Genomic DNA, 56,315 nt, shown 5'->3' with positions numbered 1-56,315 from the left:
CCTCCCCCGCGAGGGGGGAGGAAACGACCATCAACGCGTCAGCCACCCAGGCGCCCTTGCCCTCGGCGCAGACGATCAGCGGGTTGACGTCGATTTCATCGATCTCGTCGGCATAGGCGAGCACGAAGCCGGCCAGCCTTTCGATCGCCCCGATCGCCGCCCGCAGATCAGCCTTCGGCCGGCCGCGAAACCCGTCGAGCAGCGGAAACAGTTTTAGCCCGCGCAGCGCCGCCTCGATCTCGGCTCGCGACGCCGGCAGCAGCAAGGTGGCGGAATCCTTCAGCAACTCGACCAGAACGCCGCCCGAGCCCAGCGTCATCACCGGCCCGAACAGCGGGTCGCGCGTGAAGCCGACGATCAGTTCGCCGACGCCGCCCTCGACCATGCGCTCGACATAGAGCCCGCTGCCCAGCGGCACGAGTTGTTCCCCTGCGGCACGCACCGCGGCCGCGTCGCGCAGGTTGAGCTTCACCGCGCCCGCTTCCGACTTGTGCGCCACGCCGAGCGCCTTGAGCGCAACCGGGAAGCCGAGCGCCGCGGCGGCGGCAACCGCCTCGTCCACCGTCGTGGCGCGTTGTCCGGCCGGCACCGACACGCCGGCCTCTGCCAGCAGCGCCTTGGCACCGGCTTCGTCCAGGGTGGCCAGGTAGCGCAAGGCACCCCCCTCTGGCCTGCCGGCCATCTCCCCCGCAAGGGGGGAGATCGGCAGCTTCGGCGCCGCTGCTCCTTCTGAAATGCTGGCGATTGGCGAACTCCTGGCGGCCGGATCAATCTCCCCCCTTGCGGGGGAGATGCCCGGCAGGGCAGAGGGGGGTGCCTTGGCGCCCACACCCCCGACCAGTTCCAACTCCTCCTGCGACCAAGCCTCTCCGATCACCGCCGCCGCTTCGGCCGCGTCGAACGCTTCCGCGATACCGTAAAGCGGCACCATGCCGCGTGCCATCAGGCCGGGCGCATAATCCTCCGGCAGGTTTTCCGGCAGCGACGCCACCACCGCGCCCCTGGCGCCATGCGCCTTGAGCCCGCTTTCGAACGCCCGCAGCGTCGTCCACCAGTCGACGTCCGAACAGCGGTCGCGGCGCGGGAAGTCGAGGACCAGCAGGTTGAGGTCGAAGCCGCCCGACGCCAAGGCGCCGAAGGTCGCCGTCATCGCCGGCTCGTCGTTCCAGATGAAGGTGTGATAGTCGAGCGGGTTGGCGACCGCCACCAGCGGCCCCAGCGTCGCCTTGACGCGCGCCCGATGCTCCTCGGCCAGCGGCGGGAAGAATACCTTCCGGCCTTCCGCGCTGTCGGCCATCACCGACGCCTCGCCGCCCGAACAGCTCATGGAAGAAAGCCGGTAGCCCGCCAGCGGCCCGTGCACATGCAGCAGCTTCAGCGCTTCCAGGAAGGACGGGATCGAGTTGACCCGGGCGATGGCCAGCCGCTTCAGGAACGCATCCGAGGCCGCATCCGAGCCGGCCAGCGAGGCGGTGTGCGAGATCGTGCCGGCCCGCGCCTGCTCGGAGCGCCCGACCTTCATCGCGACGATCGGCTTCTTCAACTCCCGCGCCCGCGCCGCCAGTTTTTCGAAACCGTCGACCTTGTCGAACGCCTCGATATGCAGCCCCAGCACCGAGACGCGGCTATCCTCGATCAGGCCAAGCGCCATCTCCGACAGACCGGTCTGCGCCTGGTTGCCGGCCGTCATGATGTAGGCGACCGGCAGGCCGCGCGCCTGCATGGTCATGTTGATGGCGATGTTGGAGGATTGCGTGACGATCGCCGCGCCCGTTTCGCCTTCGGCAAGGCGGATGCCGCCATGCTGGTCGGGCCACAGCAGCGCGCCGTCGGCGTAGTTGATCAGGCCGTAGCAGTTCGGGCCTATGATCGGCAGGTCGCCGGCGGCGTCCAGCAGCGCCGCCTGCAGCCCGTCGCCTTCCGGGTCGTAGTGCCCGGTCTCGCGGAAGCCGGAGGCGAAGCACACCGCCCCGCCGGCGCCCTTCTCCCGCAGCGCCTTGACCATCTCGACGGTGAGGTGGCGGTTGACGCCGATGAAGGCCGCGTCCGGCGCGCCGGGCAGCTCGGCCACCGTGCGGTAGGCCCTCACGCCCTCGACCTCGGCCTTGCTCGGGTGCACCGGCCATATTGCGCCGGCAAAGCCCATCTTCAGCGACTGCCTGACGACGCTGGTGCCGAACGCGCCGCCGCCGATGACGGCGATGGATTTCGGGCGAAGGAGGCGTTCGAGGCGGTTCATCATGCAGCACCCCCCTCTGGCCTGCCGGCCATCTCCCCCGCAAGGGGGGAGATTGGATGGCCGGGCTGCTTTCGCCAGTCTCCAGCGCAGTGAGAGGCGCGACGCCGACGCTGCCAATCTCCCCCCTTGCGGGGGAGATGGCCGGCAGGCCAGAGGGGGGTGCGACAGAGCGCGGGCAGGCCCATCATCCCCCCACCGCCCTCAGCAATGCCCGCGAGATAATGTGCCGCTGGATCTCGCTCGTTCCCTCCCAGATGCGCTCTACCCTTGCGTCGCGCCAGATGCGCTCCAGCGGCAGGTCGTCCATCAGCCCCATGCCGCCATGGATCTGGATCGCCTCGTCGGCGACGAAGGCAAGCATTTCGGTCGCCTTCAGCTTGGCCATCGCCATGTCCTGGTCGGTGACGGTTCCGGAATCGTATTTCCAGCCGGCCTCGAACACCATCAGGTCGGCCGCCTTCAGCTCGGTCGCCATGTCGGCGAGCTTGAACGACACGCCCTGGAACTTTCCGATCTGCTGGCCGAACTGCTCGCGCTGCGCGGCGTATTCGATCGCGTGCTGCAACGCCCGCTCGGCCCGGCCGAGGCAGGTGGCGCCAACCTGCAGGCGCGTCGCGCCCAGCCAGGAATTCGCCACCTCGAAGCCCTTGTGCACCTCGCCGAGAACCTGCTCCTTCGGCAGCCGGCAGTCGTCGAACTCCAGCACCGAATTGGTGTAGCCGCGGTGCGAGACGTTACGGTAGCCGTCGCGGACGGTGAAGCCTTTCGTTCCCTTGTCGACGAAGAAGGCGGTGATCTTCTTCCGCTTGCCGCGTGGAGACTCCTCCTCGCCCGAGGCCATGAAGACGATTGCGAAGTCGGCAAGGTCGGCATGGGAGATGAAATGCTTGGTACCGTTGAGGACAAAATCGTCGCCGTCCTGCACGGCCGATGCCCTCATGCCGCGCAGGTCGGAGCCGGCGCCCGGCTCGGTCATGGCGAGACAGTCCCATTTCTCGCCACGGATGCACGGGAAAAGATACTTTTCGCGCTGTTCCGGCGTGCCGGCGAGCAGGATGTTGGACGGCCGCGCCACGCAGGTCCAATGCAGCGCATAGTTGGCGCGCCCGAGTTCCTTTTCATAGAGCAGCCAGGTGACCGTATCGAGCCCGGCGCCGCCGACCTCGGCCGGCATGTTGGCGGCATAGAGCCCCGCGTCGATCGCCTTCTTCTGCAGTTCCTTGATCAGCTCCATCCTGAGATGGCCGCTGCGCTCGACCTCGCGCTCATGCGGATAGAGTTCGTTTTCGACGAAGGCGCGCGTCGTATCGACGATCAGCTTTTGTTCTTCGGAAAGACCGAAATCCATGTTCGCATCACCTGTTACAAGGTTGACCGTGTCGTGGTGCGTCCTTCGACAAGCTCAGGATGAGGCCCGTTTGCGCCAATCCTCGATATGCAAAGGCTTGCACCAACGATCCTCATCCTGAGCCTGTCGAAGGACGCACCACGCGAATTCACGCCTCAATCCTTCTTCTTTTTCTTTGGCTTTTCCGCTTTCTTCTCGGCCTTGGCCTTCTCCGCCGCCTTGGACGCCTTCGGCTTCGTCGCCCGCTTGGCCAGCTCGCCCGTGAACGCGTTGTAGAGCGCGCCGGCGCCCCAGCCCTTGCCCTTGTTCTGCTTGCCGAGCGCTTCCATGATGGCGACCAGATTGTCGTCGCGAATCTTTTCCAGCTCGCGGATCGACAGGCCGTTGGCCTGCTCGTCCGACTGCGTGGCGATCAGCTCGACCAGCTCGTCATTGTATTCCGGCACGTCCATCAGCTTGGTCCACGGCCAGGTGAGGCACGGCCCGAACTGCGCCATGAAGTGGCGCATGCCGGCCTCGCCGCCGGCGATGCGGTAGACCTGGAACATGCCCATCTGCGCCCAGCGCAGGCCGAAGGAATAGCGCATGATGTCGTCGAGTTCCTCGACGGTGCAGATGCCGTCCTTGATCAGCCACAGCGCCTCGCGCCACGCCGCCTCCAGCAGCCGGTCGCCGACGAAAGCCTCGATCTCCTTGCGCACCACCACCGGCTTCATGCCGATCGACGAATAGGCCTCCTTGGCCATCTCGACGGCTTCCGGCAGCGTGTCCTTGCCGGCGACGATCTCCACCAGCGGCAGCAGGTAGACCGGGTTGAACGGATGCGCCACCACCAGCCGCTCCGGCCGCCGCATGGCGCTCTGCATGTCGGTCGGCTTGATGCCGGAGGTCGAGGAGGCGACCAGCGCGTTGGCCGGCGCGTGCCTGTCGATCTCGGCCAGCACCCTGTGCTTGAGGTCGAGCCGCTCCGGCACGCTCTCCTGGACGAGGTCGGCGCCGTCGACCGCCTCGGCGATCGTCTTGGCGAAAGTCAGCTTGCCTTCCCTGGGCAGGCCGCCCGGCACCATCTTGCGGTAGGCGCGGCGCGCCCCCTTCATCACCTCGCCGACCTTGCGCTCGGCTTCCGGGTCCGGGTCGTAGATCGCGACGTCGATGCCGTTGAGCAGCAGCCGGGCCACCCAGCCCGCGCCGATCACGCCCCCGCCGATGGCCGCTGCTTTTTCGATGGTCATTGTGCAATCCCCCTATTTCCGGCGGTGCCGCTCCATGTCACCCCCCTCTGTCCTGCCGGACATCTCCCCCGCAAGGGGGGAGATTAGCTGTCTCGACGCCTCACGACCCTCTGCAACGCGGACGATTGGCGAAAGCCAGGCGGCCGGCCAATCTCCCCCCTTGCGGGGGAGATGTCCGGCAGGACAGAGGGGGGTGGGAAGGAATGCCAGCATTCCCGATTCCTATGCGGCCAACGGCGCCCGTTTCGTCAGCCCGAGCTTCTTGCGCACCTCTTCCGGCCCGATCACCCGCGCGCCGAGGTTTTCGACGACCGTGACCGCCCGCTCGACCAGCTGCGCATTGGTGGCGAGCACGCCCTTGTCGAGCCACAGATTGTCCTCCAGGCCGACCCGAACGTTGCCGCCGGCGAGCACCGCCGCCGCGACATAGGCCATCTGGTTGCGGCCGAGCGAGAAGGCGGAAAACGTCCAGTCCTTCGGCACGTTGTTGACCATCGCCATGAAGGTGTTGAGGTCGTCCGGCGCGCCCCAAGGCACGCCCATGCAGAGCTGCACGAGCGCCTGCGGCGCCAGCACGCCTTCGGCCACCAACTGCTTGGCGAACCAGAGATGGCCGGTGTCGAAGGCCTCGATCTCCGGCTTGACGCCCATTTCGGTCATCATGCCGCCCATGGCGCGCAGCATGCCCGGCGTGTTGGTCATCACATAGTCGGCCTCGGCGAAGTTCATGGTGCCGCAGTCGAGCGTGCATATCTCCGGCAGGCATTGCCGCACATGCTCGACCCGGTCGGTGGCACCGCCCATGTCGGTGCCCGCCGTCTTCAGCGGCAGCGGGCTTTCGACCGGGCCGAACACCATGTCGCCGCCCATGCCGGCGGTGAGGTTCAGCACCACGTCGACATCGGCCTCGCGGATGCGCTCCGTCACCTCGCGGTAGAGGGAGACGTCGCGGCGCGGTTTTCCGGTCTCGGGGTCGCGCACATGGCAGTGGACGATGGCGGCGCCCGCCTTGGCCGCCGCGATCGCCGAGTCGGCGATCTGTTTTGGCGAGCGCGGCACATGCGGGCTGCGATCCTGCGTCCCGCCGGAACCGGTCACGGCGCAGGTGATGAAGACCTCGCGATTCATCTCGAGCGGCATGAGGACCTCCTCCCTTGTCGTCTACGGACCAAGCATGCCTCACTTGCGGGAAAGTGCTTTGCGTTTTACGAAATCGAAATGGCGAAAGGCGAAAAGCCCTCAATCTTTCTGCCCGAGCGGACCCCGCTCGGCGTGACCTTCCTCGCGCTCTCCGGCTCATCGCTGATGTGCGTGGCCTCGGCCGTCGACCCGCTGCGGGCGGCCAATCGCGTGACCGGCGAGACGATGTTCGACTGGAAGATCGTATCGCTCGACGGCTCCCCGCCTATCACCACCGCCGGCCTGCCCGTCGCGGTCACGGGCATATTCGATCCGGCGCAGCGCCCGGATGTGCTCGCAATCATCGGCGGCTTCGGCGCACGCCACGAGGCCGCTCCGGGCCTGCTGACCGGCGTCCGCCGGGTGGCGCGGGCGGCGCGCGCCTATGGCGGCATCGAGGCCGGCTCATGGGTGATCGCCCGTGCCGGGCTGCTGGAGGGGCGGGCCGCGACGACGCATTGGGAGGACATGGAGGATTTCGTCGACGCCTTTCCGGGCACCGACGTGCGGCCCGACCGCTATGTGATCGACGGCCCGGCCTTCACCGCCGGCGGCGCCTCGCCGACCTTCGACCTGATGCTGCATCTGGTGCGCTCGCGCCTCGGCATGGCGGTGGCGCTCGATGTCGCCTCAGTCTTCATCTACGACCAGGCGCGCTCCGCCACCGACGCGCAGCCGCTGGTGTCGCTCGGCCGGCTCGACGGCTACGACCCGCGCCTCGCGCAGGCGGTGCGGCTGATGGAGGCGCATATCGACCAGCCGCTCACCGTCGCGGCAATTGCCCGGCGGGCCGGCGTCACCGCCCGCACGCTGGAGACGATCTTCCGCCGCTCGATCGGCGAATCGCCGGGCGCCTACTACCTGCGGCTGCGGCTGCATGCGGCGCGCCGGCTGGTGCTCGACACCCGCATCGCCTTGGCCGACGTCGCCGCGCGCTGCGGCTTTTCCAGCTCGGCTGCCTTTTCGCGGGCCTTTTCACGCGCCTTTGGTGAGGCGCCACGCCGCATGCGACAGAAATAGACATCGCACCTGTGGATTACTGGTTGACTAAGTCTTGGCCGAGGCTCCGGCCTAGCGTTCCGGCTTGCCTTCGATCCGCTCGCGCATCTCGTCGGCAAGCAGCTTTTCCAGTCGCCGCGCCACTCCGGCCTCCCAAACATTGGGTTTGCCGTCGTGCGCCGGCGTTGCAACCGGCAGCGCCAGCAGCCGATCGACAATCGAATCGTCGTCGCCGAAGCCGTTGAAGATCGCCTGATCGAGCCGGCCCGGCAGCGCGTGGTCTATGCGATTCTGTTCCATGCCACGGACCCTACCGGGGTTTCATGACAGGCCGAAGGCATCTGCGTGCCGGAAATGAGGCACCGCCCATCCACCCACGCCAACCCCTTGCCCTGACTTGAAAAATGTCCCCGGAGAAAATCCGCTGCTGCTGTCACCCGAGCGGCTTGGCGAAAAGCAGCGTCGTGAAGCCGCTGTTCCATTCATCGTCCGGATAGCGGTCCTTTTCTACGTAGCCGCGCGTCAGGTAAACGGCGTGGCTGCGCCGGTTGAAGTCGTCGCTTTCCAGCCGCGCCTCGGCAAAGCCGGCCGCGGCGATCGCGCGCTCGGCATGGTCGAGCAGCCGGCTGCCGATGCCCCGGCGCAGATGATTTGAGGAGACGTGCACGGCTTCGATGAAGTCGCCGTCCCAATGCACGAAACCGGCGGGCTTGCCGTCCATTTCGGCGACCCAAAATGCCGGCCAGTGTTCGCCGACATAACGATCGCCGCGCCCCGCCGACAGGTAGTCCTCGATCGCAGCGGACGTCAGATGCGGGCGCCATGTGGTCTCGAACGTGTCGGCCAGGATCGCCTGCACCGACGCCCTGTCCGCTTCCGTCGCGGGACGTATGACGATCCGGCTCTCGTCCATGCTGGCCTCTCCACTCTGGAGAGGCCTTGTATCAGGTCGATCCGGCACGCTCGCCGCGCAGACAGGGAAAACCGTCGATCCAGAACGTCAGGGACAAGCTCGTGCAGGCAGGCGCCGCCAAGGCATCCAAGCGGTGGCCGCGCAGCGTCGAACCGATCCGAGGCCCGGCTAGCAGGTTCGGATCGGGAAATCACGCAGGCCGCCGTCTCAGACGTAGCGGTTGACGACGTTCTCCAGGAACTCCTGCCGGCCGGAGCGCGGCTGCGGCTCGATCTTCTCCTTGACCACGCGCTCGGCGATCTCCTCGAGCGTGCGCTTGCCCGACAGCATCGCCTGCGCCTCCGCCGACTTCCAGCCGGCATAGCGCTCCTCCAGCGGCCCCGACAGCGCCTTGTCCTCGATCATCCGCGCCGCCGCCTTCAGCCCGCGGGCGCAGCAGTCCATGCCGCCGATATGGCCGATCAGCAGATCCTGCGGGTCGAGCGACTGGCGGCGCAGCTTCGCGTCGAAATTGGTGCCGCCGGTGGTGAAACCGCCCGCCTGCAGAACGTAGTAGTAAGCCAGCGCCATCTCCGGCACGTTGTTGGGGAACTGGTCGGTGTCCCAGCCCGACTGGTAGTCGTTGCGGTTCATGTCGATCGAGCCGAGGACGCCGAGCCCGCCGGCCAGCGCCAGCTCGTGCTCGAAGGAATGGCCGGCCAGGATCGCATGGCCCTGCTCGATGTTGAGCTTGACCTCCTTCTCCAGGCCGAAGTCCTTGAGGAAGCCGTAGACGGTGGCGACGTCGTAGTCGTACTGGTGTTTTGTCGGCTCCTGCGGCTTCGGTTCGATCAGGATGGTTCCCTCGAAGCCGATCCGGTGCTTGTAGTCGACGACCATCGACAGGAAACGCCCGGCCTGCTCGCGCTCGCGCTTCATGTCGGTGTTGAGCAGCGTCTCATAGCCCTCGCGGCCGCCCCACAGCACATAGTTCTCGCCGCCGAGCCGCTTGGTGACGTCGATGCATTTCTTCACCGTCGCCGCCGAATAGGCGAAGACGTCGGGGTCCGGATTGGTCGCCGCGCCCGCCATGAAGCGGCGGTGCGAGAACAGATTTGCGGTTCCCCACAGCAGTTTTACGCCGGTTTTCTGCTGTTTTTCGGCGAAAACCTCGGCAATTTCGTCGAGACGCGCCGCACTTTCGGAAAAGGTCGCGCCCTCCGGACGCACATCGGCGTCGTGGAAGCAGTAATAGGGAGCCCCCAGCAGCGAGAACATCTCGAAGGCGACGTCGGCCTTGAGCCTCGCCTTCTCCATCGTGTCGCCGAACCACGGACGCTCGAAGGTCTGGCCGCCGAACGGATCGCCGCCCGGCCAGGCGAAGGAGTGCCAATAGGCGACGGCGAAGCGCAGATGGTCCTCCAGCCGCTTGCCGAACACCACCTCGTCGGGATTGTAGAAGCGGTAGGCGAGCGGATTGGTCGAATCCGGCCCCTCATACTTGATGGGCTTGATGTCGCCGAAAAAGCCGGTGGTCATTCAGGAAACTCCTCTGATAGCCGGATAGAGTGCGCGGTAACGCGCGTATGCGTCGTCATAGGCCGCCGTCACCCCGGCCACCGGCGCGATCGTCTCGGCGGTCGAAGGCGCGGTCAGCACGTGGTGCGGGTCTGCTTTCTCGGCCGCGATCAACCCGAGCCGCGCCGCGCCGAAGGCCGCGCCGAAATCGCCGTCGGCGGGGATGTCGACGGCGACGTCCAGCGCCGTCGCGATCGCCTTCAGCCAGTAATGCGAGCGCGATCCGCCGCCGACGGCGGTGACGCGGCCGATCGTGGTGCCCGCCTCGCGCAACGCCTGCAGGCTGTCGCGGAAGGCGAAGGCGACGCCCTCCAGCACCGCCTGGGTCAGCGCCGGCACGTCGGTCTCGTGCTCGAGTCCGGTGAAGGAGCCGCGGATCACCGCGTCGTTGTGCGGGGTGCGTTCGCCGGAGAGATAGGGCAGGAAGGTTACGCCCGTCGGCTTGCGCAGTCCCTCGCCGAGAGCATTGGTGAGCTCGGCCGGCTGCTTGCCGCTGACCGCCGCCAGCCAGTTGAGCGAATCCGTCGCTGACAGGATGACGCCCATCTGGTGCCAGGTTCTCGGCAGCGCATGGCAGAAGGCATGGACGGCGCTTTCGGGCTTCGGCAGATAGGCGTCGTTGGCGGCGAACAGCACGCCCGACGTACCGAGCGAGACGAAGGCGTGGCCCGCCTTCACCGTGCCCATGCCGCAGGCCGACGCGGCATTGTCGCCGGCCCCGCCGGCCACGATCACGCCTTGCTGCAGTTTCCAGCGCGAAGCCAGCTCGTCGCGCAGCCTGCCGCCCTGCTCGGTCCCCTCCACCAGGGCCGGCATGTGGCCCTCGTCGAGATGCGTCGTCGCGAGCAGCTCCGCCGACCATTTCCGCGCACCGGTATCCAGCCAGGAGGTGCCGGCGGAATCCGACATCTCGGAAATATGCTCGCCGGTCAGCCAGAGGCGCAGGTAGTCTTTCGGCAGCAGCACCTTGCGGACCTTGGCGAAGACCTCCGGCTCGTTGTTCCTCACCCAGGCGAGCTTCGGCGCGGTGAAGCCGGGAAAGACGATGTTGCCGGTGATCTTGCGGAAGCGCGGATCGGCGTCGAGTTTCGCCGCCTCGCGGTGGCTGCGCGTGTCATTCCACAGGATGCAGGGGCGCAGCGGCTCGTCCCCCGCATCGAGCAGTGTCGCGCCGTGCATCTGGCCGGAAAGCCCGATGCCCTTGACCGCGGCAACCGCCTTGCCGTGCTTGGCCGAAAGCGCGGCGATCGCCTCGTCCGTGGCCCTGATCCAGTCGGCCGGCTCCTGCTCCGACCAGCCGTGTTCCGGGCGCGAGACGTCGAGATGGGCGCTGGCCGAGCCGACCACCTCCTGGTCGGCGTCGATCAGCAGCACCTTGACGCCGGACGTGCCGAGGTCGATCCCCAGATACATGTCTGTCCTCCCGAACGCCGCCGGATTCGCGACGAAATTATTCCGCCACGAAGCGCGGCTTGCAGCCTCCTCCGCCGCGGGCCGTTTCGATGCAAAATAGCGGAGCATGCCGGCCGGCAAAAGACCTAGAGGAAGATTTTTTCGAGCCTCGGAAAAATGAGGAAAAATGAGGGATCGCGGTGACCACGGTACTTGCGGCGCAAGCTTGCCGCGCCCTGCGGTTGCAAGTATGAGATTGCTTGGGGCAAGCTGATACTTGTGGGGGGTTATCTTGAGGCGGATTTCAGTTCTTGTCGGCGTGGCGCTGTTGGTGCTGGCCGGCTGCGCGGTGAGTCAGGAAAAATACGAGACCGCGCAGGTGGCGCTGGACGGCAGTCCCAAGCTGCGGTCGATGGCCGTGGCGGATTGCGTCAAAAAGGCCAACCCCTCCAAAAGGGATATGGAAGTGATGGCGGCGCTGACGAACAGCTCCGTGTCCTCGGTAAAGACAGTTGTGTGCCGGCGGATAGTCACCGCCGTCAGTTCGGGCCGCCTTTCCTATGCCGACTATCGAGCATATATGGCGGGGCGTCCGACGCCCAACCTCATCCGTATCCTGCAAGGGCGCTGAGGGCGGCGGCAACTCGTCAGGACAAGGACGGAAGCGCCTCCGCCCGTCCCGCAAACACCGCCGAAAGCGGGCTGGCCGGCCGTGCCGCCAGACGTTTGGCAGTGAGTTCGCGGGCGAGAAATCCATCGCCGGCGCGCAGCGCCGCCTCGATCAGTGTCAGCTCGATCACGTCGCGCTGCGCGTGGCTGCCGCCGAAGCGGTGGGCAATCGCCGGCAGCGGCAGCAGCAGCCTTGCCGCATCCGCGTAGCGGCCTTCGCCGAAGGCCTGGACGGCAAGCACGGCGGGCCGGCCGACGTCGCGGGTGAAGGCGGCGTTGTCGCCGCCGCCCTGCATCGCCGCCTCCTGCGCGGCCAGCAGGCCGCGCGCTTCCTGCTCCAGGCCGGCGCCAACGAAGGCCATCATGGCGTGCATGTCGTTGAAGGCGTAGTTGCCGTCGCCGGCCTTCGGCTTCCAGTCCTCGGCGAGCGAGGCCCAGCGGTCGCCGACGTCGATCCCGCCCATCCAAAGCCGCCACAGGATGGCGGAAGCGTCGAGCAGGTTGAGGACCAGCGGCGAACGGCCGCCGCGGATCGGCCCGTCGACCAGCGCCAGCACCTGATCCGCCTCGCCGAGCTCATAATGGAAGAGCGCGAGATGCCACCAGTTGTGGATCTGGAGAAAGCTGTCGCCGGTCCAGGCGGCCTCGTTGCCGCGCATCCACGAAATGCCGTCGCGCTGGCGGCTCTGCATCTCCATCACATGCGCGACCGCGTGCTGCGCCCAGCCGTCGCGCGGCTCGATCTCGATCGCCTGCCGCCCCAGCGCCTCGGCTTCGGCATAGGCGGCCATCTCCTCCATGCCGAACGCCTGCATGCCGAGCATCGCATGGTAGCCCGGCATGCCGGCCGACCAAGCGGGCAGGGCGCGCGCGATGCGGTCGCGCAGCATCGCCGCATTTCCGGTGAAGAAGTCGATCTGGTGTCCAGCCTGCAAAGCCAGCGCATCGGCCGGGTGCTCGGCCGAGACGGCGGCCAGAACGTGACCGGCGTCGTGCCAGCGCCCTTCCGCAAGGTGGCCCAGCGCGGCGGCATGGCCGCGCTCGCGCGCGGTCCCGGCCGCGGCGGATGCCGCCTGGTGACAGACGCGGGCGACCGGCAGCGCCGCCTTTTCGGTCGAAAGCGCGTAGAGATAGCCCTTCAGCACATGCGCCATGGCGAAACCCTGGCTTACCGCGAGCGCCTGGTCGACCGCGCCGACGGGATCCCCGGCGAAGCACTGCAGGTCGCGCAGCGCCGTCTCGTAGTGCGGCAGGCTCGCCTGGCCGGCGCCGGAAAGCTCCAGTCCGAGACGATCCTTCATGGAACATGGCCTCCGTTCAGGCTTTCTTAGCATCCTATCCGGAGTTTGACGGAATCACAGCCTGCCCGGTGATTGCTGCATGACGGACCGCGACTACAGACCCGACGATCTGGTCGAGACCATCTTCCGCAACGGCACGCTGACCGTTGTCGGCATCGTTCTCGCCTTCTCCCTCGGCTTCCTTTCCCACTGGGCGGCCAATCCGATCCCGTGGGAGCCGCTGGACGGCCTGGCGCTGGGCCCGATGCTCATCGGCATCTGCTTCCAGATCAAGGCGCTGGCCGACCTGCTCGACCACAAATGCCTGCGCCGCCGTTACTTCGAGCGCGCGAACCGGATTTTCCTGACCGGGCTGATCCTCACCGCATTCGGCGTCGCCGGCGCCATCCTGCTCGACTTCTTCGAGATCGCCGAGATGAAGAAGATGGTCGGCTGAGCCTCGGCCGCCGGGGAGGTGCCGACACCAGTGGGCAACGTTTTACCCACCCAATTGAGCCGAAATTCGCGCGCGATGCCGCCGCGGGCAGAAGGAACCGCAGGGGACAGTTTACTTTCTTTCGGCAGAAGGCTGCCGTAGTTCAGAAGTCCGCGCGGGCCGAAAAAAGTAAACTGTCCCCGGCCTTTGCACCATCCCTGCCGTGCGCTCGCGAACCGCTTTCGGGCTCTCACGCAGACGAGGTCTCGCGTCGCCGCCGCAAGGTCGTGCGCAGACAGGTGGCATGCCTGGCACAATCAGAAGAACCGCTGATGCCGCGGCGAAGGCCGCCCGGGCTTCAAGCGGCACGGATATCTCCTCTCTTCGAAGGAGAGGATGAACCCCTGCCAGCGCTCGGTCGCGACCGGGCCCTGCGTGCGCGAAGCGGCGAGGCCGCCGGGCCGTTCCCGCCTGTCCATCAGAACACCCCCGCCGATGCGGCCAGGACCAGGATGAGGCCCATGCTTGCCGCGAGCAGCGGCGCGATCGCCAGCAATGCGGCTGCAAACGGTTCGAACCCGGTTTTCAACGTCCTGATCATGATTCCCTCGCTGTCGCGGCGACAGATAGGAACGGCTCCGGCCGACATTGTGGCTGAACGGAGGAGTTCCCATGTCGGCTGCGGCGGAAGCATGGAAATCCACAGGGGAGTCACAGAGTGCGGTCAAATACCGAAGCAAATACAAAAGGTTATTGAGTTTACAATTCGTCAACCACGATTGATGAAGATTCGAAACAGCCGGTGAGCGGCGCCTGTCCGTAAAGCGTTTCTGGTGTAGCGTGCCGCCCGTGTCGAAGCTCGATTCTCTTACTCTCGCCCCCGCCCTCTCCAACGTCGTCATCAGCCGGCGCATGGCGCTTCTCGGTCTGGGCGCGCTGGCGCTCGGCGGCTGCAGCCGCAGCATCGACATCGGCCTGCCCACGGTCAGCCGTGCAGCGGTGCCGGCGCGGCCAGCCGCTCCCGCGGCCCCCGCCAAGGTCGAAACCGCCTCGCTTGGCCCGGCCGCCGGCTACGGCTATCTCGGCCGGCCGGAGCTGATGTATTCCTCATTCACCGACAGCGGCTTCACCCTGCCGGCGATCCCGGCGGGCGAGCTGAAGCCGAAGCATCTGCGCCGGCTGGTGGTCGATCCCACCGGCGAGAAGCCCGGCACCATCGTCGTGCATCTCAGGGAACGCCATCTCTATCTGGTCCAGGAGAACGGCGACGCCATCCGCTACGGCGTCGGCATCGGTAAGGACGGTTTCGTCTGGTCGGGCCGCGCGGTGGTCGACCATACCCGCAAATGGCCGACGTGGACGCCGCCCTCCGAGATGATCGAGCGAAAACCGTCGCTGAAGAAATATGCCGGCGGTCAGCCCGGCGGCCTCGACAACCCGCTCGGCGCGCGGGCGCTGTACATCTACAAGGACGGCAGGGACACGCTGTTCCGCATCCACGGCACGCCGGAATGGCGCTCGATCGGCAAGGCCGCCTCCTCCGGCTGCGTGCGCATGATCAACCAGGACGTGATCGACCTCTACGACCGGGTCAAGGACAAGGGCAAGACGCCGATCGTCGTTGTGGCGTGAGAGCAGCCGGAAAGCGGTGCGTCGGAATTGCGCATCGTTCGTCATATATGACTGCCCTGCCACAGACATGCTCCATCCTCGCCACGCCCTGCTTTTTTGCAGTCTGGCCATTGAAGAGAAGTGCGGGAAGCGGGGCGCGGGGCCGAGCCTCTCAATTAAAGTACGTGGCGCGGTGACCCGCGCCCCGCCGGCGTTCTTGCCCGTCCGCTAGCTCTGCATTTCCGCAGGTGTCGCGGCTGGGGCCCGGGTCTCCAACTCTCGCCAGCCGCGCTACCGATTGCACGACCGACCCGGCGCCGACGCTCCCTCCTGATACCCGGTGCGCACCAGATTCCCGCAAGGGAGCGGCTTTCACGGACAAGTATAGGCCAAGCGAGAAGGGAGGGGATAAAACGCCCGCGAAAAGCGGATTCCGTCAGCCGCGACTTCGCGGCGGGCGAGAGGTAAGTGCCGGGGACAGTTTACTTTTTTCCGCCCGCGCCAGCCTTCAAGCGCTACCGTCTTTCTGCGGAAACAAAGTAAACTGTCCCCCTGCGCCCGCTCGTCATCCCTGGGCGGCGACCAGCGCCTTTTCCAGCTTGCCCAGGCCCTCCGCCAGGATGTCGTCGGAGATAGTAAGCGGCATGAGGATGCGGATGGTGTTGGCGTGCACGCCGCAGGACAGCAGCACCAGCCCTTCGGCAAGGGCGGCCTGCGTCACCCGCTTCGTCGCATCGGCGTCCGGCTCGCTGCCGCCGCCCTCCTTGACGACGTCGAAGGCGATCATGGCGCCGGGGCCGCGCACGAACTCCATCGGCACGGTGTCGTTGCGCCGGGCGATGCGCGCCAGCTCGCCCTTGATGCGCGCGCCGAGCGTGTCGGCGCGGGCGATCAGCCGCTCCTCCTCGATCACCTCGAGCACGGCGAGCGCCGCCGCGCAGGCGATCGGGCTGCCGGCATAGGTGCCGCCGAGCCCGCCCGGCTCCGGCCCGTCCATGATTGCCGCCCGGCCGATGACGCCCGACAGCGGGAAGCCGCCGGCCAGCGACTTGGCGATGGTGACGAGGTCCGGCTCGACGCCGGAATTCTCGATGCCGAACATTTTTCCAGTGCGCGCGAAGCCGGTCTGCACCTCGTCGGCGATCAGCACGATGCCATGCTCGTCGCAGATCTTCCGCAGCCCCTGCAGCAGCTCCGGCGGCGCCGGGTGGAAGCCGCCCTCTCCCTGCACCGGCTCGATGATGATCGCCGCGACGTTGACCGGATCGACGTCGGCGCGAAACAGGTATTCGAGCGCCTTGAGCGAATCGGCCACCGAAACGTCGTGCTGCGGCACCGGGAAGGGAACGTGCCAGATGCCGGCCGGCATCGGCCCGAACTTCTTCTTATAGGGCGCCACCTTGCCGGTGAGCGCGCTGGTCATCAGGGTACGGCCATGGAAGGCGCCGGAGAAGGCGATGACATTGGTCCGCCCGGTATGGGCGCGGGCGATCTTGACCGCATTCTCCACCGCTTCCGCACCGGTGGAGAACAGTATGGTCTTGGCCTCGCCGGAGAACGGCGCCAGCGCGTTCAGCCGCTCGCAGAGCTCGATATAGGGCTCGTAAGGCACGATCTGGAAGGCGGTGTGGGTGAAGGCGTCGAGCTGCGCCTTCACGGCGGCGATCACCTTGGGATGGCGATGGCCGGTGTTGAGCACCGCAATGCCGCCGGCGAAATCGATGAAGCGGCGCCCGTCGGCGTCCCACAGCTCGGAATTTTCCGCCCGCGCGGCGAAGACCGGATAGGCGGTGGCGACGCCGCGCGGGATGGCGGCGGTGCGGCGGGATTGAAGCGATGCGTTGTTCGACATGGTTTCCCTCAAAGATCCGGCCACGAGCCGCGGCCGGTTGACGGCATTTCGCCCTTGATCGCCGCCACTATAGCGCCGAAGCTGCCGTTTGAATGGCGCAGCAGCAAAAAACCTCTGCGGCCAGCAGAGGCTGCTCCTGCAAGCAGGTCGGTACGTGCCGGCCGGATTAGCTCAACCTCAGCCGTGGGGACTTGCGGCGGTTGCACGGACACAAAACTAGGCTAAACCGTGGAGGAAACAGATCGGAGGAAGGCATGGCCGGAACATTCGTGATTGCGCAGGGCGGCGGCCCGACCGCGGTGATCAACCAGACCATGGTCGGCGCCGCGCTTGAGGTGCGCAAGCAGCATCCGGGCGCAAAGGTGCTCGGCGCGCGCCACGGCGTGCGCGGTATTCGCGACGGCGACTACGTCGACCTGTCGGCGGTCCCCGAGGCCGAGTTGCGCCGCATCGCCGGCACGCCGAGCGCCGCCCTCGGCTCCACCCGCGACAAGCCGGACGCCGCCTATTGCGAGCTGGTGCTGAAGGGCCTGCAGAAGGCCGGCGCGGATGCCTTCATCTATATCGGCGGCAACGACACCTCGGGCACGCAGCAGATCCTCACAGACGCCTCCGGCGGCAGAATAGCCTTCGTGCATGCCCCCAAGACCATCGACAACGATCTCGAGGAAAACGACCACACTCCGGGCTTCATTTCGGCTGCGGAATATACGGCGGGGGCCTTCCTCACCGCCGATCTCGACTTCCGTGCGCTGCCCGGCATCTATGTGGCGATCGTCATGGGCCGCCATGCCGGCTTTCTCACCGCCGCCTCGACCGCATGGCGCATCGACGAGGAGTCCGGGCCGCACCTGGTCTACGTGCCGGAGCGCGCCTTCTCGCCGAAACGCTTCATCGACGACGTCAAGCTCACGCTCGACCGCCACAAGCGCTGCATCGTCGCCGTGTCTGAGGGCGTGACGACCGAGGACGGCCGCGCCCTGGTCGAATCGCTGGTCCCGCCGGAGCGGCTGGAGCGTGACGCGCACGGCAATCTCAAGCTTTCCGGCGGCGATCTCGGCATGGCCTTCGAGCATGCGCTGCGCGAGGGGCTGCCGGGCAAGCGGGCGCGCGTCGACGCGCTCGGCTACATGCCGCGCGGCTTCGTCGGCGCCATCAGCAAGGTCGACCAGCAGGAGGCCTTCGACGCCGGCGCCTTCGCCGTGCGGGTGGCCGCCGAAGGCGGCGGCTCGGTGGCGTTGCAGGAGGAGAACGGCAGGACGGTGCTGCGCAAGGTGCCGCTGGCCAACGTCGCCGGCAAGACGCGCCACATGCCGGACGATTTCCTCGATGCGAGCGGCACCGGCCTGTCGGCCGCAGGCCGCGCCTATTTCGGACGGCTGGTGCCGAAGAAATACGACATCGGCAAGCCGTTCGTCTGAGGGTATCGCCTCGATCGCGACGCCCGTTGCGTGCAACGATCCGCCGTCTGCCCGGTTCATGAAGGCAGACAGACGGCGGAGTGGAGAATGGCCGCGCATTCGGGTCCGAGAATCGTCATCTACGCGGCGCTCGCCGGCAATCTGATGATCGCGGCGACAAAATTCGCCGCCGCCTTCTTCACCGGCAGTTCAGCCATGCTGTCGGAAGGCGTGCATTCGCTGGTCGACACCGGCAATGGCGGCCTGCTGCTGTTCGGCATGCACCGCGCGGCGCGGCCGGCCGACAGGACGCATCCCTTCGGCCACGGCCGCGAGCTCTATTTCTGGAGCTTCATCGTCGCGCTGCTGGTGTTCGCGCTCGGCGCGGGGGTGTCCCTCTACGAGGGCGTCATGCACATCCTCGAACCCGAGCCGATCCGCAACGTCGCCGTCACCTATGTCGTGCTCGGCCTGTCGATCCTGTTCGAAGGCTTCTCCTGGCTGGTCGCCCTGAAGGCGTTCCGCGTCACCAAGGGCCGGCTGGGCTATCTGGAAGCTGTCCGCCGCAGCAAGGATCCCAGCGTCTTCACCGTGCTGTTCGAGGACAGCGCCGCGCTGCTCGGCCTGATGATCGCCCTCGTCGGCATCACCGCCTCGCAGGTCTTCGACATTCCCGAACTCGACGGCGCCGCTTCGGTCGGCATCGGCCTCGTGCTGGCGCTCACCGCGATCTTCCTGGCACGCGAGAGCAAGGGCCTGCTGATGGGCGAGGCGGCCGACCCTGTCCTGCAGGAGACGATCCTGGCGACGGCGCGTGCCGACCCCGCGGTGCACGGCGCCAACGGAGTGATCACCGTCCATCTCGGTCCTGAGCAGGTCGTGGCGGGGCTCAGCCTCGAATTCGAGGACAAGGCGACCGCGCCGGAAATCGAGGCCTGCGTGCTGCGGCTGGAAAGTGCAGTGCGCGCGAAGCTGCCGCAGATAGCCGGCCTGTTCGTCAAGCCGCAGACGCCCGCCACGTGGCAGGCGCGGCGCGCCGGCCTGGCCGGCTGATCAGTCGAGGAAGGGCTCCGCCGTCATCGTCTCCGGGACCCCTACGCCGAGCCGCGTGAGGATGGTCGGGGCGAGCTGGAGCTGGTCGAGCAGCGTGTCCGTGTTCCACCCCTGTCCGTCTCCGAAGTAATACAGCGCGACGTCCTGCATCTCGTCGTCGTGGCCGCCGTGATGCCCGCGCAGCGTCTGCCCATGGTCGGCGGTGACGATCACCTCATAGCCCGAGGCAAGCCAGCGCGGCAGGAAGCCGGCCAGCGACGCATCGAGCCCGTACAGCGCATTGTCCATCTCGACGCAGTCCTGGCCGTAGCGGTGGCCCATCGAATCGACCGTGCAGGTGTGCAGGATGCCGTAGTCGATGGAAAACCGCTCGGCGAGACGGGTGAGCGTGGCGAACAGGTCAACGTCGCTCGGCGTCATCTGGTTTGTGTGGCTGTAGCCGGTCATGGTGTGGAAGCGGCCGTGCCCGATCGGCCCTTCCTGGTCGTCATACTCGATGTCGCGCACCGGATCGAACGGGAAGCGGTTGAAGAACTCCGACCAGTAGGAATGGGTCACGGCGGCCGTCCTGCCGCCCGCCCGGGTGACTTCCGAGAAGATGTCGGGCTGTTCGACGCGCTTGCGGAACTCGTTCGAGCTTATGCCGTGCACCTGCGGCGGCACGCCGGTGTGGATGGAGGCGTAGCAGCAGGCGGAGGTCGACGGCAGCACCGAACGCATGCGCCATTTGCGCGCTTCGCCCGACTGGGCCCAGCCTTCCAGATTGCCCATGAACGGCTTCCAGTTCCGCCACGGCAGCCCGTCGAGGATGATCAGGAGAAGTTTTGAGCGCAGCGGCATCATGGCGGACTCCCCCTTCTTCAAGTCGCTGACTTTAAAGGCGGAATGTTGCGCGTCAACGGCCCGCCTTCCTCCGTCAAGCGATCGCCCGTCCTTGCGACCTCAGTCGATCGGGTTTGCTGGACCGAACCGGAGGATCAGGCGGAAATGTCGATGACGCCGCAGTCGCCGGCTTCCGAGCCGAAGACGAGGCGGCGCTCGGCCTTGTCCCACATCAGCGCGGTGATCGCGCCCTTGCCAGGGCGGCGCAGCAGCACCTCCTTGGCGTCGGCGAAGCGGACGGCGAGCACCATGCCGTCCTCGTAGCCGATCGCCGCGATGTCTTCGCTGGGGTGGCAGGCGACCGTGGTGACCATGGTGTTGCCGCGCGTGCCGAGCTCCAGCGGCGCCTTGCCCATCGGCCCGTCCTTGGCCTGGAACGGCCAGACGATCGCCGCCGGCGCGCCGGAACTCGCCAGCCATTTGCCCCTGGCGGCCCAGGACAGCGATTTCACCTTGGACGGATAGCCGGACATGCGCATGTGCTTGCCGTCGGCCAGCTTCCAGCCATGCAGGGCGTTCTCCTGCATGGTTGTGACGAGGAAATTGCCGTCGGGCGAAAAGGTGATGCCGGTATGCGCGCCGGCCCATTCCAGCTCGGTGGGCTTGCCCTCGGTCGCCGGGAAATGCAGCGTCGCACCGTTGTAGCGGGCGACGCCGATGCGCATGCCCTTCGGCGCGAAGGCGATGCCCTCGACCGAGCGCGGGTGCGAAAACTCCTTCAGCTTGCCGTCCGGCAGCTTCACCCAGGCGCTGCGCCCGGTGGCATAGGCGAGCGCCCCCTGCGGGCCGGCGGCGACGCTGGTGATCCATTTGCGGCCGGCCTCGGCGACGACCGTGGCGGTACCGTCGGCGCCGGTGGCAAACACCTTTCCGTCCTCGCCGCCGGTGATCAGCTTCGTGCCGGTCAGGTCGAGCGCCGCGCAGAGCAGCCCGTCATTGGCCTGCACCGTCTTGTGGCCGTGATCGAGACGATGGACCGTGCCGTCGGCCAGCGCGAAATGCGGAATGTCGGCGAGGAAGACGGCGGCGACGCAATGGCCGTCGAGATCGAGAGGGGCGATTGTGGGCATGGCAAATCCAGCAAGCGTTGCGGGCCCACCCCTTACGGCGTTCTCCGCCGATGCTCAATCGCTTTGCCTGCGGCTGCAACGCCACGGCATTCGCCTTTGATGCGTCACCTTTCGATATTCAACTCGTAGCGCGTGTGCCGCGTCAGGGCTCCCTTGGCCGTCAGGTCCTGCAGAGGCTCCAGCGCCTGTCGCTCATAAGCGAAACAACGTCGATCGGCCGCTGCCAATTCCAAGGCATGAGTTATAGAAATATTCTCTATAGCTCATGCCTGGCATGAGCTACGAGCTATAGCCCGCGTTCGTGCCTCAGCCGGTCAAGCCACCTGACACGCCTCGAAGCTCTTCCTCAGCCGCTCCTCGTCGAGCTTGCGGCCGATGAAGACCAGCCTGCTCTCGTGCTTCTCGCCATCCTTCCAGGCGCGCTGGTGGTCGCCTTCCATGATCATGTGGACGCCCTGCAGCACGTAGCGGTCTGGATCGTCCTTGAAGGCGATGATGCCCTTGAGCCGAAGGATATTCGGCCCCTCGAGCTGCGTCACCTTCTCGATCCACGGGAAGAACTTCTTCGAATCCATCTCGCCGCCGCGCAGCGACACCGACTGCACCGTCACGTCGTGGATCGGCGACATCGCGCCATGCTCATGATGATGGCGGTCGTGATCGTGGTGGTGATGATCGTGGCCTTGATGGTGATGATGATCGTGGTCGCAGTCGGGCCCGCAGACATGATCGTGGTCGTGGTCATGTGCGTCGAGGAAATGCGGGTCGTTGTCGAGCGCCCGCTTCAGGTCGAAGGCGCCGCGGTCCAGCACCTCGCCGAGGTCGACGCCGGCGCGGGTCGTGCGGTGGATGCGGGCACCGGGATTGATGGCGCGGATCGCCGCCTCCACCTCGCGCAGCTCCTCGGGCGCCACCAGGTCGGTCTTGTTGAGCACGACCACGTCGGCGAAGGCGATCTGGTCCTCGGCCTCGCGCGAATCCTTCAGCCTGAGCGGCAGGTGCTTGGCATCGACCAGCGCGACGACGGCATCGAGCCTGGTTTTCCTGCGCACGTCCTCGTCCATGAAGAAGGTCTGGGCGACAGGCACCGGGTCGGCGAGGCCGGTGGTCTCCACCACGATCGCGTCGAAGCGTCCCGGCCGGCGCATCAGGCCCTCGACCACGCGCACCAGGTCGCCGCGCACCGTGCAGCAGACGCAGCCATTGTTCATCTCGTAGATTTCCTCGTCGGATTCCACGATGAGGTCGTTGTCGATGCCGATTTCGCCGAATTCGTTGACGATCACGGCATAGCGCTTGCCGTGGTTCTCGGAGAGGATGCGGTTGAGCAGGGTGGTCTTGCCGGCGCCGAGATAGCCGGTCAGCACGGTCACGGGAATCTGGGTTTGCGCTTCGCTCATGGTAGGCCCCGGGGGTTCTTGTCGCCTCCATATAGGACGCTGCCGGGCGGATTGCACGCTTCAATCCGCTCGGTGCCGCCGCTTGCCTGCTGCCTTTTTCGACAGGAGCGGACGCGCTGTCACGCAATTGTAAAGAAGGTCTGCCATTAGCCGAGCTGCCGAATTTCGGTTGCCGGCAAAGCTTATGCGGATCGCCGTGGCAGCTTCTCAGGATACCTGCCAAAATAGGTCACCAATTTCGTCGAGGGAGCGAAAAATGGCCAGAACCACCAGAAGCGTCACCATGGGCCGTCTGCATTCGGCGGCGCGGCTCTCGCGCACGGCGCTGGCGGCCAGATTGCTGTCGCATGGCTTCTATGCCGGCCAGGACCAGATCATGCTGGCGCTCGACCGCGAGGACGGCCAGACGCCCGGGCAGCTCGCCACGCGCATCGGGGTCAGGCCGCCGACCATCACCAAGACGATCAACCGTCTGCAAAGCCAAGGGTTCCTGGAAAAGCGGGCGTCCGACAAGGATGCGCGGCAGGCGCACATCTTCCTGACCGGCACCGGCCGCGAGGCGATCCGCGACATCGAGAAATCCGTGCGCAAGACCGAGAAGCTGGCGCTGAAGGGCCTCGACAAGAAGGATCAGAAGGCGCTGACCAAGCTGCTGTCCCGCATCGAGGCGAATCTCTCGGACCTCGCCGTCGCCGAGATCGACGAGGACGATGTCGTCGAGGACTGAGACCGCCTGCCCTCTCCGGGCTGGGCCAGCCGCGGCAAGACGCCTTGACCAGCGGCACATTCATGCTTGCACCATGGCAGGGCATGGCGCACAACCGGCTGACCTTTCCTTCCTGACCGGCATGTCTGTTGGACCGATCTCCTTCCAAGCATGAAGCGGCCACACCGGCCGCGGCTATTCTCTACGTATTCGCGGCGGGACTGCTGTTCACGGGCCTGGATACCAGCGCGAAATATCTCGTGCTGGCGGGAATGTCGGCACCGTTCGTCGCCTGGATGCGCTTCGCCGAGCATACGGTGCTGGCGCTTCTGCTGCTGCGGTTCTGGAGCAACCCGGCGGTGTTCCGGTTCGCCAGCCTGCCGCTGCAGGTGGTGCGCGGGCTCTGCTTGGCCGGTTCGACGATCTTCAATTTCGCCGCGCTGTTGACGCTGCAACTCGCCGAGACCTCGGCGATCTACTTCTCCGCGCCGATGATCACCATCGCGCTTGCCGGGCCGCTGCTCGGCGAATGGGCAGGCTGGCGCCGCTGGCTGGCGGTGCTCGCCGGCTTCGTCGGCGTGCTGGTTATCACCCGGCCCGGCTACGGCGCCTTCGGCATCGGCCATGTGTTCGCGCTGTGCTCGACGCTCAGCTACTGCTTCTACGTGATCCTGACCCGACGCATGTCGGAAAGCGAGACGCCGGCCAGCCTCATCTTCTACTCGGCGCTGGCACCGACCGTGCTGATGGCGCCGGTCGTCCCGTTCTCCGCCTCGATGCCCCCGAGCCTCTGGCATGGCCTGATCCTGCTGTTGCTCGGCGTCTTCGGCGGCATCGGCCACTGGTTCCTGATCAAGGCCTACCGGCTCGCCACCACCAGCGCGCTGGCGCCCTATCCCTACCTGCAGATGGCCTGGATGGTGGCGTCCGGCTACCTGGTGTTCGGACAGTTACCGGATCGCTGGACACTGGCCGGCACGGCCATCATCGTGGCCGGCGGGCTCTACATCATCCATCGCGAGCATCGCCTGAGGCTGAAGAACCGCGCCGCACCCAACGAGGACTCGGCCGATCTCGCCGAGAAGCTGTGATTTAGGCTTTGCCACGCCGGCAAAGGGTGGCATAAGCATTTTTAAACAGTTTAAATCTGTTCTTGCAGGCATGCCGGGGAGGGCGCGCTGGCCCAGAAGATCAAGCTTTCGACAATCGCCGACGCGCTCGGCGTATCCACGGCGACCGTGTCGCTGGCGTTGCGCGACAGCCCGCTGGTCGCCGACTCGACCCGTGACCGCATCAAGGATCATGCGCGGGCGATCGGCTACATCTACAACCGTCGCGCCGCGAGCCTGAGGACGTCGCGCTCTGGCATCGTCGGCGTCGTCGTGCACGACATCATGAACCCGTTCTTCGCCGAGATCCTGCGCTCGATCGAAAGCGAGCTCGACCGCAGCCGCCAGACCTTCATCCTGTCCAACCACTACGACCAGCTCGAGAAGCAGCGGACCTTCATCGACACGCTGCTGCAGCTCGGCGCCGACGGCGTGATCATGTCGCCGGCGATCGGCACGCCACCGGAGGACATCCTCATGGCCGAGGAGAACGGTCTGCCGGCGGTGCTGATCGCCCGCACCGTCGAGGGCGCGGCCGTGCCGGTGTTCCGCGGCGACGACGCATACGGCACCGCCCTTGCGACCAACCACCTGATCTCGCTCGGCCACACCCGCATCTCGATGATCGGCGGCACCGACCAGACCTCGACGGGCCGCGACCGCTATCAGGGCTATCTCAACGCCATGGAGGCGGCGGGACTGGAGGTGCGGCCGGGCTGGCGCATTCCCGGGCCGCGCACCAAGCAGGCCGGCTTCGAGGCGGCGGGCCAGTTCCTGGCGCTGAAGGATCATCCGACGGCCGCCTGCTGCTGGAACGACCTCGTCGCCATCGGCCTGATGAACGGCATCGCCCGCGCCGGGCTGACGCCGGGCGTCGACATTTCCGTCACCGGCTATGACGACCTCGAGGAGGCGGCGATCGCCACGCCGGCGCTGACCACGGTGTGGAACGGCCAGCGCGAGGTCGGCCGCCGCGCGGCACGCGCCCTGCTCGACAAGCTGAGCGGGACGCAGGTGCGCCCCTCGCAGGAGCTGATCAAGCCGGAGCTGCATGTGCGCCAGTCCACCGGCCGCCCGCGCGAGCGCTGAGCGCCGCGCTTTCGCCTCAACCGCCCAAACGCTTCCGGAGATCGACATGTCCGAACCGCTATCCGAGATGACCGTGCTCGTCGTCGGGGAATTGAACAAGCGCATCCCGGCGAGGCTGGCCGAACGTTTCCGCGTCGTGCGGGTCGACCGCGGCGATCCGGCCCTGCTGAGTGAGGAGCTGCGCGCGAAAGTGCGCGGCATCGCCGCAATGGCCCCGATCGATGCGGCCCTCATCGACAGCCTGCCGAAGCTGGAGATCATCGCCAGCTTCGGCGTCGGCTATGACGGGGTTAACGCCCGCCACGCGGCGACGCGCAAGGTCATGGTGACCAACACGCCCGACGTGCTCACCGAAGAGGTCGCCGACACGGCGCTCGGCCTTCTGATCAACACGGTGCGCGAGCTGTCGCGCGCCGAAGACTGGCTGCGCCAGGGCCGATGGATCAGCGAGGGGCATTACCGCCTGACGCCGCTCACCCTGCGCGGCCGCAAGGCAGGCATCTTCGGCATGGGCCGCATCGGCCTGGCGATCGCCCGGCGGCTGGAGGCTCTCGGCCTTTCCATCGCCTATCACAACCGCAACCCGGTCGAGGGGCTCGGTTATGCCTATCACCCGACGCTGAAGGGTCTTGCCGGGGCGGTGGACACGCTGATCGCGGTGGTGCCCGGCACGGTTTCGACGGCCAGGGCGGTGAACGCCGAGGTGCTGGAGGCGCTCGGCCCGGCCGGCGTCTTCGTCAACATCGGCCGCGGCAGCACGGTCGACGAGCAGGCGCTAGCCCGCGCGCTTGCCGACGGCACCATCGCGGCGGCCGGCCTCGACGTCTTCGCCGACGAGCCGAACGTGCCGCAGGCGCTGCTCGACCTGCCGAACGCGACGCTGCTGCCGCATGTCGGTTCGGCTTCGGTGCATACGCGCGACGCGATGGCCGACCTCGTCGTCGACAATCTCGTCTCCTGGTTCGCCGAGGGTCGCCCGCTCACGGCCGTGCCGGAGACGGCGCATGTGAAGGCAGGCTGAGCTTGTCGGTGCGTCCTTCGAGGCTCGCCCGCGAAAGTCCGGGCTACCTTGCGATCGCTCTGCGGGCTCCCGCCTCAGGAATGAGGGAGGACGTGCCGGCAAGGCATCAGCTGTAAAAGCAAGATCATCGACGGGCGAGCCTCGAAGGACGCCCGTCGATCATGCAGCCAATTCCGGGCGACCTATTCCGCCGCCGGGCGCAGCCCGAGCCGGGCCGCGGCGTGGCCGCGCACGGCATCGCCAAAAGCCTTGAAGATTTTCGCGGAAACCGAGTCGCTGTGGACCCAATATTCCGGGTGCCACTGCACGCCGACGGCGAAGGCCGGCGCGTCCTTGACGGAAACAGCCTCGACCGTTCCATCGGTCGCCACTGCCTCGACCTGCAGCCGCGTACCGAGGCGCTCGATGCCCTGGCGGTGCACGGAATTCACCATGATGTCGCCGGCGCCGAACACGCCGGCAAGGCAGCTTCCCGGCTTGATCGACACGTTCTGGCGGATGGCGAAGCGTTCGTCCTGGTTGTCGCTCACCGGGGCGCGGTGGTCGAGCGAGCCTTCGCGCTCCTGCAATTCGGTGGCGAGCGTGCCCCCCAGCGCGACGTTCAGCTCCTGGATGCCGCGGCAGATGGCGAGCAGCGGCACGCCCTGCTCGATCGCCTTGCGGATCAGCGGCAGGGTGGTGGCGTCGCGCGCCGGGTCGTATGGGCCGTTCGCCTCGCTGGCATCGCCGCCATAAAGCGAGGGATGCACGTTCGACTTCGAGCCGGTGACCATCACGCCGTCGACCGAGGCGAGCAGGCTATCGAGATCGAGCCTGTCGCCGAAGGAGGGGACCAGGACCGGCAGCACCCCGGCGCCGACGATCGCCGCCTCGAGATATTGCTGCGGGGCGGCATGCCAGAAGTAGTTGTCGAACTGGCGGACGTCGGTGGAGACGGCAACGAGCGGCTGGCGCATTTTCGGCTTTCGTGATGACGCGATGCGGCCGTAAAATAGGCGAAGGCGGTATGCTTGCCAAGGCGCGGAACAGCCTTGGATACGGCGGCGTGCGCGACAAGACCTTGTCATGGTGACCGGATCGACCGTAACGCGCACGCCGCTTCCACCCGCATGTCCTGCTTTTTGCGATCCGTCTCTAAAATAGCCTTGCGAGCACCGGGATCGCTCCCGTCGCCTGAAGATATTCGGCAAGCCCGAATGCTGGCATGGCAACGAAGAAGATGAGCCCATCCCTGAACGTGCCGTAGATGCAGCCTGTCGACACGCTCAAGGCAGGCACATCGCGATAGCGCGCAGGCCACGGCCAGAAGCGGGGAACGTCGGCGGTGTAGGCCGAATAGGCGGCACCGAAAGCATCCTGCAGATACCGTTCCTCCCGCAGAATGACGATGCGGAAGATCATCGTCGAAGCTACGAAAAACAGGAAGGACAGTGTGATGCTGCCGGTTTGGGCGCCGACGCCAGCGGCAGCGATGCTCGAGAAAAAATAGAGCGGGTTGCGACTGACGGAGTAAGGCCCATGGACGACAAGCTCGGCCGCCTTTCTGTCACCTATGTAGAGGGTACACCAGAGCCGGCCGACAATCCCGATCACGATCAATGCAACGCCGACCATCTCGATGTCGTTGCGACGCTCAGGGCTTCCCACCGCACCGACGAACAGAAGCATGCAAAAGCTGAAAGCCAGCAACAATGCTATGACAACGCGCCGAGCGTGTTGAAACCCGGAAAGCGACATGCGCCTGCTCCTGATTGTGTTCGATACGAAGACCACTGGACTTGCAAGGATCCCCGAACGAGGAGGGCCATTAGGCACGCCGGCCCCCGGGGTCCGATCCCCGTCAGTACAGCGCCGCCGGTTTCGGGCGCTTGTCCGTCCATTGCGGCGGCGCGCCGAACTTGCCGGCCACCATTCCCGGAATGCCGGGGGATCGGCCGAAAGTCTCGCAGGCGGCGTATTTGTGCTTGCCTCCGACCATGGATTTGATCCGCTGGCCGGACGGCAGCGTAAGCTGCAGCCCCTTGGGCTCCTTGCCGGTGATCAGCATGCGCGAGAAATCGTTGCCGAAGGTCGAGGCCAGACCGTAGGCGTCGCCGACCTCCGAGACGCGGGGCTTGTTCTGGATCGAGTTCGCGCCGCGCGCCCAGATAATGGCAGCGCGCTGGACGCCGGAGCTGTCCACCGCCTCCGCTTCGACGGCCAGCCCGCCAAGACCGATCGGAAGGCGCGGCACGCTGACCGGCACCTCGGGCGGCATGAAGGCGCCGCTCGCCAGGGTCACCGCCGTCGAAACGCCGGCGACGACCTTGTTGGTCGGCACGATGTCGGTGACGACGGCTCGAACCTTCAGATCGGCGGGCTGGCCGAGGGGAACCATGTGGTACCTGTCGCTGAGCGCGATGCAGATCGCACGGTCGAGCGCGTTGGCCACCAGAGCCAGATCATCCTTGCTCCTGACGCGCGGCGAGGTGCCGAACGCAAAACTTGTCGGAACGATGCTGACGGTCTTGACCGCAGCCAGACCTTGCGCGTCCACGAACCGGCGAGCCTTGGACAACGTCCCCTTGGGCACGCCCAGATTGCTGTAGGACGTAAGCGTGCCGGCCTTCTTCAGGGGCACCGACGCGCAGCCGGCGATGGCCAGCGTCATCGGCAACGCCAGCAAGGCGGTTCTAAGCAGCGGCATTTCGGTTCATCCAGCAAATGACGGAACACATGGAGAGCGATCTGGCTCGCGAGCATCGTTGTCGCGGATCGTGACGACGGCGACCGTGCGCGATCAGCATTGCCGCAGCATTACGGGCTCGCCCGGGGGACCGCGATCATGAGCGGAGCTGAAAGGTCGTCGGTCGACTCGGAGCCGGCTCCGGTTCAGAGCCGGATCGTGAACGTCGTTCCGGCCGGGCTGCTGTCGAGGGTGACCCGGCCGCGATGGTTCGACACGATCTGCTTCACCAGGGTGAGCCCCAGGCCGGCTCCCTTGCTGCGGGGCGTGACCCGGTAGAACGGCTCGAACACCAGATGCTGGAGGTCCGCGGCGATTCCCTTGCCCTGGTCGGCCACGGCGATCTCCCCGGCGGCCGAAACCGAGACCGAGATCACGCCGGCATTGCCGCCATGGTCGATGGCGTTGCTTACCAGATTACCGAGCGCCCGCGGCAGGGCCGAGGGGCTGCCCTGGCGCACAAGCCGGTCGACCTCGCTCCCGAAGGAAATCTCGTAGCCGGCGGCGATCGCCAGCGGCGCCATATCGGCGACGACAGTCCGCGCCATTTCGACGAGATCGACCGTCTCATGGAGATCGGTCGCATGGCCGCTGCGCTCGAAATCGAGCAGTTGCTCGGCCGTCGCGCCCAGCCGCGCGACGTCGTCGAGCAGGCGCCGGCGCTCCTCGCCTTCAACCATGCCGTCGATCCGCGTCTGCATGATGGCGATCGGCGTCCGCAGCTCGTGCGCGGCGTCGACCAGGAAGCGCTGCCGTGCCTGGAACTGACGTTCGAGGCGCTCGAGCACGGCATTGAAGGCGACCACCAGCGGCACGACCTCCTTCGGCACGTTCTCGACCGGAAGGCGCGATCCGGGCCGGCGCGGATCGATCTCCGGCGCCTTTCGAACGACGTCGCTCAACCCGGATAGGGCGCCTCGCACGATATGGGGCACGGCGACGAAGATGGCAGGAAGAGCCATGGCCACCAGCGGCACGTAAATCAGATACATGCGGCGCAGGATCGTCAGGTACGGCCAGTCGTGGCCGGAGCTGCCGCCGATCATGAAGCGGACCTCGCCAAGCGCCGTCTCGACGTCGTCGATGGATACGACTTCGCCGCTGCCGCCGGGACCGCGGATATCGGCATCCTTGACAAGATGTATCTGGCTGATGAGCCCGGCATAAGCCGCCGGGACATCGCCGTAGGATGCGGTCGCGCCGTCAATGGTCGCGGCGACGAACCAGAGGTCGGGGTTATGCTCCCTGATCGACGCGAGCAAAGGCGTATCACGGATCTCGAACCGGCCCTCGGCATCACGCATGATGGCTTCGACGATCGCCGGTCCGACCCTGTCTTCAAGCGCCACGTTGGGCGAGCGGATCAAGGTCGCATAGTAGCAAAGCCCGAGGGCGACGGCTGCGACCACGGCCGTGAAGACGAGACTGAGCTGCCAGCTCAGTTTCCACCGGAGCGAGGTGTTGCTGGCGCCCATCATTCTTCCTTCAGGAGATAGCCGACGCCCCTGATGCCGTGGATGGTCACGCCGGCCCCGGCATCCAGCAACCGCCTGCGCAGCCGCGAGATATGCGCGTCGAGCGCGTTGGACTGGATCTCTTCCTCGTAATTGTAGACCGCCGCTTCCAGCACGGACCGAAGAACGGTCCTGCCGTGCCGCTTGGCAAGCGCCGATAGGACCAGGAGCTCCCGCCGCGGCAGGTCGAGAGGCACCGCGCCGACGCTCACGCTCATATGCAGCGGATCGATCTCCATCCTGCCGACCGTGATCCGCGGCTCGGCGAGGCTCGCCCGCCGCCGCAGCACGGCGCGCAGCCGTGCCATCAGCTCCTCGACGAGGAACGGTTTGCCCAGATAGTCGTCGGCACCGATGTCGAGGCCCTCGACGCGTTCCATCGGCTCGTTGTGGGCGGTCAGGACGACGACCGGCGTGTCGATGCCCGCACGTCGCAGTTGCGGAATGAAGGTCAGCCCCTCGCCGTCGGGCAGGCGCCGGTCGAGCAGGATCGCATCGTAGACGTTCTGCCGCGTCAGCTCGACGGCATCGGCGAGCAGCGGGGTGTGATCGATGACGATGCCTTGCCTGCCCAGCGCCGCCGAAAGCGCTTCGGCCATCTGCTTCTCGTCCTCAACCAGCAATATGCGCATGCGTCCGGCGCCTGTTTTCGCATTCCCCTCTCGGCCACAAACATTGCGGCAGCATTGCGGAAGCGCGGCAGAATCCGCGCGCGCCTCTCCAACCGTCGCACGGCCGCTAAGACTATAGTCGCATGCGTCGGCGGCTCCTTTGTTTTTGTCGCTGCGCCGGCTGGTTCGATCTTGCCGCGCGCTGGACTCGAACAAGCTGCCGTGTATTGTGCCAGCGTCTTCCCTTGAGGAAAATCAACAGCTTCCCCAAGGGCATGCCGCAATCGGTCCAGACGGGAGGATTTTCATGGATCGCCGTTCATTCATCAGGAAAGCCGGAGTCGCCGGTGTCGGGGCAGCCGCCGCGACGGCACTCGCAGCACCGGCAATCGCACAGTCCAATCCGAAAATAACCTGGCGGCTCGCGTCGTCCTTCCCCAAGTCGCTCGACACCATCTATGGCGGCGCCGAAGTCTTTTCGAAGATGCTGTCGGAGGCCACCGACGGCAACTTCACCGTGCAGGTCTTCGCCGCCGGCGAGATCGTGCCCGGCCTGCAGGCCGCTGATGCGACCGCCGCGGGAACCGTCGAGGCCAGCCACACCGTCGCCTACTACTACTGGGGCAAGGACCCGACCTGGGCGCTGGGCGCCGCCGTTCCCTTCGCGCTCAACGCGCGCGGCATGAACGCCTGGCAGTATCACGGCGGCGGCATCGATCTGTTCAACGAATTCCTTGGTACCCAGGGGTTGTTCGGCCTGCCCGGCGGCAACACCGGCGTGCAGATGGGCGGCTGGTTCCGCAAGGAGATCAACACGGTCGCCGATCTCAAGGGCCTGAAGATGCGCATCGGCGGCTTCGCCGGCAAGGTGGTCGAGAAGCTCGGCGTGGTGCCGCAGCAGATCGCCGGCGGCGACATCTACCCGGCGCTGGAGAAGGGCACCATCGACGCCGCCGAATGGGTCGGCCCCTACGACGACGAGAAGCTCGGCTTCCAGAAGGTTGCGCCGTTCTACTACTATCCCGGCTGGTGGGAAGGCGGCCCGACCGTGCACCTGATCTTCAACAAGGCAAAATACGAGGAGCTGCCGGCCGCCTACAAGTCGCTGGTCCGCACGGCGGCGCAGGCGACCGACGCCAACATGCTGCAGAAATACGACTACCTGAACCCGACGGCGGTCAAGCAGCTGGTCGCCAACGGCGCGCAGTTGCGGCCGTTCAGCCCCGAGATCCTGGCCGCCTGCTTCGACGCCGCCAACGAGGTCTATGCCGAGATGGAAGCCTCCAACCCGACCTTCAAGAAGATCTGGGAATCCATCAAGGGCTTCCGCAAGGAACATTTCCTCTGGGCGCAGGTGGCGGAATACAACTACGACACCTTTATGATGATCCAGCAGCGCAATTCGAAGTTGTAGCGCTCCAGAATCTTCCGAGTGAAGAAGAGGCCCCGGAGACACCATCTTCGGGGCCTTCGGTTTTTCGGTTTCATCTGCCGCGAGACCTCTTCATCTGGACTTGGGCCAGCGGTCATGCATCATGGGTCCAGCGCCGTCTGAGCGACATGAGAATCAAGCCATCCGGCGCTTCGTTGGTCCAGATCAGGGAGGAAGCCGATGGATCGTCGTTCTTTCATTGCCAAGGCCGGCCTGTCCGGCGCCGGTGCCGCCGCGGCGGCCGTGACGCTGGCCGCACCGGCCATCGCGCAGTCCATGCCGAAGCTTTCGTGGCGGTGCACGTCCTCGTTCCCGAAGGCACTCGACACGATCTTCGGCGCGGCGCAGACCATGGCCGACTACGTGCGGGAATCGACGGATGGCAATTTCGATATCCAGGTCTTCGCGGCGGGCGAGCTTGTGCCCGGCCTCCAGGCGGCCGACGCCGCGGCGGCGGGCACGGTCGAGTGCTGCCACACCGCCTCCTACTATTACTGGGGCAAGGACCCGACCTATGCGCTGGCCACGGCAGTGCCGTTCATGTTCAACGACCGGCAGATGAACGCCTGGCTCTACTATGGCGGCGGCAGCGATCTCCTCAACGAGTTCTACGCGACGCAGGGCCTCTACGGACTGGCCAGCGGCAACACCGGGGCGCAGATGGGCGGCTGGTATCGCAAGGAGATCAAGTCGGTCGCCGATCTCAAGGGTTTGAAGATGCGGATCGGCGGCTTCGGCGGCAAGGTGCTGGAACGGCTCGGCCTGGTGCCGCAGCAGATCGCCGGCGGCGACATCTACCCGGCACTGGAGAAGGGCACGATCGACGCGGCCGAATGGGTCGGACCCTATGACGACGAAAAGCTCGGCTTCCAGAAGGTCGCGCCGTTCTACTACTATCCCGGCTGGTGGGAGGGCGGTCCGACGCTGCACACGCTGGTCAATCTCGCCAAATGGAACGAGCTGCCGAAGTTCTACCAGGCGGCGCTGAAATCGGCCTGCCAGGCGGCGAATTGCGACATGATGGCGAGCTACGACCAGAAGAATCCGGCGGCGCTCAAGCGCTTGGTCGCTAACGGTGCGCAACTGCGCCCGTTCAGCCCGGAGGTGCTGTCCGCCTGCTTCGAGGCGGCGAACGCCACCTATGCCGAACTCTCGGCCGCCAACGCCGCCTTCAAGAAGATATACGACAGCCAGACAGCGTTCCGCCGCGACGCCTATGTATGGGCGCAGGTGTCGGAATACACCTTCGACACCTTCATGATGCTGCAGCAGCGGGCCGGCAAGCTGTAGCGATCGCTGCGAATGGGGAGGGTGTGCACACGCCTTCCCCGTCGCCTACCGCGCGTCGCGTGAAAAAACGATTCATGCGACGTGCTGTAGGTTGTTGAATTTGCGCGTGTCTTCATAGCGGACCCGCTGCGCACTTTCGGGAGACGTGCTTCGGGCGCGCGTCATCGACCGCCGGTTCCGGCAAGCCCTCTGCGCTTCAGCGAGTACCCGATGGCACCACCAGCACCTTGACCTCGCCCGGCCCCGGCGGGTTGGCGATGACCTGCGGGGCCTCGTCGAGGCTCACCTGCCTCGAAACGAGCTTCTCGACCTTGATCGTGCCGGAGGCGATCAACTCGGCGGCGCGCCGGTGCACGAACGGATTGATGAAGGAGCCGAGCACCCGCAGTTCGCGGAACAGCAGATCGAACGGCTCGATCTCGACCTTTTCGCCCTGCGGCATGACGCCGAGGATCACCACCGTGCCGCCGGCGCGGACAAGCCGCGGCGCCTGTTCGACCGTGTCGCGCACGCCGGCGCATTCGATCACCACGTCGACCCCGCCCGGCACCAGACCGTCCGGGCCTGCCACCTGCCCGATCACGTCGGAGGCGGACGGGTCGACCGTCGCCGTGGCGCCGAGCTCCTCGGCAAGCGCGCGCTTGGACGCCTGGCGGGTCGACAGGATCACCGTCGAGGCGCCAGCCAGGCGTGCGAGCTGGACGACGAGCAGGCCGATGACGCCGCCGCCGAGCACGACGACGGAGGAACCCGCCTTGATGGCCGCGATGTCGATGCCGTGCAGGCAGCAGGCCAGCGGCTCGCAGAAGGCGCCGTGCGTCGGCGCGAGGCTGGCGGGCAACGCGAACGCCTGCTTCTGCGGCACGATCACGTAATCTGCGAGGCCGCCGTCGCGGTGGATGCCGATCGCCTGCAGGCTTCGGCAGAGATTGACGCGTCCGTTCTGGCAGTGCGGGCACCTGCCGCAGGCGATGTTGGGGTCGCCGGTGATGCGGTCGCCGACGGCGAAGCCGCTCACCCCGCTGCCCACCGCCTCGACGATGCCGGAGAATTCGTGGCCCAGGGTCACCGGCGGCTTCGATGGGAACTCGCCACGGAAGAGGTGGCGGTCCGTGCCGCATATTCCACAGGCTTCGACCCGCACCAGCAGGTCGTCCGGGCCGGGAACCGGCTTGGCAATGTCGCGCGTGGCGAGCACGCCGATGGCCTCCAGCCTGACCGCCTTCATCGCCCCAGCCTCATATCGGCGTTCCTTTGCCGTTCGGTCGCTTACCCGCCTCGCTTCGTCCGGTACCTCCCGGAGGGAGATGACCCAAGGGCCCGAAGCGGGCGGGAGGTCGATCATAGCGGCCATCAGGCATCAGTTGAAGCTTGGCGGCTTCGACAGGTCGGTGGCTGGCGCCGTCGGCTGGGCGGGCGGCTCGCTGCCGAAGCTCGGCGGCTGCGACAGGTCCGTCGCCGACGGCGCGGGCTGGGCCGGCGCCGCCGGATTCGTCCCCAAAGGCGGCGAGCCATCCAGGCCCGGCTGGCCGAGTCCCGGCAATCCGGGCTGGCCGCCGCCCATCGGCGGCAGCACGATCTCGACATCGGCCGGATCGACCACCGTGCCCTTGTAGTGCATGACCATCTGCGGGAATGCGATCACCAGCGCCACCATGATGATCTGGATGCAGACGAAGGGTACCGCGCCCCAATAGATCTGGCCGGTGGTCACCGGCTGGATGCTTTTCCCCGTGATACGATCGAGATAAGGCACACGCGCCGCCACCGAGCGCAGGTAGAACAGCGCGAAGCCGAAGGGCGGATGCATGAAGCTCGTCTGCATGTTGACGCCGAGCAGCACGCCGAACCAGATCAGGTCGATGCCGAGCGCGTTGGCTGCGGGCACCAGCAGCGGCACGATGATGAAGGCGAGCTCGAAGAAGTCGAGGAAGAACGCCAGCAGGAAGACCAGCACGTTAACGGCGATCAGGAAGCCGATTTCGCCGCCCGGTAGCGATACCAGCAGGTGTTCGACCCAGAGATGGCCGTTGACGCCGTAGAAGGTGAGCGAGAAGACCCGCGCACCGATCAGGATGAACAGCACGAAGCTGGAAAGCCGCGTCGTCGAGGCGAGCGCCTGCCGGATCACGTCGAGCGACAGCCGGCCTTTCACGGCGGCCATGACCAGCGCGCCGACCGCGCCCATCGCGCCGCCCTCGGTCGGGGTGGCGATGCCGAGGAAGATGGTGCCGAGCACCAGGAAGATCAGCGCCAGCGGCGGGATCAGCACGATGATGACCTGCTGCGCCAGCTTCGACATCATGTTGATGTTGAAGCTCCTGTCGGCGATCGCCACCACGTAGATGACGATGACGCCGACGGTGGCGCCGAGAATGTCGGCATTGCTGCCCTGCGTCGGCGTGAGATAGACGTGCGCGGCATAGGCGATCGCGGCCGCCACGGCCAGCGCTACCGCCAGCGAGGTGACGCCGTGGCCGAGCGTGCGCGCCTCGAGCGGCAGGGCCGGCATCGCCTTCGGCCGCAGCAGCGACATGATGAAGATGTAGCCCATGTAGAGGCCGGTCAGCACCAGGCCGGGGATGATCGCGCCGGCATACATGTCGCCGACCGAGCGGCCGAGCTGGTCGGCAAGCACGATCAGCACCAGGGACGGCGGGATGATCTGCGCCAGCGTGCCGGATGCCGCGATCACGCCGGAGGCGACCCGCCGGTCATAGCCGTAGCGCAGCATGATCGGCAGCGAGATCAGCCCCATGGCGATGACCGAGGCGGCGACCACGCCGGTGGTGGCGGCAAGCAGCGCGCCGACGAAGATGACCGCATAGGCAAGGCCGCCGCGGATCGGCCCGAACAGCTGGCCGATGGTGTCGAGCAGGTCCTCGGCCATGCCCGATCGTTCGAGCACGATGCCCATGAAGGTGAAGAACGGGATGGCCAGGAGCGTCTCGTTCGACATGACGCCCCAGAAACGCTCGGGCAGCGCGTAGAGAAGCGGCCACGACAGGTTGATGCTGTTGTTGGAATATGGCGCCAGCTCGACGCCGATGAAGAAGAACAGCAGGCCGTTGGCCGCCAGCGAAAAGGCGACGGGATAGCCGAGCAGGAGGAAGACGATCAGCGAGAAGAACATGATCGGCGCCATGTTCTGGGCGATGAACTCGATCACGAGCGCACCTCCTCGGCCAGCGCCTTGGCCTCGAGCTCGGCCTGCTCATGCACGGAGATGAAAGGAGTGGGATCATCCATGTCGCCGCGCATCACCGCGATCTTTTTGATGATCTCCGACACGCCCTGAAGGCCGAGCAGGAAGAAACCGATCAGGAGCATCGACTTGGCCGGCCAGATGATCAGGCCGCCGGCATTGGTCGAGACCTCGCCGCTGCGGAAGGACAGCGAAACGTAAGGAATGAAGTAGACGATCATCAGGATGACGAACGGCATCAGGAAAAAGACGTGGCCGAACAGGTCGATCCAGTGCTGCACGCGGCGCGAGAACATGCCGTAGACGATGTCGATGCGGATGTGCTCGTTCTGTTTCAGCGTATAGGCGGCGGCGAGCAGGAAGGCTGCGCCGAACAGGTACCACTGCAATTCGAGCCAGGCGTTGGACGAGATGTTGAACGCCTTGCGGATCACCGCGTTGCCGGCGCTGATCAGGATCGACACCAGGATCAGCCAGGCGACCCATTTCCCGATGAATTCGTTGAGGCGATCAACGCCTCTCGCAAGAGCGAGCAGCCCTCCCATCATGTTCCTCCCGATCAGCGATCCGCCGTGTTCACCCGGTTTCTTTCGGCGAACCGATGCAGCATCGGTAGGACACGAGCGCGGCGTGCGTCAACTCGGCTGGTGCAGACCGGGTCGGAGATTGTACCAGGTGACGTTGCGGAACCGCGCCGTCGTGTGCCGGCATTCGACGAATGTCTAATGCCGGGCGAAACCCTGTCCGGGTGCCGCCGGTCGAATCAGACGCGCGCGTCGCGGGCGCGCTCCGGCCGCAGCACCAGAAGCGCGCAGAGCAGGGCCAGCATCCAGCCGTCCCGCCACTCGATCGGAAAATAGCCCGACCACACCGACTCGGCGATGCCGAAGCAGGCGGCGCCGGCTGCGGCGCGCAGCGGCGAGAGGAAGCCGCCGATCGCCGTGACGAACAGCACCTTGAGGCCGAAGACGAGGCCGGCGCCGAAGCCGATATTGCCGTAGTAGAGCACCGCGAGGATGCCCGCGAGGCTGGCGGCGAGCCCGCCGATGACGACGGTGCGGATGAAGACCTGTCCCGTGTCGACGGCGCAGAGCGCCGCGGCGGCCGGATCGTCGGCGACGGCACGCCACTCCCGGCCGTACCGGCTGACGGCCAGCCAGCGCGAAGCCAGGACGAGAGTGACCGCCGCGACCGCGCAGTTGACGATCTGCATGGCTGTCAGGGTGACGCGGAAATCGCCGGCGGCGGCGAAGACGACGGCTCCGGTCAACAGAGGCGGCAGCCAGAAGTCCCGCGTCTCCGCGGCGATCCGCCCGGCCTCCATGAGCGCCAGAGCGGCACCGAGCGTGGCGACGACGATGGCGTTCGGCGCCAGGCGTGCCAGCGGCAGCAGCACATGGCGGCCGAGCAGGGCTGAGACGAAGGCGCCGTAGACCAGCGCCACCGCTACGCCCAAGGCGAGTGTCGCCGGCAGGGCCAGCCACAGCACCTGCCAGCCGAACACCGCCGCCAGGATCGTCACCTGGCCGGCAAAGCCGAAGATGGCGCCATGGGCAAGATTGGTGCGGTGCAGGACGCCGTTGATCAGCGCATAGCCGAAGGCGAGCAGCGCGTAGATGGCGCCGATATGCAGGCCGTTGAGCAATTGTTGCAGGAAGTAGAGCATGGAGCCGTCCCGGCGTGACCTGCCATTGCGGAAACCTGCGGCCGCCGATCTAACTTGTCAAACGGCTTTTACCAGTTAGAGTACGAGGAATGACCGTTTCCTGGACACCGCATCGTTTTTCCGGCGGCGTGCTGGCGCTCGATGCGGCCAATACGGTGGTGCTGCGCGGCGATCCCGTCCGCTCGTTCGACCGCTTCGCCGATGTCGCGGAGATCGCACGCTTCGCCGAGGCCGCTTCGCTCCACCGGTCGGAAGAGCTCGACGGCCGCCGGCTGATCGTGGAAGACGCAAGGAACATCGCGCCGAAAGTGCTGTCGATCCGTGAGGCGACGGACCGGCTGTTCCGGAGCGCGGCGCAAGAAGGATCGATTGCTGCGGCCGAGCTTGCGGCTTTGCTGGTCGCCTGCGCCGCCGGCCTCGGCAGCCTAGGGGAACGGTTCGACGCGACGGACCGCCCCTTTCGCGCTGTGCAGACGCCGCTCGCCTTCGAGGCTGCGCTGGCGGTGTCGGCGCTGTCGCTGCTGCAGCCGGCGCGGCTGTCGCGCATCCGCATCTGCGCCAACTGCCGCTGGCTGTTCGTCGACGGGAGCCGCAACCGCAGCCGCTTGTGGTGCGACATGGCGGTGTGCGGCAACCGCCGCAAGGCGCAGCGCCACTATCGCCGCCGCAGGGTCGAGGACAACGGTCATGCCTGATCCGGGCAGCCTTCTGCGGATCGCCGTGCTGGTGGCGGCTAGCCTCGCTACGGCAGCCTGCCGCGATTCCGGCAGCGATGGCGACCGCTTCGCGCTCGACGGCAAGCTCGTCGTCTTCAACTACCGTGTCGCCACGGCCACTTTCCTCGTCAACCTGAAGCCCGTTGGCCCGGTCGAGGATGGTCAGGTGGCGATCGCCTCCTTCGAGGATCCGACCGGCGGCGCGCCGATCGAGGTGCGCCAGAAGATCTGGCCGGCAATGGCGAAGACGACCGTCACCACGCCGCCCCTGCGCTGCATCGTCAAGGGCAGGCCGTACGGGATCACGATCCGCATCGAGGATGCGCAAGGCCGGCAGGTGCAAGCGATCGAGACGTCGATCACCTCGTCGCAGGACCAGACGGAGCTGCCGGACCGGCCGCTGGTGGTCGGTCCGCTCTACACGCCCAATCCCGAACTCGCCGGCCATGCCGACGGCAAGCTGCCCGACGTCGAGAAACTCTCATGCCCCGGAAAAGCCGGCGGCAAGGCGGATTGACCATGGCGCCGAGACGGTCCGCTGGACAGCCGGTCCCGTCCGGCCACATAGTCCGCGGCATGCATCGTCAGGACATCTGGGACGAAGAGGCGGCCGAAAACTACGACACGCCGGGCACCGGCATGTTCGCGCCCGACGTGCTGGAGCCGGCTGTGGATCGCCTGACGGGGCTCGCCGGCGGCGGCCGGGCGCTCGAATTCGCGATCGGCACCGGCCGCGTGGCCGTGCCTCTGTGCGAACGGGGAATTGCGGTTGCCGGCATCGAGCTGTCGGGACCGATGATTGCCCGGCTGCGGGCGAAGGCCGACGAGGCGACCATCCCCGTCGTCCAGGGCGACATGGCCACCGCTATCGTCCCGGGAAGATTCAGCCTCGTCTACCTCGTCTTCAACACGCTATCGAACCTGCTGACGCAGGCCGAGCAGGTCGCCTGCTTCCGCAACGCGGCCCGCCATCTCGCGCCCGGCGGCCGCTTCGTGATCGAGCTGTGGGTGCCTGAGCTGCGAAAGCTGCCGCCGGGCCAGCAGGCGGTCGTCTGGCAGGCGGATGACGGCTATATCGGCCTGGACACCTACGACCTTCTTCGCCAGCAGGTGGTGTCGCACCATTTCCGGTTCGACGCGGGCAAGCAGGCCCGATTGTTCCGCTCGCCTCACCGCTACATCTGGCCGGCGGAGCTCGACCTCATGGCTCAGTTGGCCGGGTTCGAGCTGGAAGGCAGGCACGCGGACTGGACAAGATCAGAATTCACCGCCGAATCGCGCTCCCACATATCCGTCTATCGTCTTCCCGAGACACCGGCGGGGTCTGCGACGGGCTAGTCATCCCTATGTTACCGGCCGTACATGCAAATTTGTTTGACGCGGCGTTCAAGGAGCGAAAGAGTCCGCCGCGACGAACCCAAGGGGCCGGCCTGTTCGAGGCCAGGACCCGAACAGGCATTTGCGCATGACCCTCCACGACGTCGCGCTCGACGACAAGTTCGATCTGTCGAAGGAGCGCGTCTTCCTCTCCGGCGCCCAGGCGATCGTGCGCATGCTCCTGATGCAGCGCGAGCGCGACCGGCGGGCCGGACTGGACACCGCCGGCTTCGTTTCCGGCTATCGCGGCTCACCGCTTGGCGGGCTCGACATGCAGCTCTGGAGGGCGCGTGAGCAGCTCGGCCGCTCCGGCGTCGTGTTCGAGCCCGGCCTCAACGAGGAGCTCGCCGCTACCGCTGTCTGGGGCTCGCAGCAGGCCGAGCTCACCGGCGAAGGCCGGCACGACGGCGTCTTCGGGCTCTGGTACGGCAAGGGACCGGGCGTCGACCGCTCCGGCGACGTGTTCCGCCACGCCAATCTCGCCGGCAGCTCGCGGCACGGCGGCGTGCTGGCGCTGATGGGTGACGACCACATGGCCGAATCCTCGACCAACGCGCACGCCACCGAATTCCTGTTCGTCGACATGATGATGCCGATCCTCAACCCGGCCGGCGTGCAGGAGCTGATCGACTACGGCCTCTACGGTTATGCGCTGTCGCGCTTCGCCGGCACCTGGACGGCGATCAAATGCGTGAAGGACAATATCGAATCGACGGCCTCCGTCGATTCGGCGCTGGAGCGGCTGCAGATCGCGCTGCCGCCGTTCGATATGCCCCTCGGCGGCCTCAACATCCGCAACGAGCTCGACCAGCTCGGCCAGGAGGTGCGGCTGCATGAATACAAGCGCGCCGCCGCCGCCGCCTTCATCCGCGCCAACGGCATCAACCGCATCGTCTATTCCGGCGGGCGCAGCGCAAAACTCGGCATCATCACGGTCGGCAAGAGCTATCTCGACGTACGCCAGGCGCTGGACGATCTCGGCATCGGCGAAGCCGAGGCCGACCGGCTCGGCATCCGCCTGTTCAAGGTCGGCGCCCCATGGCCGCTCGACCTGCAGCACGTCGCAGAGTTCGTCGATGGGTTGGAAACCGTCGTGGTGGTCGAGGAGAAGCGGGCGCTGATCGAGGTGCAGCTCAAGGAAGCACTCTACGGCACCGCCCACCAGCCCGATATCGTCGGCAAGCGCGACGAGCGCGGCGACGGCCTGTTTCCGGCCACGGGCGCGCTCGACCCCAACGACATCGCCATCGCCATCGGCGAGCGCATCCTGCGCGGCATCGGCCCGTCGGAGGAGATTTCCGCGCGGGTCACGCGGCTCAGGCAGTTCCAGGCCATGCTTGCGCAGACGCAGGACATCGGCCAGCGCACGCCCTATTTCTGCTCCGGCTGCCCGCACAACAGCTCGACCAAGGTGCCGGAAGGTTCGATCGCCTCGGCCGGCATCGGCTGCCATTTCATGGCGCTGTGGATGGACCGCTCGACCTTCGGCTTCACCGCGATGGGCGGCGAGGGCGCGCAGTGGGTCGGCCAGGCGCCGTTCACCACCAGAGATCACATCTTCCAGAATCTCGGCGACGGTACCTACAACCATTCCGGCAGCCTGGCGCTGCGCTACGCCAAGGCCGCCGGCGCCAACATCACCTACAAGATCCTCTACAACGACGCCGTCGCCATGACCGGCGGCCAGCCGCACGAGGGCGGGATCACCGTCCATGCCATCGCCGACCAGGTGCGGGCGGAAGGCATCGAGCGGATCGCCGTCGTCAGCGACGAGCCGGACAAATATACCGCTCGTTTCCCTTCCGGCACAACGGTGCACCACCGCGACGATCTCGACCTCGTGCAACGCGAGCTGCGCGAGGTCAAAGGCGTATCGGTGCTGATCTACGACCAGACCTGCGCGGCCGAGAAGCGGCGACGGCGCAAGCGCGGCACCTTTCCCGATCCCGACCGGCGGGTGATCATCAACGAGCTGGTCTGCGAGGGCTGCGGCGACTGCGGAGTCAAGTCGAACTGCGTCTCGGTGCAGCCGCTGGACACCGAGTTCGGCCGCAAGCGGCGCATCGACCAGTCGAGCTGCAACAAGGATTTTTCCTGCGTCAACGGTTTTTGCCCCTCCTTCGTGACCGTGCATGGGGCGAAGATCAGGAAGGCGCCGGGACTGGCGGGGGCTGCCGATCCGCTGGACGGCGTGCCGGCGCCGAAATCCTTTCCGCTCGGCGGTGCCGGCTGGTCGGCGGTGGTCGACGGCGTCGGCGGCACGGGCGTCGTGACCATCGGCGCCATCCTCGGCATGGCCGCGCATCTGGAAGGCAAGGGCTGCGGCATGATCGACATGGCCGGCCTCGCCCAGAAGGGCGGAGCGGTCTACACGCATGTACGCATCGCCGCGACGCCGGACGACATCCATGCGATCCGCGTCTCGGCGGGCAAGGCAGACCTGGTGCTCGGCTGCGACCTCGTCGTCTCGGGCTCGCGCAAGGTGCTCGCCGCAGTGCGCGAGGGCCACACCGTCTTCGTCGCAAACACGGCCGAGGTGATGCCCGGCGACTTTGCCCGCAGCGCCGATTTCTCGCTGCCGACAGAGCGGCTGAAGCGGGCGATCCGCAAGGCGGCGGGCGAGGACAGGACGCATTTCTTCGACGCTTCCCGCACGGCCGCCGTGTTGTTCGGCAATTCGATCGCGGCCAACATGCTCCTGCTCGGCGTGAGCTTCCAGCTTGGCGCGCTGCCGCTGTCGGCGGAGGCGATCGAGCGGGCGATCGGGCTCAACGGCGAGGCCGTCGCCATGAATGTCGCTGCCTTCCGCTGGGGCCGCCGCGCCGCCCATGACCCGCAATTCCTCCGCCAGCTGGTCGGCGAGGCGGACGCGTCGAGCCCGGTTCCCGTCGCCCAGTCGCTGGACGAGGTCATCGCGCGGCGTGCCGACTTCCTGGCCGCCTACCAGGACGCCGCCTATGCGCGGCGCTATCGCAACCGGGTCGCCGCCGTGCACGCGGCAGAAAGCCGCGCGGTTCCGGCCTCCACGCGCCTGACCGAAGCGGTCGCCCGCAACCTGTTCAAGCTGATGGCGGTCAAGGACGAATACGAGGTGGCGCGCCTCTATACGGATGGCTCGTTCCGGCAGCAGCTTTCGCGCGAGTTCCAGAGCTACGAGCGGCTTGAGTTCCACCTTGCCCCGCCCGCCCTCGGCCGCCGCGACGCTGAAGGCAAGCCGCGCAAATCCCGCTTCCCCGGCTGGATGATGAGCGGCTTCAAAGTGCTTTCGGCGATGCGGCGCCTGCGCGGCACCGTGCTGGACCCGTTCTCCCGCACCGCCGAGCGGCGCATGGAGCGGGGTCTGCTCCGCCGCTACGAAGGCGACCTCGACCACATCATGGGCCTGCTCGAGCCGCATCGCATGGAAGCGGCGACGGCGCTTGCTTCGCTACCACAGCTCATCCGGGGCTATGGGCATGTCAAGCAGGCGAGCGTTGCCAGGGCCGATGCCGAGCGCGAGCGCCTGCTTGCCCGCCTTTCCGCTGCGGAGCCGGAGCCGGTGGCGCGCGCCGCTGAGTAGAAAAGGACGCTCTTCCACCGCCTTTCGAAAGGGAGCCGTCATGACGATGGCCAGCCTTCATTTTTCCGTCTCTCGGGCCGCGCCTAAGGCTTTCTTAAGCCCGATGTGGGACACCATGGTCTGCCCCAAGGCCGGAATCGCGGCGTGCCAACAAGACGAAAGAGCGACATATCGGTCGACGTCTACATTCCGTTCGTGGAAACGCTTTTCCGCGACGGGCTGACGCTTAGCATCGGTTTCGCCGCGCAGATCCTGCTGGTCGGGCTCTGCTACTGGAAGACCGGCGATCCGATCTACCTCTATGTCGCCGTCGGGCTGGCGGTGGTCGCCGTGCTGCGGTTGACCAACGTGCGCAAATACCGCAACGCGCCCCGGCCGCGGGATTGGCACGAAGCGCGTCAGCGCGAGAACGACTACATCGTCTACGGCTCCCTGCACGGGCTCATGCTCGGCATGTTCTGCTTCGTCGGCATCTACCTGGCGCACGACAATTTCGCCGAGATCGCGGCCGTCTCGGTCACGCTCGCCTCCGCCACCTCGATCTCGGGCCGCAACTACGGCTCGCCGCGCATGGTGATGATCTTCATCATGACCATGACCTGGCCGATCTCGCTGGGCTTCATCCTGCGCGGCGACATGTATCATGTCATCCTCGGCACGCTGTCCGTGCCGTTCTTCTTCGCCATCCGGCGGTTCGCCGACCTGGTTCGCGACGTGCTGTTCACCGCGATTTCGGAGGAGCGCAAGGCCAACCGGCTCGCCGAGCGCTTCAATCGCGCGCTCAACACGATGTCGCACGGCCTGGTCATGCTGGGGCCCGACGGCAAGGTGGTGGTCGCCAATGCCGAGGCCGCGCATCTGATGTCGCTCAAGTCGCCGGACGCGCTGCTCGGCCGGCCGATCCATTCGCTGCTGATGCGCGGCGTCGCCGGCGGCATGCTCGACGCGAAGGACTGCCGCTTCATCGAGGCGCAATTGACGCGCGCCTTGCGCGAGGGGCGCAGCCGCAAGGTGCTGGTCTCCTTCACCAACGGGCAGCATTACGAATTCTCGGCGCGCGAAGGCAGCCAGGAGCTCGGCGTCATCACCTTCGAGGACGTGACCGCGCGGGTCGAGGCGGAAGAGAAGATCCGCTCGATGGCGCGCTACGACAGCCTGACCGGCCTGCCGAACCGCGCCTATTTCCACGAGGTGGTGCAAGCGGCACTGGCCGGCGGCGATCGCGACCGGCTGTGCGCGATCGCCGTGCTCGACCTCGACGACTTCAAGAGCATCAACGACACGCTCGGTCATCCGATCGGTGACGGACTGATCTATGCCGTCGCCGAAAAGCTCGCCGCCTTCGCCACCGACACCGTGCGGGTCAGCCGCTTCGGCGGCGACGAGTTCATGATCTTCTTCGACCGGGTCGAGGACGACAGTCATCTGGCGGCCATGATCGACCGCATCTTCGCCGGCCTGCAGGGCGACGTCGATGTCGCCGGCCATGCCCTGCACGTGCAGATGAGCGGCGGCGCCGTGCTGGCGCGGGTCAAGGACACCGATGTCGACGCCATGACGGTCAAGGCGGATCTTGCGCTCTACAAGGCCAAGGAATTCGGCAAGAACAACTGGCGGCTGTTCGAAGCGGCGATGGACGCGGCGTTCCGCAATCGGCAGCTGATGAAGGCCGACCTGCGCACGGCGATCGAGACGCGCTCGCTGCGGGTGGTCTATCAGCCGATCGTCGCGCTGGACACGATGCGCATCACCAGTTGCGAGGCGCTGTGCCGCTGGGACCATCCGGATCTCGGCCCGATCTCGCCGGGGATATTCATCCCGCTCGCCGAGGAAATGGGCATCGTCTCGGAGATCAGCGCCTTCATGCTCGACGCGGCCTGCCGCGAATGCGCGAAATGGCCTGATCAGATCGGCGTATCGGTCAACCTTTCGGCCCGCGACTTCCGCAACCGCAACATCGTCGAGCGGGTGCGCGACGCCCTGGCGTCCGCGAAGCTTTCGGCGCACCGCCTCGAGATCGAGGTCACGGAAACCGCGCTGCTCGACGACAAGTCGCTAACGCGCAAGTTCATCGAGGAGATGCGGCAGACCGGCGTGCGCATCGCCCTCGACGATTTCGGCACGGGCTACTCCAGCCTGAGCTATCTGCACACGCTGCCGCTCGACAAGATCAAGATCGACCGCAGCTTCCTGCTCGACGTGACGCGCAGCCGGCGCTCGCTGGAGCTTCTGAAGGGCATCGTCAACCTGTCGCGCCCGCTCGGCCTCACTGTCACGGTCGAGGGCGTCGAGACCTTCGACCAGCTCAAGATCCTGGCGACTGAAGTGAAACCCGACCTGCTCCAGGGTTTCCTCTTCGGCTCGGCGCTGTCGGCGGCCGGCATCGAGACCATGTCGAGCACGGTCTGGCACTTCGCCCCCGACCGGCCCGCCGCCAAGGGCAAGCAACGCCGCGACAATCTGCTGCAAGGCTGAGCCAAGCCTTCGGAGTCCCTAGGCTGGACTCCTTCGAGCGGGATTCGTTAGGAGTTTACGAATTTTTAAGGTTAACGACTGGTAAACGGAACGTGTCGAGTTTGCACCTTTACACGCAGTCTGCGGAAGTTCACCTTCACTGCGGCGGAAGGGGCTGAGGTTGACCATGATCGAGAGGCGTGATGCGCCGGGCGACGGCGCAGCGGGCAGTAGTGTGCCCGAAGTTTCCGAGTTCGCGAGAAAAGTTTCCGAGTTGCTGGAACGGACCGAATACCGGCGCTGCGACAAGGGCGAGGATCTGGAGGACATCTACCGGCTGCGGTACAAGTCCTATCGTCTGTCCGACATGGTCTCCGACATTCCGGAGCAGATGATCCACGACGCGCTCGACGAGGCGCCCAACTGCTACAAGTTCGGCATCTATGTCGACGGCTTCCTAGTCAGCACGCTGCGCATCCACCATGTCAGCGGCAAGGCGCCGTTCTCGCCGTCCACCATGGTCTATGGCGACATATTGCGGCCGCAGCTCGCCGCCGGCGACACGTTCATCGACCCGAGCCGTTTCGCGGCCGATCCGGAATGGTCGCGGGTTTATCCGCAGATACCCTATCTGACGCTGCGGCTGGCCGGCATGGCCTGCTTCCACTTTCAGGCGCCTTACTGCCTTTCGACCATCAAGGAAGAGCATGTCGGCTTCTACAAGCGCATCTACCGCTCCGAGCAGATTGGCGAATTGCGCGATTATCCGAACCTGAACTATCCGGTCGTGCTTTACCGCGCAACGGTGGCGGCGATTCGCGAGCGCTCGTTCACCCGCTATCCGTTCTTCAGGTCGACGGCGATGGAGCAGCGGATGCTGTTCGCCAAGCCGCGCCAGGGCGAGCTCGCGCCGCTGACCATCCTGCCGACAGCGAAATACATGCGCGACGCCGCCTAGGCCGCGCCGCGGTCCGGACCCGACATGCGGCCTGTTGCTTGTCAGGTCCGGGTGAGGCGTTCATAACCTTCCCTACATGGTCGCCAGTGACCTCGGGAGCCTATGAACGCACGTATCGAACTTGCCAGATCGGCAATCTGGTCCCGCGAGCTGACGGACGACGAGATCGAGCGTGCGAGCCGCGGCCTCACGGAGCGGCACTTCGGCAAGGGCAGCTATGTCTGCCATCGCGGCGACAAGCTCGACTACTGGACCGGCGTCGTCACCGGCCTGGTCAAGATCAGCGCCATCTCGCGCGGCGGCAAGGCCATGACTTTTGCAGGCGCCGGTGCCGGCGGCTGGTTCGGCGAAGGCTCGGTGCTGAAGGACGAGCCGCGCAAATACGATCTCGTGGCGCTGCGCGACACGCGGCTGGCGATGATGCATCGCTCCACCTTCATGTGGCTCTACGAGAACAGCACGGCGTTCAACCGCTTCCTCGTGCGCCAGCTCAACGAGCGCATGGGGCAGTTCATCGCCACGATCGAATACGACCGCATCCTCGATCCGAAGGCGCGGGTGGCGCGCAACCTGTCCTGGTTCTTCAATCCCGTGCTCTATCCGGACACGGCGTCGACGGTGGAGATCAGCCAGGAGGAGCTGGGGCTGCTCGCCGGCGTGTCGCGGCAGGTCGCCAACCGCAGCCTGCAGGAACTCGAGGAAGAAGGCGTGCTGCGTGTCGAGCACGGCCGCGTCACGGTGATCGATCTCCAGGCGCTGAGCGACTACGAAGGCTGATCGGAGGGAACCCGGGCGCAAGGCCGCGATTGCATCAGACAATCGCCCTCCCTGTCTGTCAATGCGCTTGTTGAACGGAAGCCGGATTTGCGGCTAGCCTCCTGCAACGAACAAAGGACCATCCGGGTTTCCGGAACAGGGTCCTCGAGGCGGAGACCATCCGCCCGGACATGGGAGGATTTCGGTTGGCGCGATTTCGCGCATCGCTCGTCTATCACCGTGCCGCGGTGGCGCCGAAGCATGCGTTCGGGCGGCGGGTTCGATCCGTCGGCGGAGAGCCGGCCTATTCGTCTAACGGCGGGCTTGCGCACGGGCCGAGCGAGGCCATTATGGCCGGATCGGCCGCAGGCGCCGCGAAAGCGGGAGGAGCATGACCATGACGGCTACGACCTCCGCCGCCGACTCCGGCCTCGACACCTTTCCGAAATATCTCCTGCTGAATGCCGCCCGCTTCGCCGGCCGGCCGGCCATGCGCCACAAGGACTTCGGCATCTGGCAGAGCTGGACGTGGTCGCGGCAGCTCGACGAGGTCCGCAGGCTGGCGCTCGGCCTGCGGGCGCTCGGTCTGCAGGCCGGCGACAACATCGCCGTCATCGGCGCCAACCGGCCGCGCCTCTACTGGACCCTCACCGCAGCGCAGTCGCTGGGGGCGGTGCCCGTGCCGATCTATGGCGATGCCGTCGCCGACGAGATGGCCTATGTGCTCGACCATGCCGAGGTGCGCTTCGCCGTCGTGCAGGACCAGGAGCAGGTCGACAAGATTCTCGGCACGCTCGACCGCATCCCGTCGCTGCGCGGCATCGTCTATGACGAGCCGCGCGGGCTCGGCGACTACCGCCATGCGCTTCTGCATTCCTTCGAAAGCGTGCAGGAGCGCGGTGAGGCCCTGCTCGCGGCCGACCCTGGTGTGGCGAAAGCGTGGGAGGATGGCATCCGCAACGCTTCCGGAGACGATGTTTCCGTCATGCTCTACACCTCCGGCACCACCGGCCGTTCGAAGGGCGTGATGATCCGCTCGCGCAGCGCGGTCCAGGCCGCATCAGACACCGCCGCCTTCGACGACCTCGACGAGCGCGACAACGTGCTCGCCTACCTGCCGCTCGCCTGGGTCGGCGACCACTACATGAACTACGCGCAGGGCTGCGTCTCCGGCTTCTGCGTCAACTGTCCGGAGAGCGGCGAGACGGTGGCGCTCGACCTGCGCGAGATCGCGCCCACCTTCTATTTCGCGCCGCCGCGGGTGTTTGAATCGCTGCTCACGAGCGTCACCATCCGCATGGAGGATGCCGGCCGGCTGAAGCGCTGGATTTACAAGCGCTGGATCGGCGTCGCCGGCAAATATGGCGAAGCCATCCTCGAAGGTCGGCCGGTGCCCTTGCTTGCAAGGCTGGACTATGCGCTCGGGAAATTCCTGATCTACCAGCCGCTGCGCAACGTGCTCGGCCTCTCCAACGTGCGGGTCGCCTATACGGCCGGCGAGGCGATCGGCCAGGACCTGTTCTCCTTCTTCCGCTCGCTCGGCATCAACCTGAAGCAGCTCTACGGCCAGACCGAGGCCTTTCTCTACGTCACCTGCCAGAACGACCGGGCGGTGCGCGCCGACACGGTCGGGCCGGCCGCGCCCAATGTCGACATCCGCATCTCGGAGGCCGGCGAAGTGCAGTTCCGCTCGCCCGGCCAGTTCGCCGGCTATTTCAGGCAGGATGAGACGACCGCCGAGACCGTCACCGAGGACGGCTATGTGAAGACCGGCGACGCCGGCTTCTTCGATGCCTCGGGGCAGCTCAAGATCATCGACCGGGCCAAGGACGTCGGCAGGCTCCGCTCCGGCGCGCTGTTCGCGCCCAAATACATCGAGAACACGCTGAAATTCTTCCCCAACATCAAGGAGGCGGTGGCCTTCGGAGACGGCCGCGACTTCGTCGGCGTTTTCCTCAACATCGACCTGCAGGCGGTGGGCAACTGGGCCGAGCGCAACAACATCGCCTTCGCTTCCTATCAGGAGCTGGCGGGGCATCCCGAGGTCTCCAGGATCATCGCCGGCCATGTCGACGAGACCAACCGGCGGCTTTCGCGCGAGCCGGCGATGGCGGGCGCGCAGATCAGCCGCTTCCTCATCCTGCACAAGGAGCTCGACGCCGACGACGGCGAACTGACGCGCACGCAAAAGGTCCGCCGCGCCTTCGTCGCCGAGCGCTACCGGCCGCTGATCGAGGCGCTCTACGATGGCTCGGCGGAAAAGTTCGTCGAGACCGAGGTGACCTACGAGGACGGTCGCAAGGGCCGCATCCGCGCCACCGTAAAGATCACGGACGCGCGCATCCATGCGCCGGCCGAGCGGGATCTGGCGGCATGAACTCGCGTGTGGCCGATCCCGTAGCGATCGCCGAGCAAGGCGCCGGCGAGATGCTGATGGAGGTACGCAACGTGTCGCTGTCCTTCGGCGGGGTGAAGGCGATCACCGACATCTCCTTCGACATCCGCAAGGGGGAGATCAGGGCGATCATCGGGCCGAACGGCGCCGGCAAGACCTCGATGCTCAACGTCATCAACGGCTTCTACACGCCGCAGAAGGGCGAGATCGTTTTCCGGGGGCAGACGCGTCGCGCCATGAAGCCGCACCACGCCGTGCGCCAGGGCATCGCCCGCACTTTCCAGAACGTCGCCCTGTTCAAGGGCATGTCGACGCTCGACAACATCATGGCCGGGCGCGCCGTGAAGATGCGCCGCAACCTGTTCTGGCAGATGCTGTGGCACGGGCCGGCGCTCGCCGAGGAGATCGAACACCGCGCGGCGGTGGAGGAGATCATCGATTTCCTGGAAATCCAGCACATCCGCCGAACGCCGGTCGGCAAGCTGCCCTACGGCCTGCAGAAGCGGGTGGAGCTCGGCCGGGCGCTGGCGATGGAGCCGTCGCTGCTTCTGCTCGACGAGCCGATGGCGGGCATGAACCTCGAGGAGAAGGAGGACATGAGCCGCTTCATCCTCGACGTCAACCGCCAGCGCGGCACCACCATCGCGCTGATCGAGCACGACATGGGCGTGGTCATGGACCTTTCCGACCGGGTGGTCGTTCTCGACTACGGCAAGAAGATCGCCGACGGCGTTCCCGACGCCGTGAAGTCCAACCAGGCCGTGATCGACGCCTATCTCGGCGTCGCGCATTGAAAGGATTTTCCCATGGATATCGCCAACATCGCCATCACCCCGCTGGTCTCGCTGATCGCCGGCGTCCTGATCCTGATCATGCCGCGGCTGCTCAACTACATCGTGGCGATCTACCTGATCATCATCGGGCTGCTCGGCCTGTTCCCGCAGCTGGCGGGGTGAGGCCGGCGATGATGGCGTTCCTTCACACCCCCCTCTGGCCTGCCGGCCATCTCCCCCGCAAGGGGGGAGATTGGCAGCTTCGCTCTCCCCGTCTTTCTTGCAACGTCGGCGATTGGCGAAACCAAGGCGGCCAGCCAATCTCCCCCCTTGCGGGGGAGATGGCCGGCAGGCCAGAGGGGGGTGTGAAGGAACGCCGGCATGGAAGAGGTCGGTCCGAACGCCTTCCGGCAAGGAGACCCGCATGGATCTCCTGAACGCCATCCTCGTAAAACCCTTCGCGGACATGATCGCCGCGCCCGACTTCCTGCTGCAGGTGCTGTGGGAAGGCCTCGTCGCCGGCGTGCTCTACGCGCTGATCGCGCTCGGCTTCGTGCTCATCTACAAGTCCTCGCGCATCTTCAATTTCGCGCAGGGGATCATGGTGGTGTTCGCCGCGCTCACCCTCATCGGCTTCCACGAGCACGGCGTGCCGGCGCTGCTCGCCGTGCCGCTGACGCTGGTCGTCATGTTCGTGCTGGCGGTGGCGATCGAGCGGGCGGTGCTGCGGCCGCTGGTCAACCAGCCCGACATCATCCTGTTCATGGCCACCATCGGCATCACGCTGTTCCTGATCGGCTTCGGCGAGATCATCTTCGGCGGCGAGAACAAGACGATGATCACCGAGGAGCTCTACATTCCCACCGGCAGCTACACTTTCGAGCCGTTCGGCGGCTTCGTCTCGATCGAGCAGAAGGATCTGACAGCGGTGATCGGCGCCGTGGTGCTGGTGATCGTGCTCATCCTCTTCCTGAACCGCTCCAAGATGGGCCGCGCCATCCGCGCGCTAGGCGACGATCACCAGGCAGCACTGTCGGTCGGCATTTCGCTGTCGACCATCTGGGTGCTGGTCTGGTTCATCGCGGGCGTGATCGCGCTCGCCACGGGAATCGTGTGGGGAGCCCGCGCGGGCGTCTCCTTCGCGCTGGAGGTCATCGCCTACAAGGCGCTGCCGGTGCTGATGCTGGGTGGGCTGGAATCGGTCTCCGGCGCCATTATCGGCGGCATCGCCATCGGAATTCTGGAAAAGCTGTTCGAGATCTACTGGGGCCAGCCGCTGCTCGGCGGCAACACCGAGACCTGGTTCGCCTTCGTCTTTGCCCTGATCGTGCTCTTGTTCAGGCCGCAGGGCCTGTTCGGCGAGCGCATCATCGAGCGGGTGTGATGAGTCAAGATCGGGACCGGACAGTCACCCCACCCGGCCGCTTCGCGGCCACCCTCCCCATCGAGGGGAGGGAGGGCGGAGAGGGCACGGCTGCGTCAAAGTCGCCAAACGCTCGCGCCAAGATGCAGGCCAAACGCTTGCGGAAAACCCTGACCGGTCCCGAGGCTAAGCTCTGGGCGAACCTCAAGAACATTCGAACAGTCGATACACATTTCCGCAAACAAGTGCCGATCGGTCCTTATGTCGCGGATTTTGCCTGCCTGCGCGGGCGTCTTGTGATCGAAGTGGACGGCTTTCAGCACGCATTCGATTCTAAGCGCCGACGCGATGACAGACGCACTGCGTTCCTTGAGGCGCAGGGCTTCCGGGTGCTGCGTTTCTGGAACGAGGAAGTGCTGAAGGAGATGGGTGCAGTATTGAATACGATCTATGCGCATCTGCATGGCGGAGTGAACGCTCCTGCTTTTTCAATGTCCAGGCGACGCACTGGCGGAGGGGTTCCCTCCTCCCCCTCGATGGGGGAGGTGCCGAGCGTTAGCGAGGCGGAGGGGGTGAACATCGCCCCATCCGCCTTTGCCGATCGGAGCGCCTGACCGATGCTCTACCGCACCGCCGGCCAGTTCAAGACCTCCTACCGTGCCGACCATGCGCTGTTTCCCGTCAAGCAGGACGCCTGGCTGCTCGGCTTCATCCTGCTCTTCGCCGTCGTCATCTTCCCGCTGACGGCGAGCGAATTCGCCTTCCGCGCCCTGCTGACGCCGGTGCTGATCTATGCGCTGGCGGCACTCGGGCTGAACATCCTCACCGGCTATGCCGGCCAGCTGTCGCTGGGCACCGGCGCCTTCATGGGGGTGGGCGCCTATGCCTGCTACAAGCTCGTCACCCTCTTCCCGGAGATGAACCTGCTCGTCGCCATCGCCCTGTCCGGCTTCTTCTCCGCCGCGATCGGCGTCGCCTTCGGCCTGCCGTCGCTGCGCATCAAGGGGTTTTATCTCGCCATCGCCACGCTGGCCGCGCAGTTCTTCCTGGTGTGGCTGTTCGAGAAATGGGCCTGGCTCTACAACTACAACTCCTCCGGCGCGATCCAGGTGCCCACCATCTCGATGTTCGGCGTGCCGGTGGCCGGTCCCAACGCGACGGCGATGGTTCAGTATTACGTGGTGCTGGCGATCGTCGCGCTCGTCACCGTTCTCGCCATCAACATCACGCGCGGCCGCATCGGCCGCATGTGGAAGGCGGTGCGCGACATGGACATCGCCGCCGAGCTCGTCGGCATCAATCCGATGAAGGCGAAGCTGTCTGCCTTTGCCGTGTCGTCCTACATCGTCGGCGTCGCCGGCGCCCTGTTCGTGTTCCTGTGGCGCGGCGCGGCCGAACCTGTCGCCTTCGACATCCCGCTGTCGTTCCGCGTGCTGTTCATCGCCATCATCGGCGGGCTCGGCTCGATCCTGGGCAATTATCTCGGCGCCATCCTCATCGTGGCGCTGCCGGTGATCATCAGCGCCCTGCCGGCCGCGGTCGGCCTGCCGCTCAGCTCGGCCATGGTCGAGCACCTGAACACCATGATCATCGGCGCGCTCATCATCCTGTTCCTGATCGTCGAGCCGCACGGGCTGGCGCGGTTCTGGGCGATCATCCGGGAGAAGCTGATCATGTGGCCGTTCCCGCACTAGATTCGGGGCATCGTGGCGGCGGCATCGCCGCCGGCGTGGAGGAAATGAAAGTGGAGGAGACAAAATGAGACGCGCGATTTCCAGGATACTGCTTGCAGGCAACCTGCTCGCCGGGTTGACGCTCGCCGGGCAAGCCTTCGCTGAGGATTCGATCACGGTCGCCAACCTGTCCTATCGGACCGGACCGTTCGCGGCGACCGGAACCCCGCTGATGAACGGCCAGCGCGACTACATCACCATGCTCAATGAGCGCGACGGCGGGGTCGGCGGGGTCAAGCTGATCTATGAGGAGTGCGAGACCGGCTACAACACCGAAAAGGGCGCCGAGTGCTACGAGAAGACCAAGGCGGCGTCGATCGTCACCCAGCCCTGGTCGACCGGCATCACGCTGCAGGTGCTGCCCAAGACCAATGTCGACAAGGTGCCGATCCTGGCGCCCGGCTACGGCTTTTCGCCGATGGCCGACGGCAAGGTGTTCCAGTGGGCGTTCAACCCGCCGGCCAGCTACTGGGACGGCGCCTCGATGATCCTGAAGAACATTTCCGAGGGCAATCTCGAAAACCTCAAGGGCAAGAAGATCGTGCTGCTGCACCTCGACGCGCCCTACGGCAAGGAGCCGATCCCGCTGCTCAACGCCTATGCGGAAAAGTTCGGCTTCACGCTGCTGCCGGTTCCCGTCGGCGTGAAGGAGATGCAGAACCAATCGGCGCAATGGCTGCAGATCCGGCGCGAGCGGCCCGATTTCGTGCTGATGTGGGGCTGGGGCGCCATGAACGCCGGCGCGCTGGCCGAAGCGGTGAAGACCAAGTTCCCGATGGACAAGTTCGTCGGCATCTGGTGGTCGGGCAGCGATGCCGACCTGAAGAGCGTCGGCGAGGCCGGCAAGGGCTACCGGTCGATCTCGTGGAGCTTCCCGGTCTCCGATTCCAAGGTGATGAAGGACATCAAGCAGCTGGTCGTCGAGGCCGGCCACTCGCTGCTGCCGCGGGAAGAGTTCGACTACGTCTTCTACCAGCGCGGCGTGGTGATCTCGATGTTCGTGGTCGAGGGCATCAAGGAGGCGCAGGCGCATTTCAAGACCAAGGTGGTGAATGCCGAGCAGCTGCGCTGGGGCCTGGAGAACTTGAAGCTCGACGAGGCGCGCCTCAAGGAGATCGGCATGGAAGGCATGGTGCCGCCCTTCTCCACCTCCTGCTCCAACCATTCCGGCCATTCCGGCGCGTGGATGCTGCAGTGGGACGGCGCCAGGTTCGTGAAGGTGTCGGACCGGCTGGAGGCCGACCAGGACATGATCGCGCCGCTGGTCGAGGCCGAGGCGAAGAAATACGCCGAGGCGAACGCGCCCTGGCCGGTGAATGAAGAATGCAAGTAACGCGGTTCTCCCTCCCCT

Annotated in this window: 49 protein-coding genes; 26 read left to right on the top strand and 23 right to left on the bottom strand. The window is 66.2% G+C overall.

All coding sequences use genetic code 11. The features are described 5' to 3' along the window. The 4 genes from C7I84_RS26015 to bcoG all read right to left on the bottom strand — a co-directional run. Positions 1 to 2,239 (bottom strand): acetate--CoA ligase family protein (locus tag C7I84_RS26015; RefSeq protein WP_106775134.1); only part of this gene is annotated, 2,239 nt, incomplete at its 3' end. Positions 2,240 to 2,423: 184 nt separating this feature from the next. Next, positions 2,424 to 3,587, bottom strand: coding sequence for an acyl-CoA dehydrogenase family protein (locus tag C7I84_RS26005; RefSeq protein ID WP_106775133.1), 1,164 nt, complete (start codon positions 3,585 to 3,587; stop codon positions 2,424 to 2,426). A 155-nt stretch (positions 3,588 to 3,742) separates the two neighbouring features. Beyond that, entirely contained in the window at positions 3,743 to 4,819 is a 1,077-nt protein-coding gene (locus tag C7I84_RS26000; RefSeq protein ID WP_106775132.1) for a carnitine 3-dehydrogenase, read from the bottom strand. A 222-nt stretch (positions 4,820 to 5,041) separates the two neighbouring features. After that, positions 5,042 to 5,959 (bottom strand): 3-dehydrocarnitine:acetyl-CoA trimethylamine transferase BcoG, encoded by a 918-nt coding sequence (gene bcoG / locus C7I84_RS25990; protein WP_106775131.1) that lies wholly within the window; start codon positions 5,957 to 5,959, stop codon positions 5,042 to 5,044. A gap of 78 nt (positions 5,960 to 6,037) precedes the next feature. Between bcoG and C7I84_RS25985 the strand changes: the two genes are divergently transcribed. Beyond that, positions 6,038 to 7,018 carry a GlxA family transcriptional regulator gene (locus C7I84_RS25985; RefSeq protein ID WP_106775139.1) on the top strand — a complete coding sequence of 327 codons (981 nt, stop codon included), beginning with the start codon at positions 6,038 to 6,040 and terminating at the stop codon, positions 7,016 to 7,018. A 51-nt stretch (positions 7,019 to 7,069) separates the two neighbouring features. Here C7I84_RS25985 and C7I84_RS25980 read toward each other — a convergent pair whose 3' ends face one another. The 4 genes from C7I84_RS25980 to xylB form a co-directional block, all read right to left on the bottom strand. Next, a complete protein-coding gene (locus tag C7I84_RS25980) occupies positions 7,070 to 7,297 on the bottom strand; it encodes a hypothetical protein (protein ID WP_106775130.1) in 228 nt (75 codons plus the stop codon). A gap of 133 nt (positions 7,298 to 7,430) precedes the next feature. Next, complete coding sequence (locus tag C7I84_RS25975; RefSeq protein WP_245428613.1) at positions 7,431 to 7,856, bottom strand: GNAT family N-acetyltransferase; 426 nt, start codon at positions 7,854 to 7,856, stop codon at positions 7,431 to 7,433. Positions 7,857 to 8,117: 261 nt separating this feature from the next. Beyond that, the gene (xylA, locus tag C7I84_RS25970) at positions 8,118 to 9,428 is read right to left on the bottom strand and encodes a xylose isomerase (RefSeq protein WP_106775128.1); all 1,311 of its coding nucleotides are present in this window, start codon (positions 9,426 to 9,428) and stop codon (positions 8,118 to 8,120) included. After that, positions 9,429 to 10,880: a xylulokinase gene (xylB, locus tag C7I84_RS25965; protein ID WP_106775127.1), complete on the bottom strand. Its 1,452-nt coding sequence runs from the start codon at positions 10,878 to 10,880 to the stop codon at positions 9,429 to 9,431. It lies immediately after the preceding gene. Positions 10,881 to 11,151: 271 nt separating this feature from the next. On the opposite strand from xylB, the gene C7I84_RS25960 reads away from it, so the two are divergent. Continuing rightward, complete coding sequence (locus C7I84_RS25960) at positions 11,152 to 11,490, top strand: hypothetical protein (RefSeq protein WP_133170162.1); 339 nt, start codon at positions 11,152 to 11,154, stop codon at positions 11,488 to 11,490. Positions 11,491 to 11,506: 16 nt separating this feature from the next. On the opposite strand, the gene C7I84_RS25955 is transcribed toward C7I84_RS25960, so the two are convergent. Continuing rightward, positions 11,507 to 12,829 carry a tetratricopeptide repeat protein gene (locus tag C7I84_RS25955; protein WP_106775125.1) on the bottom strand — a complete coding sequence of 441 codons (1,323 nt, stop codon included), beginning with the start codon at positions 12,827 to 12,829 and terminating at the stop codon, positions 11,507 to 11,509. 79 nt (positions 12,830 to 12,908) lie between these two features. Between C7I84_RS25955 and C7I84_RS25950 the strand changes: the two genes are divergently transcribed. Continuing rightward, the gene (locus C7I84_RS25950) at positions 12,909 to 13,265 is read left to right on the top strand and encodes a hypothetical protein (protein WP_106775124.1); all 357 of its coding nucleotides are present in this window, start codon (positions 12,909 to 12,911) and stop codon (positions 13,263 to 13,265) included. Positions 13,266 to 13,722: 457 nt separating this feature from the next. Here the strand turns inward: C7I84_RS25950 and C7I84_RS30910 are convergent, their stop codons facing one another. Then, complete coding sequence (locus C7I84_RS30910) at positions 13,723 to 13,845, bottom strand: hypothetical protein (protein WP_280954234.1); 123 nt, start codon at positions 13,843 to 13,845, stop codon at positions 13,723 to 13,725. A gap of 311 nt (positions 13,846 to 14,156) precedes the next feature. Between C7I84_RS30910 and C7I84_RS25945 the strand changes: the two genes are divergently transcribed. Beyond that, positions 14,157 to 14,876, top strand: a complete 720-nt coding sequence (locus C7I84_RS25945) for a L,D-transpeptidase (RefSeq protein WP_106775123.1) — start codon at positions 14,157 to 14,159, stop codon at positions 14,874 to 14,876. A gap of 544 nt (positions 14,877 to 15,420) precedes the next feature. Here the strand turns inward: C7I84_RS25945 and gabT are convergent. After that, entirely contained in the window at positions 15,421 to 16,707 is a 1,287-nt protein-coding gene (gene gabT / locus C7I84_RS25940; protein ID WP_106775122.1) for a 4-aminobutyrate--2-oxoglutarate transaminase, read from the bottom strand. 254 nt (positions 16,708 to 16,961) lie between these two features. On the opposite strand from gabT, the gene C7I84_RS25935 reads away from it, so the two are divergent. Together C7I84_RS25935 and C7I84_RS25930 are read left to right on the top strand one after the other, a co-directional pair. Then, positions 16,962 to 18,128, top strand: coding sequence for a diphosphate--fructose-6-phosphate 1-phosphotransferase (locus C7I84_RS25935; RefSeq protein ID WP_106775121.1), 1,167 nt, complete (start codon positions 16,962 to 16,964; stop codon positions 18,126 to 18,128). 87 nt (positions 18,129 to 18,215) lie between these two features. Then, on the top strand, positions 18,216 to 19,160 hold the full coding sequence (locus tag C7I84_RS25930) for a cation diffusion facilitator family transporter (RefSeq protein WP_106775120.1): 945 nt from the start codon (positions 18,216 to 18,218) through the stop codon (positions 19,158 to 19,160). Here C7I84_RS25930 and C7I84_RS25925 read toward each other — a convergent pair whose 3' ends face one another. From C7I84_RS25925 to C7I84_RS25915, 3 genes are all read right to left on the bottom strand, one after another. Continuing rightward, the gene (locus tag C7I84_RS25925) at positions 19,161 to 20,000 is read right to left on the bottom strand and encodes an alkaline phosphatase family protein (RefSeq protein WP_106775138.1); all 840 of its coding nucleotides are present in this window, start codon (positions 19,998 to 20,000) and stop codon (positions 19,161 to 19,163) included. It lies immediately after the preceding gene. A gap of 137 nt (positions 20,001 to 20,137) precedes the next feature. Next, complete coding sequence (locus C7I84_RS25920; RefSeq protein WP_106775119.1) at positions 20,138 to 21,112, bottom strand: WD40 repeat domain-containing protein; 975 nt, start codon at positions 21,110 to 21,112, stop codon at positions 20,138 to 20,140. A 314-nt stretch (positions 21,113 to 21,426) separates the two neighbouring features. Continuing rightward, on the bottom strand, positions 21,427 to 22,512 hold the full coding sequence (locus C7I84_RS25915; protein ID WP_106775118.1) for a CobW family GTP-binding protein: 1,086 nt from the start codon (positions 22,510 to 22,512) through the stop codon (positions 21,427 to 21,429). A gap of 256 nt (positions 22,513 to 22,768) precedes the next feature. Between C7I84_RS25915 and C7I84_RS25910 the strand changes: the two genes are divergently transcribed. The 4 genes from C7I84_RS25910 to C7I84_RS25895 all read left to right on the top strand — a co-directional run bounded on the left by C7I84_RS25910 (position 22,769) and on the right by C7I84_RS25895 (position 26,437). Beyond that, positions 22,769 to 23,239 (top strand): MarR family winged helix-turn-helix transcriptional regulator, encoded by a 471-nt coding sequence (locus C7I84_RS25910; protein ID WP_106775117.1) that lies wholly within the window; start codon positions 22,769 to 22,771, stop codon positions 23,237 to 23,239. A 128-nt stretch (positions 23,240 to 23,367) separates the two neighbouring features. Next, positions 23,368 to 24,309, top strand: a complete 942-nt coding sequence (locus C7I84_RS25905; RefSeq protein WP_425351402.1) for a DMT family transporter — start codon at positions 23,368 to 23,370, stop codon at positions 24,307 to 24,309. Between the two features lie 87 nt (positions 24,310 to 24,396). Beyond that, complete coding sequence (locus C7I84_RS25900; protein ID WP_106775116.1) at positions 24,397 to 25,416, top strand: LacI family DNA-binding transcriptional regulator; 1,020 nt, start codon at positions 24,397 to 24,399, stop codon at positions 25,414 to 25,416. A 46-nt stretch (positions 25,417 to 25,462) separates the two neighbouring features. Further along, positions 25,463 to 26,437: a 2-hydroxyacid dehydrogenase gene (locus C7I84_RS25895; RefSeq protein WP_106775115.1), complete on the top strand. Its 975-nt coding sequence runs from the start codon at positions 25,463 to 25,465 to the stop codon at positions 26,435 to 26,437. A gap of 182 nt (positions 26,438 to 26,619) precedes the next feature. On the opposite strand, the gene C7I84_RS25890 is transcribed toward C7I84_RS25895, so the two are convergent. From C7I84_RS25890 to C7I84_RS25870, 5 genes are all read right to left on the bottom strand, one after another. Beyond that, positions 26,620 to 27,393 carry a gamma-glutamyl-gamma-aminobutyrate hydrolase family protein gene (locus C7I84_RS25890; RefSeq protein WP_106775114.1) on the bottom strand — a complete coding sequence of 258 codons (774 nt, stop codon included), beginning with the start codon at positions 27,391 to 27,393 and terminating at the stop codon, positions 26,620 to 26,622. A gap of 178 nt (positions 27,394 to 27,571) precedes the next feature. Continuing rightward, positions 27,572 to 28,174, bottom strand: a complete 603-nt coding sequence (locus C7I84_RS25885) for a methyltransferase family protein (RefSeq protein WP_106775113.1) — start codon at positions 28,172 to 28,174, stop codon at positions 27,572 to 27,574. Between the two features lie 103 nt (positions 28,175 to 28,277). Beyond that, positions 28,278 to 29,123, bottom strand: coding sequence for a DUF3313 domain-containing protein (locus tag C7I84_RS25880; RefSeq protein ID WP_106775112.1), 846 nt, complete (start codon positions 29,121 to 29,123; stop codon positions 28,278 to 28,280). A gap of 185 nt (positions 29,124 to 29,308) precedes the next feature. Then, entirely contained in the window at positions 29,309 to 30,640 is a 1,332-nt protein-coding gene (locus C7I84_RS25875) for a sensor histidine kinase (protein ID WP_106775111.1), read from the bottom strand. Next, a complete protein-coding gene (locus C7I84_RS25870; protein WP_106775110.1) occupies positions 30,637 to 31,308 on the bottom strand; it encodes a response regulator transcription factor in 672 nt (223 codons plus the stop codon). The genes C7I84_RS25875 and C7I84_RS25870 overlap by 4 nt, the downstream gene beginning before the upstream one ends. A 286-nt stretch (positions 31,309 to 31,594) precedes the next feature. On the opposite strand from C7I84_RS25870, the gene C7I84_RS25865 reads away from it, so the two are divergent. Both C7I84_RS25865 and C7I84_RS25860 read left to right on the top strand, forming a co-directional pair. Next, on the top strand, positions 31,595 to 32,701 hold the full coding sequence (locus C7I84_RS25865) for a TRAP transporter substrate-binding protein (RefSeq protein WP_106775109.1): 1,107 nt from the start codon (positions 31,595 to 31,597) through the stop codon (positions 32,699 to 32,701). A 198-nt stretch (positions 32,702 to 32,899) separates the two neighbouring features. Further along, entirely contained in the window at positions 32,900 to 34,009 is a 1,110-nt protein-coding gene (locus C7I84_RS25860) for a TRAP transporter substrate-binding protein (protein ID WP_106775108.1), read from the top strand. Between the two features lie 196 nt (positions 34,010 to 34,205). Here the strand turns inward: C7I84_RS25860 and C7I84_RS25855 are convergent, their stop codons facing one another. The 4 genes from C7I84_RS25855 to C7I84_RS25840 all read right to left on the bottom strand — a co-directional run bounded on the left by C7I84_RS25855 (position 34,206) and on the right by C7I84_RS25840 (position 38,880). After that, positions 34,206 to 35,237 carry a zinc-dependent alcohol dehydrogenase family protein gene (locus C7I84_RS25855; RefSeq protein ID WP_106775107.1) on the bottom strand — a complete coding sequence of 344 codons (1,032 nt, stop codon included), beginning with the start codon at positions 35,235 to 35,237 and terminating at the stop codon, positions 34,206 to 34,208. A gap of 132 nt (positions 35,238 to 35,369) precedes the next feature. After that, the gene (locus tag C7I84_RS25850; RefSeq protein WP_106775106.1) at positions 35,370 to 37,178 is read right to left on the bottom strand and encodes a TRAP transporter large permease; all 1,809 of its coding nucleotides are present in this window, start codon (positions 37,176 to 37,178) and stop codon (positions 35,370 to 35,372) included. Continuing rightward, a complete protein-coding gene (locus C7I84_RS25845; protein ID WP_106775105.1) occupies positions 37,175 to 37,759 on the bottom strand; it encodes a TRAP transporter small permease subunit in 585 nt (194 codons plus the stop codon). The genes C7I84_RS25850 and C7I84_RS25845 overlap by 4 nt, the downstream gene beginning before the upstream one ends. Positions 37,760 to 37,977: 218 nt before the next feature. After that, complete coding sequence (locus C7I84_RS25840) at positions 37,978 to 38,880, bottom strand: branched-chain amino acid ABC transporter permease (protein ID WP_106775104.1); 903 nt, start codon at positions 38,878 to 38,880, stop codon at positions 37,978 to 37,980. An 89-nt stretch (positions 38,881 to 38,969) separates the two neighbouring features. On the opposite strand from C7I84_RS25840, the gene C7I84_RS25835 reads away from it, so the two are divergent. The 14 genes from C7I84_RS25835 (at position 38,970) to C7I84_RS25765 (ending at position 56,297) form a co-directional block, all read left to right on the top strand. Next, positions 38,970 to 39,575 (top strand): CGNR zinc finger domain-containing protein, encoded by a 606-nt coding sequence (locus C7I84_RS25835; RefSeq protein WP_106775103.1) that lies wholly within the window; start codon positions 38,970 to 38,972, stop codon positions 39,573 to 39,575. After that, positions 39,568 to 40,113, top strand: coding sequence for a hypothetical protein (locus C7I84_RS25830; RefSeq protein ID WP_106775102.1), 546 nt, complete (start codon positions 39,568 to 39,570; stop codon positions 40,111 to 40,113). The genes C7I84_RS25835 and C7I84_RS25830 overlap by 8 nt, the downstream gene beginning before the upstream one ends. Positions 40,114 to 40,235: 122 nt before the next feature. Beyond that, positions 40,236 to 40,934 (top strand): class I SAM-dependent methyltransferase, encoded by a 699-nt coding sequence (locus C7I84_RS25825; protein ID WP_245428612.1) that lies wholly within the window; start codon positions 40,236 to 40,238, stop codon positions 40,932 to 40,934. A gap of 127 nt (positions 40,935 to 41,061) precedes the next feature. After that, positions 41,062 to 44,532 carry an indolepyruvate ferredoxin oxidoreductase family protein gene (locus tag C7I84_RS25820; protein ID WP_106775101.1) on the top strand — a complete coding sequence of 1,157 codons (3,471 nt, stop codon included), beginning with the start codon at positions 41,062 to 41,064 and terminating at the stop codon, positions 44,530 to 44,532. A 144-nt stretch (positions 44,533 to 44,676) separates the two neighbouring features. Beyond that, positions 44,677 to 47,007 (top strand): putative bifunctional diguanylate cyclase/phosphodiesterase, encoded by a 2,331-nt coding sequence (locus tag C7I84_RS25815; RefSeq protein ID WP_106775100.1) that lies wholly within the window; start codon positions 44,677 to 44,679, stop codon positions 47,005 to 47,007. Positions 47,008 to 47,173: 166 nt separating this feature from the next. Next, complete coding sequence (locus tag C7I84_RS25810; RefSeq protein WP_106775099.1) at positions 47,174 to 47,944, top strand: N-acyl amino acid synthase FeeM domain-containing protein; 771 nt, start codon at positions 47,174 to 47,176, stop codon at positions 47,942 to 47,944. A gap of 102 nt (positions 47,945 to 48,046) precedes the next feature. Then, the gene (locus C7I84_RS25805) at positions 48,047 to 48,721 is read left to right on the top strand and encodes a Crp/Fnr family transcriptional regulator (protein WP_106775098.1); all 675 of its coding nucleotides are present in this window, start codon (positions 48,047 to 48,049) and stop codon (positions 48,719 to 48,721) included. A gap of 376 nt (positions 48,722 to 49,097) precedes the next feature. Continuing rightward, complete coding sequence (locus tag C7I84_RS25800; RefSeq protein ID WP_106775135.1) at positions 49,098 to 51,077, top strand: AMP-binding protein; 1,980 nt, start codon at positions 49,098 to 49,100, stop codon at positions 51,075 to 51,077. Positions 51,078 to 51,127: 50 nt separating this feature from the next. Continuing rightward, positions 51,128 to 51,889 (top strand): ABC transporter ATP-binding protein, encoded by a 762-nt coding sequence (locus C7I84_RS25795; RefSeq protein WP_425351403.1) that lies wholly within the window; start codon positions 51,128 to 51,130, stop codon positions 51,887 to 51,889. 12 nt (positions 51,890 to 51,901) lie between these two features. Further along, positions 51,902 to 52,051, top strand: coding sequence for a DUF3096 domain-containing protein (locus tag C7I84_RS25790; protein WP_106775096.1), 150 nt, complete (start codon positions 51,902 to 51,904; stop codon positions 52,049 to 52,051). Positions 52,052 to 52,292: 241 nt separating this feature from the next. Next, on the top strand, positions 52,293 to 53,252 hold the full coding sequence (locus C7I84_RS25780; protein WP_106775095.1) for a branched-chain amino acid ABC transporter permease: 960 nt from the start codon (positions 52,293 to 52,295) through the stop codon (positions 53,250 to 53,252). 122 nt (positions 53,253 to 53,374) lie between these two features. Beyond that, entirely contained in the window at positions 53,375 to 53,845 is a 471-nt protein-coding gene (locus tag C7I84_RS25775; RefSeq protein WP_165816221.1) for an endonuclease domain-containing protein, read from the top strand. 3 nt (positions 53,846 to 53,848) lie between these two features. Further along, the gene (locus C7I84_RS25770; RefSeq protein ID WP_106775093.1) at positions 53,849 to 54,925 is read left to right on the top strand and encodes a branched-chain amino acid ABC transporter permease; all 1,077 of its coding nucleotides are present in this window, start codon (positions 53,849 to 53,851) and stop codon (positions 54,923 to 54,925) included. Between the two features lie 64 nt (positions 54,926 to 54,989). Next, entirely contained in the window at positions 54,990 to 56,297 is a 1,308-nt protein-coding gene (locus C7I84_RS25765) for an ABC transporter substrate-binding protein (protein ID WP_106775092.1), read from the top strand. Positions 56,298 to 56,315 lie beyond the last annotated feature (18 nt).

Source organism: Kumtagia ephedrae, from assembly GCF_003012745.1.
GTDB lineage: Bacteria > Pseudomonadota > Alphaproteobacteria > Rhizobiales > Rhizobiaceae > Kumtagia > Kumtagia ephedrae.
This window is presented reverse-complemented; position numbering and strand designations above follow the sequence as displayed.

Coding starts and splice junctions, on each gene's coding strand:
- C7I84_RS26005 (WP_106775133.1), bottom strand. CDS start 3,587: ATGGATTTCGGTCTTTCCGAAGAACAAAAGCTGATCGTCGATACGACG.
- C7I84_RS26000 (WP_106775132.1), bottom strand. CDS start 4,819: ATGACCATCGAAAAAGCAGCGGCCATCGGCGGGGGCGTGATCGGCGCG.
- bcoG (WP_106775131.1), bottom strand. CDS start 5,959: ATGCCGCTCGAGATGAATCGCGAGGTCTTCATCACCTGCGCCGTGACC.
- C7I84_RS25985 (WP_106775139.1), top strand. CDS start 6,038: ATGGCGAAAGGCGAAAAGCCCTCAATCTTTCTGCCCGAGCGGACCCCG.
- C7I84_RS25980 (WP_106775130.1), bottom strand. CDS start 7,297: ATGGAACAGAATCGCATAGACCACGCGCTGCCGGGCCGGCTCGATCAG.
- xylA (WP_106775128.1), bottom strand. CDS start 9,428: ATGACCACCGGCTTTTTCGGCGACATCAAGCCCATCAAGTATGAGGGG.
- xylB (WP_106775127.1), bottom strand. CDS start 10,880: ATGTATCTGGGGATCGACCTCGGCACGTCCGGCGTCAAGGTGCTGCTG.
- C7I84_RS25955 (WP_106775125.1), bottom strand. CDS start 12,829: ATGAAGGATCGTCTCGGACTGGAGCTTTCCGGCGCCGGCCAGGCGAGC.
- C7I84_RS25950 (WP_106775124.1), top strand. CDS start 12,909: ATGACGGACCGCGACTACAGACCCGACGATCTGGTCGAGACCATCTTC.
- C7I84_RS30910 (WP_280954234.1), bottom strand. CDS start 13,845: ATGATCAGGACGTTGAAAACCGGGTTCGAACCGTTTGCAGCCGCATTG.
- C7I84_RS25945 (WP_106775123.1), top strand. CDS start 14,157: ATGGCGCTTCTCGGTCTGGGCGCGCTGGCGCTCGGCGGCTGCAGCCGC.
- gabT (WP_106775122.1), bottom strand. CDS start 16,707: ATGTCGAACAACGCATCGCTTCAATCCCGCCGCACCGCCGCCATCCCG.
- C7I84_RS25935 (WP_106775121.1), top strand. CDS start 16,962: ATGGCCGGAACATTCGTGATTGCGCAGGGCGGCGGCCCGACCGCGGTG.
- C7I84_RS25930 (WP_106775120.1), top strand. CDS start 18,216: ATGGCCGCGCATTCGGGTCCGAGAATCGTCATCTACGCGGCGCTCGCC.
- C7I84_RS25925 (WP_106775138.1), bottom strand. CDS start 20,000: ATGCCGCTGCGCTCAAAACTTCTCCTGATCATCCTCGACGGGCTGCCG.
- C7I84_RS25920 (WP_106775119.1), bottom strand. CDS start 21,112: ATGCCCACAATCGCCCCTCTCGATCTCGACGGCCATTGCGTCGCCGCC.
- C7I84_RS25915 (WP_106775118.1), bottom strand. CDS start 22,512: ATGAGCGAAGCGCAAACCCAGATTCCCGTGACCGTGCTGACCGGCTAT.
- C7I84_RS25910 (WP_106775117.1), top strand. CDS start 22,769: ATGGCCAGAACCACCAGAAGCGTCACCATGGGCCGTCTGCATTCGGCG.
- C7I84_RS25895 (WP_106775115.1), top strand. CDS start 25,463: ATGTCCGAACCGCTATCCGAGATGACCGTGCTCGTCGTCGGGGAATTG.
- C7I84_RS25890 (WP_106775114.1), bottom strand. CDS start 27,393: ATGCGCCAGCCGCTCGTTGCCGTCTCCACCGACGTCCGCCAGTTCGAC.
- C7I84_RS25885 (WP_106775113.1), bottom strand. CDS start 28,174: ATGTCGCTTTCCGGGTTTCAACACGCTCGGCGCGTTGTCATAGCATTG.
- C7I84_RS25880 (WP_106775112.1), bottom strand. CDS start 29,123: ATGCCGCTGCTTAGAACCGCCTTGCTGGCGTTGCCGATGACGCTGGCC.
- C7I84_RS25875 (WP_106775111.1), bottom strand. CDS start 30,640: ATGATGGGCGCCAGCAACACCTCGCTCCGGTGGAAACTGAGCTGGCAG.
- C7I84_RS25870 (WP_106775110.1), bottom strand. CDS start 31,308: ATGCGCATATTGCTGGTTGAGGACGAGAAGCAGATGGCCGAAGCGCTT.
- C7I84_RS25865 (WP_106775109.1), top strand. CDS start 31,595: ATGGATCGCCGTTCATTCATCAGGAAAGCCGGAGTCGCCGGTGTCGGG.
- C7I84_RS25860 (WP_106775108.1), top strand. CDS start 32,900: ATGGATCGTCGTTCTTTCATTGCCAAGGCCGGCCTGTCCGGCGCCGGT.
- C7I84_RS25855 (WP_106775107.1), bottom strand. CDS start 35,237: ATGAAGGCGGTCAGGCTGGAGGCCATCGGCGTGCTCGCCACGCGCGAC.
- C7I84_RS25845 (WP_106775105.1), bottom strand. CDS start 37,759: ATGGGAGGGCTGCTCGCTCTTGCGAGAGGCGTTGATCGCCTCAACGAA.
- C7I84_RS25840 (WP_106775104.1), bottom strand. CDS start 38,880: ATGCTCTACTTCCTGCAACAATTGCTCAACGGCCTGCATATCGGCGCC.
- C7I84_RS25835 (WP_106775103.1), top strand. CDS start 38,970: ATGACCGTTTCCTGGACACCGCATCGTTTTTCCGGCGGCGTGCTGGCG.
- C7I84_RS25830 (WP_106775102.1), top strand. CDS start 39,568: ATGCCTGATCCGGGCAGCCTTCTGCGGATCGCCGTGCTGGTGGCGGCT.
- C7I84_RS25825 (WP_245428612.1), top strand. CDS start 40,236: ATGTTCGCGCCCGACGTGCTGGAGCCGGCTGTGGATCGCCTGACGGGG.
- C7I84_RS25820 (WP_106775101.1), top strand. CDS start 41,062: ATGACCCTCCACGACGTCGCGCTCGACGACAAGTTCGATCTGTCGAAG.
- C7I84_RS25810 (WP_106775099.1), top strand. CDS start 47,174: ATGATCGAGAGGCGTGATGCGCCGGGCGACGGCGCAGCGGGCAGTAGT.
- C7I84_RS25805 (WP_106775098.1), top strand. CDS start 48,047: ATGAACGCACGTATCGAACTTGCCAGATCGGCAATCTGGTCCCGCGAG.
- C7I84_RS25800 (WP_106775135.1), top strand. CDS start 49,098: ATGACGGCTACGACCTCCGCCGCCGACTCCGGCCTCGACACCTTTCCG.
- C7I84_RS25795 (WP_425351403.1), top strand. CDS start 51,128: ATGCTGATGGAGGTACGCAACGTGTCGCTGTCCTTCGGCGGGGTGAAG.
- C7I84_RS25790 (WP_106775096.1), top strand. CDS start 51,902: ATGGATATCGCCAACATCGCCATCACCCCGCTGGTCTCGCTGATCGCC.
- C7I84_RS25780 (WP_106775095.1), top strand. CDS start 52,293: ATGGATCTCCTGAACGCCATCCTCGTAAAACCCTTCGCGGACATGATC.
- C7I84_RS25775 (WP_165816221.1), top strand. CDS start 53,375: ATGCAGGCCAAACGCTTGCGGAAAACCCTGACCGGTCCCGAGGCTAAG.
- C7I84_RS25770 (WP_106775093.1), top strand. CDS start 53,849: ATGCTCTACCGCACCGCCGGCCAGTTCAAGACCTCCTACCGTGCCGAC.
- C7I84_RS25765 (WP_106775092.1), top strand. CDS start 54,990: ATGAGACGCGCGATTTCCAGGATACTGCTTGCAGGCAACCTGCTCGCC.